The 45,609-nt window shown below is 42.2% G+C and carries 33 protein-coding genes and 1 pseudogene; 13 read left to right on the top strand and 21 right to left on the bottom strand.

Features of this window, described 5'->3' with window-relative positions:
- The first annotated feature begins 91 nt into the window (after positions 1–91).
- A complete protein-coding gene (locus tag V7K67_RS22305) occupies positions 92–643 on the top strand; it encodes a hypothetical protein (protein WP_335168464.1) in 552 nt (183 codons plus the stop codon).
- A gap of 650 nt (positions 644–1,293) precedes the next feature.
- On the opposite strand, the gene V7K67_RS22295 is transcribed toward V7K67_RS22305, so the two are convergent.
- Together V7K67_RS22295 and V7K67_RS22290 are read right to left on the bottom strand one after the other, a co-directional pair.
- Positions 1,294–2,079, bottom strand: a complete 786-nt coding sequence (locus tag V7K67_RS22295; RefSeq protein ID WP_334732979.1) for an HAD family hydrolase — start codon at positions 2,077–2,079, stop codon at positions 1,294–1,296.
- A 139-nt stretch (positions 2,080–2,218) separates the two neighbouring features.
- Entirely contained in the window at positions 2,219–2,785 is a 567-nt protein-coding gene (locus V7K67_RS22290; protein ID WP_334709971.1) for a Rieske 2Fe-2S domain-containing protein, read from the bottom strand.
- A gap of 303 nt (positions 2,786–3,088) precedes the next feature.
- Here V7K67_RS22290 and V7K67_RS22285 point away from each other — a divergent pair, with 303 nt between their 5' ends.
- The gene (locus tag V7K67_RS22285; RefSeq protein WP_334709970.1) at positions 3,089–3,424 is read left to right on the top strand and encodes a hypothetical protein; all 336 of its coding nucleotides are present in this window, start codon (positions 3,089–3,091) and stop codon (positions 3,422–3,424) included.
- Positions 3,425–3,821: 397 nt separating this feature from the next.
- On the opposite strand, the gene V7K67_RS22280 is transcribed toward V7K67_RS22285, so the two are convergent.
- Positions 3,822–5,729 carry a heavy metal translocating P-type ATPase gene (locus V7K67_RS22280; protein ID WP_335168461.1) on the bottom strand — a complete coding sequence of 636 codons (1,908 nt, stop codon included), beginning with the start codon at positions 5,727–5,729 and terminating at the stop codon, positions 3,822–3,824.
- A 213-nt stretch (positions 5,730–5,942) separates the two neighbouring features.
- On the opposite strand from V7K67_RS22280, the gene V7K67_RS22275 reads away from it, so the two are divergent.
- From V7K67_RS22275 to V7K67_RS22260, 4 genes are all read left to right on the top strand, one after another.
- Entirely contained in the window at positions 5,943–7,073 is a 1,131-nt protein-coding gene (locus tag V7K67_RS22275; protein ID WP_335168459.1) for an AAA family ATPase, read from the top strand.
- The gene (locus V7K67_RS22270; protein WP_334732982.1) at positions 7,060–7,638 is read left to right on the top strand and encodes a hypothetical protein; all 579 of its coding nucleotides are present in this window, start codon (positions 7,060–7,062) and stop codon (positions 7,636–7,638) included. The genes V7K67_RS22275 and V7K67_RS22270 overlap by 14 nt, the downstream gene beginning before the upstream one ends.
- Entirely contained in the window at positions 7,635–8,741 is a 1,107-nt protein-coding gene (locus V7K67_RS22265; protein ID WP_334732983.1) for a precorrin-8X methylmutase, read from the top strand. The genes V7K67_RS22270 and V7K67_RS22265 overlap by 4 nt, the downstream gene beginning before the upstream one ends.
- Before the next feature lie 364 nt (positions 8,742–9,105).
- On the top strand, positions 9,106–12,738 hold the full coding sequence (locus V7K67_RS22260; protein WP_335168457.1) for a DUF4912 domain-containing protein: 3,633 nt from the start codon (positions 9,106–9,108) through the stop codon (positions 12,736–12,738).
- Between the two features lie 144 nt (positions 12,739–12,882).
- Here the strand turns inward: V7K67_RS22260 and V7K67_RS34510 are convergent.
- From V7K67_RS34510 to V7K67_RS22250, 3 genes and pseudogenes are all read right to left on the bottom strand, one after another.
- Positions 12,883–13,011: pseudogene (locus V7K67_RS34510) on the bottom strand (IS982 family transposase); the annotation flags it as partial.
- 535 nt (positions 13,012–13,546) lie between these two features.
- Positions 13,547–14,740: a 4-hydroxy-3-methylbut-2-enyl diphosphate reductase gene (locus tag V7K67_RS22255; RefSeq protein ID WP_335168455.1), complete on the bottom strand. Its 1,194-nt coding sequence runs from the start codon at positions 14,738–14,740 to the stop codon at positions 13,547–13,549.
- Between the two features lie 127 nt (positions 14,741–14,867).
- On the bottom strand, positions 14,868–15,725 hold the full coding sequence (locus V7K67_RS22250) for an SGNH/GDSL hydrolase family protein (RefSeq protein ID WP_334709961.1): 858 nt from the start codon (positions 15,723–15,725) through the stop codon (positions 14,868–14,870).
- Between the two features lie 23 nt (positions 15,726–15,748).
- Here V7K67_RS22250 and V7K67_RS22245 point away from each other — a divergent pair, with 23 nt between their 5' ends.
- Complete coding sequence (locus tag V7K67_RS22245) at positions 15,749–16,096, top strand: hypothetical protein (RefSeq protein WP_335168453.1); 348 nt, start codon at positions 15,749–15,751, stop codon at positions 16,094–16,096.
- On the opposite strand, the gene V7K67_RS22240 is transcribed toward V7K67_RS22245, so the two are convergent.
- Both V7K67_RS22240 and V7K67_RS22235 read right to left on the bottom strand, forming a co-directional pair.
- Positions 16,031–17,446 (bottom strand): ammonium transporter, encoded by a 1,416-nt coding sequence (locus tag V7K67_RS22240; RefSeq protein ID WP_334734093.1) that lies wholly within the window; start codon positions 17,444–17,446, stop codon positions 16,031–16,033. The genes V7K67_RS22245 and V7K67_RS22240 overlap by 66 nt on opposite strands.
- Before the next feature lie 489 nt (positions 17,447–17,935).
- Entirely contained in the window at positions 17,936–18,259 is a 324-nt protein-coding gene (locus V7K67_RS22235; RefSeq protein WP_335168451.1) for a YnfA family protein, read from the bottom strand.
- A 336-nt stretch (positions 18,260–18,595) separates the two neighbouring features.
- Here V7K67_RS22235 and V7K67_RS22230 point away from each other — a divergent pair, with 336 nt between their 5' ends.
- The 3 genes from V7K67_RS22230 (at position 18,596) to V7K67_RS22220 (ending at position 30,568) form a co-directional block, all read left to right on the top strand.
- Positions 18,596–23,239, top strand: a complete 4,644-nt coding sequence (locus tag V7K67_RS22230; RefSeq protein ID WP_335168449.1) for a GAF domain-containing protein — start codon at positions 18,596–18,598, stop codon at positions 23,237–23,239.
- A 483-nt stretch (positions 23,240–23,722) separates the two neighbouring features.
- Complete coding sequence (locus V7K67_RS22225) at positions 23,723–25,090, top strand: NAD(P)/FAD-dependent oxidoreductase (protein ID WP_335168447.1); 1,368 nt, start codon at positions 23,723–23,725, stop codon at positions 25,088–25,090.
- Positions 25,091–25,204: 114 nt separating this feature from the next.
- The gene (locus V7K67_RS22220; protein ID WP_335168445.1) at positions 25,205–30,568 is read left to right on the top strand and encodes a translocation/assembly module TamB domain-containing protein; all 5,364 of its coding nucleotides are present in this window, start codon (positions 25,205–25,207) and stop codon (positions 30,566–30,568) included.
- A 353-nt stretch (positions 30,569–30,921) separates the two neighbouring features.
- Here the strand turns inward: V7K67_RS22220 and V7K67_RS22215 are convergent, their stop codons facing one another.
- The 9 genes from V7K67_RS22215 to V7K67_RS22175 form a co-directional block, all read right to left on the bottom strand.
- Complete coding sequence (locus V7K67_RS22215) at positions 30,922–31,128, bottom strand: HNH endonuclease (RefSeq protein WP_334734097.1); 207 nt, start codon at positions 31,126–31,128, stop codon at positions 30,922–30,924.
- Complete coding sequence (locus tag V7K67_RS22210; RefSeq protein ID WP_196524411.1) at positions 31,118–31,396, bottom strand: hypothetical protein; 279 nt, start codon at positions 31,394–31,396, stop codon at positions 31,118–31,120. The genes V7K67_RS22215 and V7K67_RS22210 overlap by 11 nt, the downstream gene beginning before the upstream one ends.
- A gap of 3 nt (positions 31,397–31,399) precedes the next feature.
- Positions 31,400–32,440, bottom strand: coding sequence for a hypothetical protein (locus V7K67_RS22205; protein ID WP_335168442.1), 1,041 nt, complete (start codon positions 32,438–32,440; stop codon positions 31,400–31,402).
- A 19-nt stretch (positions 32,441–32,459) separates the two neighbouring features.
- A complete protein-coding gene (locus tag V7K67_RS22200; protein WP_334709949.1) occupies positions 32,460–34,169 on the bottom strand; it encodes a DEAD/DEAH box helicase in 1,710 nt (569 codons plus the stop codon).
- A gap of 62 nt (positions 34,170–34,231) precedes the next feature.
- Entirely contained in the window at positions 34,232–34,447 is a 216-nt protein-coding gene (locus V7K67_RS22195) for a hypothetical protein (RefSeq protein ID WP_335168440.1), read from the bottom strand.
- 116 nt (positions 34,448–34,563) lie between these two features.
- Complete coding sequence (locus V7K67_RS22190) at positions 34,564–35,079, bottom strand: dienelactone hydrolase family protein (protein ID WP_335168438.1); 516 nt, start codon at positions 35,077–35,079, stop codon at positions 34,564–34,566.
- Positions 35,080–35,338: 259 nt separating this feature from the next.
- A complete protein-coding gene (locus tag V7K67_RS22185) occupies positions 35,339–35,860 on the bottom strand; it encodes an AraC family transcriptional regulator (RefSeq protein WP_335168436.1) in 522 nt (173 codons plus the stop codon).
- Between the two features lie 307 nt (positions 35,861–36,167).
- A complete protein-coding gene (locus tag V7K67_RS22180) occupies positions 36,168–36,554 on the bottom strand; it encodes a DUF2358 domain-containing protein (protein ID WP_334709945.1) in 387 nt (128 codons plus the stop codon).
- 53 nt (positions 36,555–36,607) lie between these two features.
- The gene (locus tag V7K67_RS22175) at positions 36,608–37,171 is read right to left on the bottom strand and encodes a leucine zipper domain-containing protein (RefSeq protein ID WP_335168434.1); all 564 of its coding nucleotides are present in this window, start codon (positions 37,169–37,171) and stop codon (positions 36,608–36,610) included.
- Between the two features lie 579 nt (positions 37,172–37,750).
- On the opposite strand from V7K67_RS22175, the gene V7K67_RS22170 reads away from it, so the two are divergent.
- Entirely contained in the window at positions 37,751–38,443 is a 693-nt protein-coding gene (locus V7K67_RS22170; RefSeq protein WP_335168432.1) for a class I SAM-dependent methyltransferase, read from the top strand.
- A 230-nt stretch (positions 38,444–38,673) separates the two neighbouring features.
- On the opposite strand, the gene V7K67_RS22165 is transcribed toward V7K67_RS22170, so the two are convergent.
- From V7K67_RS22165 to V7K67_RS22150, 4 genes are all read right to left on the bottom strand, one after another.
- Complete coding sequence (locus V7K67_RS22165) at positions 38,674–39,372, bottom strand: HupE/UreJ family protein (RefSeq protein ID WP_335168430.1); 699 nt, start codon at positions 39,370–39,372, stop codon at positions 38,674–38,676.
- A 405-nt stretch (positions 39,373–39,777) separates the two neighbouring features.
- On the bottom strand, positions 39,778–41,082 hold the full coding sequence (locus V7K67_RS22160; protein ID WP_334730860.1) for a sensor histidine kinase: 1,305 nt from the start codon (positions 41,080–41,082) through the stop codon (positions 39,778–39,780).
- Between the two features lie 242 nt (positions 41,083–41,324).
- A complete protein-coding gene (locus V7K67_RS22155) occupies positions 41,325–43,076 on the bottom strand; it encodes an ABC transporter ATP-binding protein (RefSeq protein ID WP_334730846.1) in 1,752 nt (583 codons plus the stop codon).
- A gap of 245 nt (positions 43,077–43,321) precedes the next feature.
- Positions 43,322–43,981 carry a hypothetical protein gene (locus V7K67_RS22150; protein WP_335168428.1) on the bottom strand — a complete coding sequence of 220 codons (660 nt, stop codon included), beginning with the start codon at positions 43,979–43,981 and terminating at the stop codon, positions 43,322–43,324.
- 105 nt (positions 43,982–44,086) lie between these two features.
- On the opposite strand from V7K67_RS22150, the gene V7K67_RS22145 reads away from it, so the two are divergent.
- Positions 44,087–44,227 carry a hypothetical protein gene (locus V7K67_RS22145; RefSeq protein ID WP_335168426.1) on the top strand — a complete coding sequence of 47 codons (141 nt, stop codon included), beginning with the start codon at positions 44,087–44,089 and terminating at the stop codon, positions 44,225–44,227.
- Between the two features lie 181 nt (positions 44,228–44,408).
- On the top strand, positions 44,409–45,407 hold the full coding sequence (galE, locus tag V7K67_RS22140) for a UDP-glucose 4-epimerase GalE (RefSeq protein ID WP_334730849.1): 999 nt from the start codon (positions 44,409–44,411) through the stop codon (positions 45,405–45,407).
- Positions 45,408–45,609: the final 202 nt, after the last annotated feature.

The following is a 45,609-nucleotide window of genomic DNA, read 5'->3' as shown; positions in this document are numbered from 1 at the left end:
TGAATTTTGAAACAATTTTGACGGTGAATAAATTCACCTACCCCTTACCCCCATACATGAATGTAGGGGTTTCCACGGGGCGAGTAATCTGATGAATGAGACTTTAGCAGCCACACTAGGGGAATTACAAGCACAAATATATTGGTTACATGATGCTGAGAAGTTTGCAGAATTGGCATCAGCAGCAGCTACTATATATATGAAACTTGGTTATACTCAACAGCAGGCAGAAACGGCAGGTAACTTAATTAGTCAGGCTTATCAATTAGCGGATGATGCTGCTGATGCCCAGAAAGCAGGTAATTTTGACAAAGAAATGCAGTTTTATTATCAAGCTAAAGATAAATTAACCCAAGTAGAAACTACATTAGTTTATCAAACCAGTATCGCCATACATCAAATGAAATGGTGGATGTATTTTCGTCATAAACAAAAATTACAAATTCTCCTCCACTTATTTTTACAAAATTTTAAAACGGTAGGGTTAATTAACTTACTTACTGCTCTTAAACTTACATATTTTCTAATGGAAATAGGCAGAGTTCACAAATTACGTGACATCGAAACCACCAAACATAATGCTATAAAATACTGGACAGAATTATTGAAAATCAAACCGCCACAATATCCTTATCTCGGTTAAATTGCTTATTTTTAGGCTTGAGCGCGATTGGTAAACTACGCATCCTTAACTTTTCCTCTCTTGATTGGGGAGAGCGCTCACGCGAACGCTTGAATGGGGGCGATAGCAACGATAACAACACAGCCATCACACCTACTTGACCAACAAACCCTTAATTAATGTTTATTTATTTTCAATAATTATCGTAATCTAAAGCTTCATGTGTGTTTTGAGTAAAATTAACAATTGATATTACATTAGATTTTTTTTCATTTTTTTGGAAAGTATTATTCAACTCATTTATCTGATGAAGTTTTTGCGGTGATTGGTACTCCTGCCCAACCACCCAAACCTCGCGGAAAGTCTCCGGGCTGGACACCAGGAAAAAAGCGTCACCGTAAAAACCGATGTCCGATTGTTAAAAAAGCAGTAACATCACCACGTAAAAAGCCATCAGTTGCAGTTTAATACTAAAGACTATTCATAATTTCGCTAAGTCTCTGATTAACTCAGCCCTGCTGGTCATTTTGCATAGCTTAGTCTAAACTCCAGTAAAGAATTGGTATAAGGTAATTTGTAATAGCAGAAAGTTGGGGATTTAGACCCCAACAGATAAACACCACCAAGATAGACAATTACGCGCCAGTGCTTCGCCAATAATTACGAATTAGTTAAAGCCAAGCGGAGAAATCTTTGGCAAACTGAGAAAGCGATAACAACTGAATTCGCGGATCATTTTGGGCAGCTTCCCGTTCTACTTGGGTATTATAGCCCCAGTCTGCAAGGAAAAGTTTCACATCCTCAAGGTCTGCTTGCTGTTGAACTAACTGTAATGTCTTAAGTCTATCTTCTACAAACCAAAGACTAACTAGCTTGTCTCCTGCTGACTCGATTAATTCTCGCAAAATTTCATATTTGGGACGCTTGACTTCTTTGCCAAAAATTGCTTCGGGTGGTAAATTCACCCCTTCTTGTTGCAACAACTGCTGCACAAAACGCCCTTCTTTAGTTGTCACAATGTATAGCTTCACTCCACTGTCAATAGTTAATTTGATTTTTTCTACTACACCCGGATAAAATCTATGTAGGTTTAGCCAACCACCTAAATCTGTGGTAATCCATTTATCTCGTTGGTTATCTAGTTTCGCACCAATTTCTTTTGCTTGTAGCTTGTCATCTAGCAAAAGTTGTGGGGCGATGCTTGCCCATTGATGAAGAATATTTTCATCAGGAATTCCATCTATCAAGGCTTTAATTAAAACAGGCATTTCCCAACCAGTTTCAATTACAGGGCGTAAACGATAGAATCTCAAAGCTAAATCATCTGGTGGTGTATCGTTAGCAGACGACCAAATTTCACAGTAGGTACGCCATGCTACCTCAAAATATTCAATTAGTCCGTCGCAAATCACTCCATCAAAGTCCAGGGCTAAAATCGTGGGACTACTTGCGGTCATTGTTTTGAGGATTAAAACTGCTGTTGCCAGCTTACCCGACAAATCCAAATCATGCAGTAATTTTTGTTAGTCTTTTATAATTTATGACTTGCTTAAAAAGTATGGTGGCATTGTCCAATCTGATTTGATATTGGCTAGGTTAACGAGGATCTACAGCAGGTTTGCGATCAACTAAACGAATTTGATTTTGCTTGACTACTACAGTGATTAGTGGTAAAGAGCGGTTAGCTGGGCCATGAACAACTCGACCCTGAGAATCGTATTGAGATCCATGACAAGGACAAATAAAGTGATTCTTCTCAAGATCCCATGAGACTGTACATCCTAAATGGGTACAGATTGGATTGATTGCGTACTCAGCAATCTTTGGCCCGTCTTGGATAATCAGATAATCAACGCTACGATCTGGCAAGCCTTTTACGAGAATCGGAATTCCTGGCTTTGCAGTTGCTAATAGTGTATTAGCCTCAATTTTCTTGCCATCTTGAGCCAACGCCACCGATCCGGGAAGATAATTTTGACAGCGCGAATTCTCAGGATAAAGTGAGCAAAGGTTTTCTAAGTCTATCTCACGACTTTGGCTGACTTTGGGAAACAGATATCCCATAGCTACAGATGCAGCTGTAGTACCTAGCATGTAGGTTAAGAAATCCCGACGCGTTTTTATGATCGCTGGAATTTTGCCAGTAGAAGAATTTTCTCTCATAATTCGATTTACCAATAAAGGTCTACAACTATACTACGGCGTGATCGCATCAGGATTAATGTACATTTGTGTTTTTTGCTTTTTTTAAGAGTTTCTCCGGCAACTTTAATTTTTAATTCTTATTTATTTCTGGAGTAAGAGGTTATTTATAAACCTGAGAGTTTGAATCTAACCTAAGATATGTTCCTCACAAAAATTATTCAAAATCTCTTCTCAAACTCTCTCCAGAGAAAGAACTCTTTGTACCTTTGATTTTCTAAGCTGTTGTTAGTCAAGCCACATATTTCAATAACTGAAAAATCCATGACTGAGAATAATCAAGAAAATCAAATTAATCAACCAGTAAGCGAAGATTTAAATTCTCGTGAACAGCCAAATGTGAACGAAAGAAACTTAACCGCGAATCCGGGAGATAGAATCACTGATGAGTCTCAATCAGTTAAAGATAAAGCTCAACAGTTAGCTGTCGATGATGTTCCAGACATTACAGGTGATAGAATCACAGTCCCGACTTACTTTGTTGTGGATGAACCCAACGGCGAAAAGAAGGCGCTCCACCACGTTAAAGATGCTGAAGAGATTTCTGACGTAATTCGGCAAGCACGAGTTGACGAAAATGGAAATCGAGTTTGGTGGTAGTTGTTTATTGAAGACGCAGGGATGCGGAGAAGTTATCAAATACTTTGTCCGCTTCTTTGCGTCTCTCGTTGACCGAACAAGGCAAAAGTGAAAAGTAAAAAGGCACTCATAAAGCAATACGCTTGGGTTAAGGCTAAAACTCTTTGTCAAATTCAATTTTTTTAACGTAGACGCAAAGCGGCTTGCCGCAGGCTACCGCCTTCTCTGCGAGAGGCTTTGCCAACGCGCAGCGTCTCGTAAGAGTTGAACGCAAAGGACGCAAAAAGAAGAAAGAAATGCTTAACTGAACTGTATTGACTTATAAAGAAAAAGAAAAATGGTCACAAGCCCCTAAATTTATTTATGGGGATTATCTTTTTACTTTTTAATGCGTTTTCTTTGCTCAAGTTAGTCTATCTTATTTCAGCAATCTTAGTCCACTGAGGGTAACTAACACAGTAGAACCTTCATGGCCAATAACGCCGATAGGTAAGTTAATATTCCCCAGAAAGTTGCCTACTAAAAGCAACAGAATGAAACCCAACGCTACGACTATATTTTGTTTTACTATGAGTTGCGATCGCCTACCCAAATGTATCGCTACAGCAATTTTTTCTAACCTGTCTGCCATCAGTACGATATCTGCGGTTTCCAGCGCCACATCACTACCAGATATTCCCATCGCTATACCTACAGATGCTTGTGCTAAAGCTGGTGCATCATTAATTCCATCGCCTACCATTGCCACAGTTTGATATTGTTGCTGTAGACGGCGGATCACATCGAGCTTATCTTCTGGCAGAAGTTGGGCATATACCCGATCAATTCCGACTGCTTTGGCGATACTTTGAGCAGTTTCCTGATTATCCCCGGTTAACATGACAATTTGCTCAACTCCTAGCTTCTTCAACCGGCTAATGGTTGCAGCTGCTTGCGATCTTACTTGATCTGCGATCGCAATTACACCCATCACCTCTACTCCCCATGCAACCCAAACGACAGTTTTACCTTCTAGCTCCAAAGATTGAGCGATTTCTCGCAATTTTTCAGGTAAATTTATTACATACTGTTGCACAAAAACAGCATTCCCGACAATTATCTGTTGTTCTTGAGCAATTCCGACAATTCCTTGTCCGGGTATGGCTTGCACTTGTATTGCACTAACCCAATTTAAATCACGAGCCGCCTGTACAATTGCCTTACCGATGGGATGTTCAGAAGATGATTCCACACTAACAGCAGTTTTCAATACATCATCTTGAGTATATTCACTAGCTGAAATTACTTGGAATACCTGCACCTGTCCTGTTGTGAGAGTACCAGTTTTATCAAATGCGATCGCACGAACTTTGCCAATCTTCTCCAACTGCGCCCCATTCTTAAACAAAATGCCTTGTCTTGCACCATTGGCGATTCCCGAAAGCAGAGTGGGCATAATTGCAGCCATTAGCGCACAGGGAGAAGCTACTACCAAAAAGGTAAGGGCGCGATAAATTGTTGTTTCCCAATCCCATCCCCAAAGAAATGGCGGTAAAGTTGCCAGTAATATCCCAGCTACTACAATGACTTTGGCATATCTTTTCTCAAAGCGATCAATAAACTCTTGGGAAGGAGGTGCTTCTGTCTGCGCCTGTTCTACCAAACGAATCACACGCTGAATCAAGCTGCTTTGGGCTGGTTTGTGTACTTTAATTTGCAATGCGCCATAGCCGTTGAGTGTACCAGCGAATACTTCTTCGCCCACTGTTTTTTCTATAGGTAAAGACTCGCCTGTGATTGCAGCTTGATTGAGAGTGCTGTAACCAGATAAAATTATTCCATCAGTAGGAATTAGCTCTCCAGGTTTGACGACAATTTCATCACCCACTTTTAGCTGACTGATAGGAATTTCCTCTTCCCTTCCCTGAAGTAAAACTCTTGCTATATCTGGTGTCAGGCTCATCAAACTTCTGATACTGCGTTCAGTTCGCTGCATCGCATAGCCTTCTAGTGCGCCACTGATGGCAAATATCAGAATCAAAATTGCTCCATCAATAATTAGATGATATTCTCTTCGCCATAAGCCGAGGCTAGCAGCACCAATGGCGGCGACAATCATCAGCAAATCTACATCGAGTTCTTTTTCTTTGAAGAGGGTGGTTAATCCTTCCCGCGCACTTTCATAACCACCAATTACATAAGCAGCAGGTAGCAGCAGGAATGCCAATCCTAACCAACCGAGATGTAAGGCGAACCATCCGAGAAATAACAGTAAGCCGCACAAAAGGGCTGCTACGGTATCTGCGTGTTCTTTGGTGAATTGGGTAAAACGCTGGGGGTAGAGCATAAGAGATGAATTAACAAGGACTCTCTTACGCTAAACCTTGACATTAATGTTAATGTCAAGGTTTATAATGATTTTGAAACGCAGAGGGGCGCTGAGGGAAGCGCTGAGGTACGCAAAGCTATATATATTCTTGGAGCGTTTTTCAAAAGCGGGATGTGGGTAAATGGGACGATTTAACTGTTAACTTTAAAATTGCACTAGGAGGAAAAATCTATGTTAAAGCGAATATATATTGATAACTTTCGCGGGTTGGTAAATTTTGAGATGAATTTTGACTCGATTAACCTGTTTATTGGTGGGAATGGGACAGGTAAATCAACTGTTTTTGAAGTTTTACGGAAAATTCAAACTTTTGTAAGTGGTAGCAAAAACCTAGAAGAAATTTTTGAATATACTGACTGTACTCGCTGGCAGACTTTACCAATTCAGCGTTTTGAGCTAGAAATTACTGGCAATGGTGGTCATTATAAATATGAATTTGCCATTAGGCATAATCAAGACAAAAATCATGTTGAATATGAACGTCTTTGGTTTAATAACCAAATTTTACTAAAATTTGAAGGAGATGAAGTTCAACTTTTTAGAGAAGACACTTCTGAAGTAACAAAAATTTTATTTTCTTTGCAATTGTCAAAATTAAGTTCTCTACTAATCTTATTTTCGGGAGAGACTAATGGTACAAAGCTAGCTTGGTTTAGCAAACGAATGCAGCGATTCATTATTGTACAAATTGTTCCTAGTCTGATGGTTGATGGCAGTGGGAAAGAAGAAATAAGCCTAGATTTTAGGATGGAGAATTTTGTTTCTTGGTATCGCTATATTTCACAAGATCAAGGTAAAATTTCTGAACTTATGAACATTCTAAAAAATGTATTAGATGGTTTTGTAAGTTTTAAGTTTGAACAGTTCAGTGAAAAATATCGAACTCTGAAATTACGATTTACAACAGGTGAAGATAGAAGAAATATTATTGATTATCGCTTTAGTGAATTATCTGATGGACAAAAAGTACTAATTGCTCTGTATACACTTCTTTATTGTACTCAATCTGAAGATTATACATTATGTATAGATGAACCAGAAAACTTTTTAGCCCTGCCAGAAATTCAGCCTTGGGTAATTCAACTTTATGATTTTTGTATTGACGGAAAAATACAAGCTTTACTAATCTCCCATCATCCTGTATTAATTAATTATCTTCTAGCTTCACCGATAGGTTATTGGTTTGAACGTCAAAGTAATGCACCTGCACGAGTAAAACCAATTAGTAATCAAGAAGCTGAAAATTCAGGATTACCAATTTCAGAACTGATTGCACGGGGCTGGCTGTATGACCCAGAATAGAGTACAGATAGTAATTTTGTGCGAGGATCTACAACAGCAAGTTTTTGCATATCATTTTTTGAAAAAGCGAGGCTTTAATATAAGTCCAAAAAACATCACAATTAGGACTTCTCCAAAAGGTAAAGGTGCAGGAGAGCGGTTTGTTATAAAGTATTATGCAGCAGAGGTTAAAGAATACCGACGAAAAAACTATCGTTCAGGAATGCTAATAGTGTTGATTGATGCAGATACTTCAACAGTAAAGGCAACACTGAAAGAATTAGATAATGCACTGATAGAAAATTCACAGGAACTTCGTAAGCCTGATGAGAAAATAGCAATCTTTGTACCAAAAAGAAATATCGAAACTTGGATACATTATTTACTAACAGGAGAAGTTGTTGAAGAAGAAGCAGAAAAATCCAAATATCCAAAATTTCCTAAAAATGAAGCAACTTGTAAACCCGGCGTTGAACAATTAGCAAACCAGTGTTCTCAAGGGAGTTTGGATGAAAATGCACCGCCATCTCTTCAGGCTGCGTGTGAAGAGTTACAAAGAATTTTACCGTTATTAAATAACTTATGAACGCTGATTGCTTAACTATTAAAGAACTCACTGATGCGGTAGGCGGCGGTTTGACTCCGCGAATGGTGCGACATTATCATCAATTGGGACTGCTACCGCAACCAGTGCGATCGCGCAGCAATTACCGTCTCTACACCCAAAAAGATGTCCTCCGGTTGCAACGGATTGTCGCACTCAAGCAGCAAGGGTTTCAGCTAAACCATATCCGCCACATTTTGGAGGTGGAACCAGAAGCTGACACAACTGTTAACCTCATGGGACAACTCCAGCAGCAATATCGGGCGGTGATGCAACAAATTTCTCAGCTGCGACAAACTGCGTCAGCATTAGAAGGATTATTGGGGCGCGATCGCCATTGTCAAATTATCCAAGCAGAAGTTTTGGCGCAACTGAAGTTACTCGATGTCGAAACTCAAGCCGGATTGGGGGGATTGGAAAATCTCTGGAGTGGGTTAGATGGCGAAATTCATACCCATTCAGAAGTTTTTACCGAATCGCTACAACGTTTACTACCTGATTTGTCTCAGCGTTCGGAAATTGAACAGCATTTAATTTCTCAGTTGGTTTTGGCTTGTGGCGATGTCAGTTTAGTGTCTTTTATTAAATTGAGTCGAGATGCGATCGCAGCTAGTCGAGAAGCTTTATCTTCAAGCTGTGAAATTGTTGTCGATACCCAAACGGTTGCTGCTGCTTTAGATCAAACCCGATTACTTCACTTGGGATGCCGCACCGAAACCTTAATTGATAACCCCCATATTACCACCGCCACAGAGGCAGAACTCGCCTTTTGGCAACATCAAGAATGGCGAGAAAAATTGCAGCAAGTAAGTCAGGGTTGTGTGCTGGTAATTGGTTATGCTCCCTCAGTACTTCTCGAAGCTTGTGAAGCGATTGCTAACCAGAAAATTCAGCCTGCATTAGTAATTGGAATGCCCATTGGCTTTAGCCATGCTCCCGCAGCCAAGCGACAACTGATGCAACAAGGGATACCTTATATTACAGTTGCAGGGACTTTAGGAGGTGGCGCATTAGCTGCAACTGCCCTAAATGCGTTGGTTGAGTCACTAATTGATAAGCCAGACTGCCATTGTTATCTCAAATGAATAAGTATTCACTCAGCACTCATAACTCAGCACTACTGAAAATAATATTGTTAAATAATATTGAATTTGTTACACTTTACCAGTTTTAGTAATTCAATAATTCATAACTGTGGCCGTAAGCTACCAACTTGGTATAAGTTGCAATATAACTTAGAAAAATTTATAGTAAACAGACTTTGGCAATTAGAGTATAAATTATCATGCTATACAAGCTACAGCGAAGTATAAATCAGTACGAGTGCTTTGAAGTAATTAGAACTAAAGATAACTCAGATGTATAATTAGCGCGTCTCCTCCATAATTCCTAACAAGATCGCGATTTAGGAATGGCAGGCTTTCTATTTTTTACTTTAATTAAGGGCATATGTGGCAACAAGAAAAAAAAGATACTTCGATAGTCAGGCTGGTATTATGGGTTGCCTTAGCTACAACCCCGATGGCAGCAACTCTGGTGTTATCAGCGCCAATGCTGGCACAATCTACACCGGAAGCGACCTCTTTTCCACTGCCAACAACAGTGCAGAATGGCTCAACAGTGCGGATTGACGGTTCTAGTAGTTTGAGTGCAATCAACCAAAGTCTGAAAAAAAGTTTTGAAAAACAGTTTGTCGGCACAAAGGTTGAAGTTGCTGCTAATGGTACTAGTACGGCACTAAAAAAGTTGCTAGATGGCAAAATCGACATAGTAGCAATGGGGCGCGGCTTGACACCAGCCGAAAAAGCCCAAGGACTAGAGCAAGTTCGCTTGCGGCGTGAGAAGATTGCGATCGTGGTTGGTGCAGATAATCCTTTTAAAGGAAGCTTGACTAGTAAACAATTCGCCCGGATTTTCCGGGGACAAATTACCAATTGGTCACAACTGGGAGGGACTTCAGAGAAGATTCGGTTAATCGATCACCCGAACACAAGTGAAACTCGCAATACTTTTCGTACTTATCCAGCCTTCAAAACTGCTGAATTTGCGACAGGGGCCAATGCTACCCAACTAACTGAGGATAATACCGCAGAAATCATTAAACAACTGGGCAAAGACGGTATCAGCTATGTGTTAGCTAATCAGGTATCGAAGTTGAAAGGTGTGCGAGTTCTGCAATTACATCAAGCCTTACCAGAAGATGCGAAGTATCCCTTCTCGCAACCTTTAGTCTACGTTTACAAAAAAAATCCCAGCTTAACTATAGTTGATTTTCTCGGCTATACTTTGGCTCCCCCAGGACAGCAGGCTATAGAACAAGCTAGAGTTGCTGAAGCAGCGGCGATCGCAGCCAGGGTATTACAACCCACTGCTTTCACAGCTTTACCCAATGCCCAGACGACACCAGCAGCTACGCCTTCCCCTAGTACCACTACTTCTGTATTTGCCCAACGGCCCTTTGTGGCTGCTCCAGCACAAAACAGTCCAATTGTAAACAAAGAAACACCCTTGTGGTTGCTGCTACCTTTGTTTTTTGTAACTGTAGCTGGAGGATTATTCTGGTGGATTTTGGGAAAACGCCCATCCCCCACTGAGAAAACAGACAACTCGCCAGAATCAAATCCTCATTTACCGAACACAGAAGATGGAGAAACAGCGGTACTCAATGCCAGCACAACTTCCTCCCTCAATGGAGCGATACTTGAGGAGCAGCCAGTGTCGCACTTTCAAGAGCAAGAAACCCCCGATCGCACTCCTTTCAACATCTATGCTCAAACACAATCTGACCTGACCCAGAATGCTACTCAGGGGACATCAAATTTAGTGCAAGAGGCCACTAATGGTACCTCTAACCATTACGAAGGCACATCGGGCAAAACTAATGGATCGGAAAATAACAACTTGGGAGCCGCAGCTTTAACCGGTGGTGCGGCTCTGGCAACAGGTATCGGGGCAGCTACCTGGTCTACCTTTAACAACAAAGATACAGAAACAGACGCTATCAATAAGACAATTGAGCTAAATAATTATACGGGGACAAATCCTCCTGAGTCTGATGAAGTTGAATGGGACATAGAAGCCCCAGCAGCTGTAGTAAATACTCCATATCCTCACCTGGCTAATATTCCAGAAGATATTTCTGATGTGGAACTGCCTTCATCGGAGGTGACAGCCCCACTCCCAGAATTACCAAATCTGCCAGAAATAACATCTGATTTTGGATATTGGGACACAGCAATTGAAGATCAAGCAGATGAGGAACTCCAAGCAGAGTTGAACTGGCTAGAGAGTATTACCTCAACTGAAGATACAGCCCCAGTAGATGAATTGCCCTTACCAGAGTCTAGCGGAGTAGCAGCCGATGTAGAACCATCAGCGACACAAACATCTTCACTGTTAAATTTACCAGAATTACCAGAAGAAGATGCCTTTAATGTGGTGGCGGACGCGGCCGAACCCACTGTTGCTCTACCAGAAGAAACATCTCCAGTAGAACCGACTGCTGGGGAAAATGTTGCGGAAACGAACTCCACAGATTTTGCTACTGCTGCGGCTTTAGCAGCAGGCGTAGGGATTGGAACCTGGGCTAGTACTTTGGCATCAGATGGCCAAGCCCAAATTGATACTCCGGTTGACAATGAGCCAATTGCAGCCGAAGCAGCTATTGGTTTGGTAGATGTAGATGACGAGAGCAGTATTGTGCTGACCCTACATACTTATACATTGGCTCATGTCTCTTGGGAGATTTCCGAAGCCAAGAAAGCCTCGCTGCAACAACAGGGTGGCTCTCAATTGGTAGTGCGGCTTTACGATGTGACTGGCATTGACCTGAGTTATCAAAGTCCCAACCTTGTAAAGCAGTACGAATCTGAAGAGACAGTATACGAAGGACTGGTGGATATTCCTGTCACCGATCGCAACTACATAGCTGAAATTGGCTATATCGCTTATGGCGAGTACTGGTTATTCATCGCCCGTTCCGCAGTTCTTCGTGTCTTCAATCCTATCCATCCAGATCCCATCGTTGCTGATATGCCGATTCCTGATGAAACAGATATTCACTTAGGATATCTGGAAGAAGAGAGCAGTATTGTCCTCACACCCCGTACTCACCAATGGGCTGATGTCTCTTGGGAAATATCCGAAACCAAAAAAGCAGCACTGCAACAACAGGGCGGCTCTCAATTGGTAGTGCGGCTTCATGATGTGACTGGAATAGACCTGAGTTATCAAAATCCTCAGTTTGTCCAGCAGTATGAATGTGAAGAGACAGCACAGGATCGCTTTGTGGAAATTCCCATCAGCGATCGCGATTACATAGCTGAAATTGGCTATGTCGCTGATGGCAATCGCTGGTTATTCATTGCTCGTTCTGCGATCGTTCGTGTTTTCAGTCCTGTCCATCCAGATCCCACAACAGATTCTACAGTTTCTCCAGTTGAAAATGTCGCCTTAACAAGCGAAACAGCTATTGGTTGGGCAAATGTAGAAGCAGAGATCCCTGAAGAAGAGAGCAGTATTGTCCTCACACCCCGCACTCCCAAATGGGCTTATGTCTCTTGGTATATTTCCAAGACTCAGGCCGAAGCGCTGCAACAACAGGGTGCTTCACAACTGGTAGTGCGACTCTACGATGTAACTGGCATTGACTTGAGTTATCAAAGTCCCCAGTTGATACAGCAGTATGAATCTGAAGAGGTAGCACGCGATCGCTTTGTGGCTATTCCCGTGAGCGATCGCGATTACATGGTTGAAATTGGCTATATTGCTGATGGCGATGCCTACGGCGGTAAACTACCTTGGTTACTTATAGCCCGTTCAACTAACGTTCGGGTCTTCAGTCGTCCCCACGGAGATTTCTGGTTTGTGGCCGATGCTGAGTTGATTATTCACGGAGCAACCCAACCAAATACAACTGTAAACATTGGTGGTCATACCATCAAAATCAAACCCGATGGTACTTTCCACTTACGTCTCCCCTTTTCAGATGGTTTAATGGACTATCTGATCACAGTAGCTGCTGATGGAGAATCCACAAGAACTATTCATAAGAAGTTCTCTCAGGAAACTTCCGAAAGCTAAGATTACCGTGATTTATCCCCTCTCAACCTACACACTTTCCCCTTTGAGTTAAGTGTGGTGAGAGGGGATTTTATTATATATAGCGGTTTTCAAATGGATAGAATACACTACTCTAATCCCTAATTCCACGTGAGTTCGACGGAACTAAAAAATGGCAGGAGGTAGTGCAGGTAAATCTTTTGGGTAAATGTCAATCGAGGGTTTTTTAGGCAAGTAGGTATAAGCAGCTAAACCAGCCATCAAATTAACTAAAAAGTTAAATGGGCTACGATGGCAGCAAGCTTTTTTGGCTTTTATACCCGTCGAACTCACGTTAATTCCCTAGTCCCTCAATACGGTTCGGTTAAGGCAAGAGACGCGATAAATCGCCGTCTCTACAAAGGACTGATTACAATACTGCTCGGTTAAGGAATTTCTTGGTTGAGGCAAGCAGGGGGAGCAGGAGGAGAAATGGAGGCAGGGGAAGAGTTTTGCCTCCCCTACCTCCCCTGCTTATCCGAGCAGTATTGCCTAGTCCCTTTCCTTTGCCAAAGTGTATTTTACACAACCAACAAGCGTTATATTTTAGGTTATGTAATGCGACAATTGTCTCTTTCTTTCGATTTGTCGAGCAATCGTTGTTGATAAAGCGCACCGACGTAGGGAAATTGCCCCAATTGATGAGCCATGTTATCAATGGCTGCTTAAACTAAACGAGACTTTGACAATTAAATAGCTAAATGCTACTCATCGCAGCAACAACTATAATGTCATTCCCCTCTAACCAGATTCTCCCCTTTTAGGAGGAAATGGAGAGAGGGGATTTAGTCTATTTTTTGACTGCAAAAATCTTCTCAATCACATCTTCTACTACCTTATCTGGTGTGGAAGCACCAGAAGTAATTCCCACAGAAATTTCTCCCTTTGGCAACCAGTTTTCTGTAGTTATTAACTCCCCATTTAATTGTCGATGTTCAATGGAATTTCCTGATTTTAAGCGTTCAACAGTATCAATGTGATAGGAAGGGATTTTCCGCTCAAAAGCAATTTGTTGCAACTGAGTAGTATTCGATGAATTAAACCCACCAATTACTACCATTAAATCTAAATTATCTTCCACTAACTCCAACATGGCATCTTGACGTTCTTGGGTAGCGTCACAAATGGTGTTGAAGCTTTGGAAATGCTGATTTAACTCAATAGGGCCATATTTCTGCAACATAGTCCGCTCAAAAAGCTTACCGATTTCCTCAGTTTCACCTTTAAGCATGGTAGTTTGGTTGGCAATGCCAACTCTTGCTAAATCTCGATCGGGGTCAAATCCTGCTGAACAAGCTTTAGCAAATTTGGTCAAAAATTCTTCACGGTTCCCGCCATTGATAATATAGCTAGCAACATATTCTGCTTCTGGCAAATTTAACACTATTAAATACTTGCCAGCAAAGGAACTAGTCGCAACTGTTTCTTCGTGCTTATATTTACCGTGAATAATGGAAGTATAATCAATTTTTTTGTGCTTTTCTACTGTATTCCAAACTTTAGATACCCAAGGACAAGTAGTATCAACAATTTTGCAGCCTTTATCGTGAAGTATCTGCATTTCTTGAACGCTAGCCCCAAAAGCGGGTAATATGACCACATCACCAGTTCCAACAACAGAAAAGTCTTTATTCTTTCCTTCAACGGGGATGAATTGTACTTCCATTTCCTGCATCCGCTGATTTACAGAAGGATTGTGGATAATCTCGTTAGTAATCCAAATTTGTTCTGTGGGGAAGTGCTGACGGGTTTCGTAAGCCATTGCTACAGCCCGTTCTACACCCCAGCAAAAGCCAAAGGCTTTTGCTAGTCGGATTGTCACATTGCCCCGTTGTAGAGTGTAATTGCGATCGCGAATTTCTTGAATCAAGTTACTCTGATACTCTGACTGCAACTGAGTAGCAACTTCTGCTTGATGACCAAAGCCCTTGCGATTGTAATTTTCTGAATGTTGGAGGCTGCGCTTAAAAGCTTTTGTATCCATGAGATTTGTCTACTTAAACCACTATTTCTTATTTTCTCGTGCCCAGACGCGATTTATACAGAGTTGTATTCAAAGATATTATCAGAGAGCGGGAAAGGGGCTAAGGGATTTAATATCCTTACCATTTTCACTTTAACCTTTTACCCTCTTTTTCTTGCTGGGGTTTTAATTCGATCTCGCTATAAATCTGCAATGCAGAACGCCAAACTATATAACCTTCTGGACTTAAGTGCAAGCCATCAGTAGTAAATTCGCGGCGGAGATTTCCTTGTTTGTTGGTAAACAGGGGATGTAAATCGAGATATTTGACACCTTTTTTGGTACAGATGCTTTGTAGTTGCTGATTCAACTCGCGAATGCGACTATTGGCAACAGCTAACAGGTTTCCTCGTCCTTTCCAGGTTGCGTCCTCTGCCCCATGTGGCAAAATCGACTGAACAACAATTTGTGCTGTGGGATGCGTCTTTCGTAGGTAACTGATAATTTGCCGTTGATTATCTAAAATTTCTCCATCACTCATCCCCCGAATGAGGTCATTAATGCCAATCATCACAAAAATCACCTCTGGCTGGGTGCGGTTAAATATTGTTAATCTTTTCAAGAGACCATTGCTAGTTTCGCCAGAAATTCCTTGATTGAGCCAACTTTTACCTTCAGGTAATAACTCAGGGGGAAACCACAAACTCAGAGAATCTCCCGCCAGGATGCTTAAATGCGGAGGACGTTGGTCAGCAGCGACCTTGGCTTCTTGCTTGAGAATATCTACCCACTCCTGGTAAGTGAGTTGGTGACGGCGACCTAAATCAGGTGTAGCAATTGGGCGATCGCTATTTAGGTTGATTGGCTCTGGGGATGTTATTATCCCAAAAAAAGCGGCCAATCTCTGCTGTTGCCAAATTAGCAGAATGACCGCCAACATTAGGATGCCGTTGGTTAACAGCGAGAAAAATGCCCAGAGAGGAAAGGTTTTAAAAGAAGTAGACACGACTAGCGAAATTTACCAATTATTTGAATCAAATTTTAACGCTAGCGATCGCAAATGACACAACTTTAAATTGGGGATTGGGGACTGGGGACTGGGGATTGGGGATTGGGGACTGGGGATTGGGGACTGGGGATTGGGGATTGGGGATTGGGGATTGGGGATTGGGGATTGGGGATTGGGGATTGGGGATTGGGGATTGGGGATTGGGGGAGAATCATTCCCTACTCCCTACTCCCTACTCCCTACTCCCTACTCCCTACTCCCTACTCCCTACTCCCTACTCCCTACTCCCTACTCCCTACTCCCTACTGAGTCGGACGATCGCCAAACTCGGAGTTGTAACCTTCTTCGCCGTGTTCGTTGATATCTAAACCTTGCAATTCTGCTTCCTCTTTAACTCGCAGCCCGACTGTAGCATCGATAACCTTGAGAATAATCCACGTACCAACACCTGCGATCGCATAAGCAACGGCAATTGCTGCTAGTTCAACTCCCAATTCACCAAAATTACCACGCAGTACTCCTTCTTTACCTCCTCCGTTAACTTGAGTCGTGGCAAAGACTGCGGTTAAAATTGCCCCTACTGTACCACCAACCCCATGCACGGGATAGGTATCTAAAGCATCGTCAATTTCTAGCTTGTGCTTGAAACTAATGGCATAGAAGCAAACAAAGGCGGTGATGAAACCAATTAAAATCGCTGATAGCGGTGTGACAAATCCGGCGGCAGGAGTGATGCCCACCAAACCAGCAACGGCTCCTGTTGCTGCTCCCACGGCGGTTGGTTTACCCCGCAAAGCTGCTTCCAAAATTAACCACATTAAAGCCGCCGCCGCTGCCGCTGCATTGGTGGCGACAAAGGCTGTGGTTGCCAAATTTGTGACTACAGTGCCAGAAGTTCCACTAGCAACTGATAGGGCACTACCAGCGTTGAAGCCGAACCAACCAAACCACAGCAAACCAGCACCTAACAAAATAAATGGAACGTTGTGCGGCGGGCTAAGGCGATCAGGATGGGTTTTCCGAGGCCCAAGGACGATCGCTGCTACTAGGGCTGAAACACCAGAACTAATATGAACTACTGTGCCACCTGCAAAGTCGAGGGCACCCAATCCACCATACAAACCTAAAAATCCACCTTTCGCCCATACCATGTGAGCTAGAGGGGCGTAAACAAAGGTTGACCACAGTAGGACAAACAGTGAATAGGCACGGAAACTCATCCGTTCTGCGATCGCTCCAGAAATTAAGGCTGGGGTGATAATCGCAAACATGGCTTGATAGATCATGAATGCCTGGTGGGGTATCGTTCCGGCATAAGAGACGACTTCTGGCGGGTTTGACCCTTTGAGATAATCAGTGACTTCTAATCCGACACCATTCAACCCAAGCCACTGTAATCCACCGATAAACGGTAAACCTGGCGCAAAAGAAAGACTATAGCCCCACAAAATCCAGGTAACTCCGACGATCGCCATTAACACAAAGCTCATCATCAATGTGTTTAAGATATTGCGCGATCGCACAAATCCACCATAGAAAAACGCCAATCCTGGTGTCATTAGTAGTACGAGCGCTGCTGAAATCAGCATAAATGCCGTATCTCCAGTATCAGCAGTAGGTGGAGCAGCAGCAGGGGTTTGGGCCAAAGCATCGCCCATCAACGGCCCTGCCAAAAACAGTAGGGTCATAGCCCCAATCATCACAAATTTCTTCAACACTTCTTTCTCTTCCTAAGCACCGATGATTTGTATACTTAACTACATTTGATTACTTTTAGTTACACCTTTTTGTCTTTAAAGATACTTAACCTGAATTTTCTGGAAATGTTAACAAAAATATAATCCTGATTGTAGTTCCCAAGATCGAAATAAGGGTGTGACGATGCAATCATTGCATCTTTTTTTTGAAAAATAGCATTTTATTCAAGCGCTACAAAATTCCAAATTTTTAGTTACTTACTGTTACAAACCAAAATAATTCTGAGAATTGACAAATATTGTAAATTATCGCCAGTCTTATCGGAAAATTTGCACAAAAAATATCTCATGAGTTCTCTTCCTATCTCCCGTATAAACGCGTAGATATCTACTTGCCTGATTCTCATCGCTTAGTTGCTAAAAAACTTTTGCAATTTTGCGTGAGATTACCATCTGTTTTAAAAGGAATAATATAAAAGCTATTGGTCAAAAATAATATAGAAAATTTACTTAAGTTCTCGGAGCAAACATGATAATTAATACACTCGCTAAAGCTAAACATACTCCGATTAAGTCGTAACGGTCTGGAGTTACCCCGTCTACCTTCCAGCCCCAAAACGTTGCCATTGCAATAAACACGCCGCCATAAGCTGCATACACTCTGCCAAAATTTGCCGGTTGGAGAGTTGCAAGAACCCCGTAGAAAGCCAAAGCAATTCCTCCCAATAGGCCCCACCAAAAAGGCTTACCTTCGCGCAACCACAACCAGATCAGGTAGCCGCCCCCAATTTCAAAGAAACCAGCCCACAAAAAATACAGTAGTGACTTAATCATTTGATCGATTATTTAATAAGATCGAACTCAGTGAAATTACGCTAACGCTTTTAACTAAACTATTGTCATTAATTAAAGTAAGTTTGTTGAATTGGGCATTGGGCAAAACAGTTCCGTTAGCGGTAGCCGGGCGTTTAGCCCGTTCCGAGTTCTGAGTGCTGAGTGGGAAATCTCACTTCTTTACTCAGCACGGGCTAAACGCCCCGCTATCGCTAACAGCACTCATTACTCTTGAGGGGCATTGGTTATTTCCCCTCTGCTCCCCCTGCTCCCCCTGCTCCCCCTGCCTCCCCAATCCCCACTCCCCAATCCCCAGAATGTAGATAAGGCTCACGGATGAAAGCACCATTACCTGATAACGAAGCACAGAGAATTGAGACGCTTTTACAATATAAGATTTTGGATACGCCATCTGAAGCCGCCTTTGACGACCTTACCCGTTTAGCTTCGTATATTTGTCAGACTCCTATTGCCTTAATTAGCTTAATTGATACAAATCGCCAGTGGTTCAAATCAAAAGTCGGAATGGAAGCCCTAGAAACACACCGAGATTTGGCATTCTGTGCCCATGCTATACTCCAGCCTGACGTTTTGGTTGTGCCTGATGCAACAAATGACGAACGATTCGCTACAAACCCACTGGTAATATCTGACCCAAATATTCGGTTTTATGCTGGTGTACCTCTGATTAACCCTGAGGGATACGCACTAGGAACCCTGTGTGTAATTGATTACGTACCACGAGAACTTAATCCAGAACAACTGGAGGCATTGCGAACCTTAGGTCGTCATGTCATCAAGCAACTGGAATTACGCCGAAATTTAGCAAGTTTAGTACTTGTTACTAAGAAAGGCAAACAGGCGCAGAGGGTAGGCAAACAATTTTTCAAAAAGATTGCAGCAGGTTTGGCTTTCGCGTCGGCAATGGTAGTTCTAATGGGCGTGGTTTCTTATCAAAATACAAGAGTATCTACTAATAATCGTAGTCTAATAAAAAAGACTTATAAAAAAATCAACAGCCTAGAAAAACTACTGTCCCAAATCAAAGATGCCGAGACTGGACAAAGTAGTTATATCTTCACTGGAGAACAAATTTATCTAAAACCTTATCAAACAGCACTCGCTAACGTCGATCAAGAAATTGCCAACCTGAAGGATTTAACAGCAGATCAACCGAACCAACAAAAGCAGATTGCAACCCTTGAATTTCTTATCACGGCTAAACTTGCTGAACTAAAACAGACTATCGACTTGCGCCAGAGTCAGGGATTAGAGACGGCGTTACTAGTACTACAGAAAAATAATCAGCAAAATCTCATGGACGATATCCGCAAGGCGATCGATGAGATGGTGGAAGAGCAAAGGGGACAGCTTCAGCAGCAGTTACAAACAGCAAAGGCTTGGATTCGCAACACAATTCTGACACTTGCGATCGCAATCTGCCTAAGTTTTATTGTTCTTGCTGTAGTCTACTACTTCATCTATCGTGAGGTTACAGAGCGGAAAAAAACAGAAGAAACCTTAAATCAAGAACGCAATTTTATCTCAGCAGTCCTTGATACAGTAGGTATGTTGGTAATAGTTATCGACACTCAAGGACAAATCGTTCGTTTCAATCAAGCTTGTGAGCAAATAACAGGTTACTCCTTCGATGAGGTGAGGGGTAGGTATTTCTGGAACTTATTCCTACTTCCTGAAGAGTTGGAGCCAGTCAAAGCAGTTTTTGAGCAATTGCTAACTGGTGGAGGCTTCCTGAAGTACGAAAACTATTGGGTAATGAAGGATGGCAGTCGGCGACTGATTGCCTGGTCGAATACCTTCTTAAAAGACTATGAAGGATCAGTGGAATATATCATTAGCACTGGCATTGACATCACGGATCACAAACGCGCACAACAGCATCTAACTGCCCAATATGCTACAACCCGCGTCTTAGCAGAGTCCACCACAATCGGCGAAGCTACTCGCCAAATTTTGCAAGGTATCTGTGAGAGTTTGGTATGGGATTTGGGTGAAATTTGGATGGTCGATGAGCAAACAAATGTACTGCGTTTTCTCGATATCTGGCATAAAGCATCCCTGGAAATGCAGGAGTTTGAATCACTGAAGCGGCAAACCACTTTTCCGCCAGGAATTGGACTACCTGGACGGGTTTGGGCTAGTTCTGAACCTGTTTGGATTGCTGATATCGCTAAAGATATTAACTTCCCTAACTTCAAAATTGCTGCTAAAGTAGGAATACACGCCGCTTTTGGTTTTCCAATCCGCAGCGGTCAAAAAATCCTCGGTGTTATTACCTGCTTCAACCGTGAAATCTATCCGCCTGACCAAGATTTGGTAAAAACGATGAATTATATCGGTGAACAAGTGGGGCAATTTATCCAACGCAAACAGGCTGAAAAAGAAATACAACGCCAAAATTTGCGATCGCAACTATTTACCGAAATTACCCTCAAAATTCGCCAGTCTTTGAAAATCGAAGAAATTCTCCAAATCACTGTCGAGGAGGTACAAAAGATTCTCCAGACTGACCGAGTTTTGATCTATCAGTTTTTGCCAGATGAGTCTGCAACCACCGTTACTGAAGCAGTAGTTTCTGGCTTACCAGCAATCAAAGAGCAAAATATCACTCCCCTTTATTTACAAGCAGAATATCTACAACAGTATTATCTACAGCAGTACCGTCAAGGACAGATGTTAGAACTGACTAACTTGGATCTGCCAGAAGTTGAACAAACTCATCTGGAATTGATACAACAATTTGGTGTCAAAGTCAATTTGGTTGTGCCCATTCTTGTCAAAGAAGAACTTCGCGGTTTGCTCATAGTTCATCAGTGTGACGATTCCCACCACTGGTCTAGCTTTGAAACTCATCTTTTGCGGCAAATAGCCGACCAAGTAGGTATTGCCTTAGTTCAAGCCCAACTATTAGCAGCAGAAACTCGTCAGCGCCAAGAACTGGAAATTGCCCGTCGCCAAGCTGAATTAGCTTCTCAGATGAAAAGTGCCTTTTTAGCAAATATTAGTCATGAAATTCGGACTCCGATGAACGCTGTATTGGGGATGACCAGCTTGGTATTAGATACTCCTTTAGATGCAGAACAGCGAGATTTTATTGAAACAATTCGCAGTAGTGGAGATGCCCTTTTAAGTTTAATCAACGAGATTTTGGATCTTTCCAAACTTGAGGCTGGAGAGATGGCTCTCGAAACTCTAGATTTTGACCTATCCACTTGTGTAGAAGAAGTGGTGGAATTATTGGCTCCCTCAGCCCATAACAAGGGATTAGAAATTGCCGCACTGATTGAGCATAACGTCCCCACCCACCTTAAAGGAGATACTGGTAGGCTGCGGCAAATTCTGATGAACTTAATCAGCAATGCGATCAAGTTTACCAGCGCTGGTGAAGTATTAGTGCAAGCCGAATTGCGTTCCCTTTCCTCCACTACAGCCACCATCCATTTTGACATCACAGATACAGGTCTTGGCATTAGCCCTGAAGACCAACGCAAACTCTTTACGCCATTTACTCAAGTGGATGCTTCTACCACTCGTAAATATGGGGGTACTGGTTTGGGATTAGCTATTTGTAAACAACTTGTAACCTTGATGGGAGGAGTGATTGGGGTAGAAAGTCAAACAGGGAAAGGATCGAAGTTTTGGTTTGAGGTACTTTTTACCAAGCAAGTTGAGCCTGTTTTGCCAAAATGCGAACACCCACTTTTACACAATCACCGCTTGTTAATAGTAGATAACAACGCTACTAATTGCAAAATTATCTCCCATCAAGCTACTCATTGGGGAATGCAGGTAGATCAAGCTGACAATATTGCTGCGGCCCTGAAAGTTATTCAGCAAGCTTGTGAGCACGGAAAACCATATCATATCGCCTTGATTGATATGCAAAGAACTCAAACTGATGGCATGACAATCAAAGAACAAATTCAAGCTAATTCTGCACTTGCTGAAATCCCTCTGATTATGCTCGCCTCTACTAATCAACGGGATGAAGTGCAGCAGGCACTCAAAATCGGATTTGCAGCTTCTTTGGTCAAACCCATTAGGCCATCACGACTCCTCGATACCATCATCACTATTTTAGGAGTGCAGTCGGAATCAGAACAAGAGGCTACTAAAGAAATCCAGAGTCCAGAAAATTCAGACATTCTTGCTTCCTCTTTCCCTAACCCTTCTACGAAATCCAAGTTAAGAATTCTCCTAGCAGAAGATAATTTGGTGAATCAGAAAGTAGCCTTGAAACAACTCCAGAGTTTGGGCTATAAAGCCGATGTCGTTGCCAATGGAAAGGAAGTTTTGCAGCTATTAGAAAAAATTCCTTACGATTTGATTCTCATGGATTGCCAAATGCCAATTCTCGACGGTTTGGAAACCACAAAAGAAATTCATCGTTGGCAAGAGGACGCCTTTGCCCTGGGTCATCGTCCTGTGGTGATTGCGATGACGGCAAATGTGATGAAAGAAGACCAACAAACGTGTCTCAATGCCGGAATGGACGACTATCTGAGTAAGCCAGTTTTTAAAGAAAAATTGGCTGCCACTCTAGAGCATTGGACAGGCGTGATCACTTCCCAACAAGAGACAGTTGTATATGAACAAGTAGTTTCCACCACAAACAACGGCATAGATGATCTAGCAATTGATTGGGAACACTTGCATCAGATATCGGGAAATGATGAAGAATTTGAACTAAATCTATTGCAATTATGCGTTGAAGATATTAAACCACGTTTAGAGATCATTGAAATAGCGATCGCACATCATAACTTTGACCAAATAGCACGAGAAGCTCATCACCTTAAAGGTGCTAGTGCCAACATTGGAGCCACAGCTATGTATCTAGCCGCTGACAAACTAGAACAACTAGCTAACGATCAAGACCTTAGAGGTACTACCAACTTAATTTCAGAATTAGAAGAATTTGTCAACCGCATTCAAGAATTTTTAACAAATATAGAATAAAGGCGTCAGAAGCCAGGATTCAAAACTGAATTCTGTATCAATACTTTTCGGTTAAGAATTAAGCAGTATTAATAATGGAAAAATTGAGTGGCTGGCGTTGATTACCAGTGCCACGATGAACAGGCTTCTGAGAGGATGTTTTAAAAGTATTGGGCGAATAGAATTCGCTACTACACTAGCATTGTCCGCCTCCGCAGACTAACACAAAATTAAGGTTTTCAACCCACGGAGGTGGGTAAAGTCTCGTGTAGCCGCGATTTCTAATCGCTTTTTGGGCACGAGCGAGAGCCGGATGGCGCTGTAACTCTCTCTGTCTTGTCCTCTCGCGGTAGAATGTAGTAGCGCAGTAAGCTTAATTTATTGGGTTGATTAATCACAGAATAGTTCTATTTGGGACTTTCTAGGCGTAAGACAAAAAATCTGAATTGAAATGTGTAACATCCTAGCAAATTCCTGACTATACAAGACTTTGGAGAATATTTTATGAACAGCCCAGTTTATCAAACTGTTATTGTCGGTGGTGGCTTCACCGGCTTATTTACAGCCTTAAACCTAGCTCACGAAGATTATCCTCGCTCTGTAATTTTGATTGATCAAAATGAACGCTTTTGCTTTAAGCCGTTACTCTACGAATATTTCAGTGGCGAGATGGATGCTTTTCAAGTAGTACCGCGTTTTTCGGAATTACTTAAAGGTAGTGGTGTGATCTTTGTTCAAGATGCAGTGGAATCCATAGACTTACATGAACAACAAGTTAAATTAGCTTCGGGAAACTCCTATAACTACAGTAACTTAGTATTAGCCTTGGGTAGTATTACTGGTTATCATCATCTTGAAGGTGCTAAAGATTACGCTTTCCCCTTTTGGACAGAAGCCGATGCGATCGCTCTTGAGCAACATTTAGGCGACTGTTTGCAAAAAGCAATCCAAACAGAAGATATAGAACAACGTCGTCAACTGTTAACAGTAGTAATCGTTGGTGGTGGTGCAAGTGGTATAGAAATGGCAGCTACTTTAGCTGATTTACTGCCACATTGGTATACCGCTTTGGGAGGAAATTCTGATGAAATTCGTGTGATACTGCTCAATCACGGTCAAGAAATCCTCAATGGTAATGTTAACGATCCTCTGCGCCCAATTGCTGAAAAAGAATTACAAAAACGCACGATTCCAATTGAAATTCTCAGAGGTGCAGAAGCCACTAAGATTCATGCTAACGCCATTGAATATAAGCACAATGAGCAAATTGAGACGTTGCCAACAAGTACCACAATCTGGACAGCTGGTACTTCTATTCATCCACTAATTAAAAGTTTACCAATTTCCCCAGAACATCGAGATCGTCGCGATCGCCTTCTAGTTACTCCCACAATGCAACTACTTGACTTCCCAGAAGTCTTTGCCGGCGGGGATTGTGCAGCAGTTCCAGATAACTCACTACCGCCAACAGCCCAAGTTGCTTATCAACAAGGAGCCAATATTGCCCAAAATTTGCAAGCGATCGCTTTCGGCCAAGAACTCAAACCAGCAAAGGTAAACATCCGTGGAACTCTCTTAAAATTGGGGTTAAATAATGCTGCTGCTAACCTTTTCAATGTTTTTGAAGTTGCAGGCGAATCCGGGCATTTAATCCGCCAAGGCACTTATTTAACCCTATTACCAACACCAATTCATGATTTCAAAGCTGCTAGTGAATGGTTAGATGAAGAGATTTTTCACCATCACCTTGATCCCCATGATGTGGGCAAAAAAGTTGTCCAAGCAGTGGAAGTAGTTGGCGCAGGAGTTATGGGCATTTTAGCTGCAAGAAAACTACTAAAAATGCTGGGGAATAAAAGCAGTGTAACCTAAGGTTGTTGCGTAAGTCATAATATTGTGAAACCATAGCTTGTGACTTGCTAATACAACTGCAACTAGCCTATTTCTAGCCTCACCTAGAAAAAAGTCCTGGTACTGGTAACAATAATGACGCAATCCCCAAATTCAGGAAACAATCAGGAACCATCTAATCCTCGTCTGTGGCTCCTACTTTTACGACGTACCAGTTTGGCTGTGGGTGGGGTTTTGCTAATTGGAATTATAGTTGGTGTTTGGTGGGCTAGAAGTTATGTATATAAGGACTTAGCCCCGTTAGTGCAGCAAAATCTCCAGCAATTACTGGGGCGTCCAGTAAAAGTTGGGGAAGTTGAGCGTTTTTCGCTCACTAGTATCAGATTTAGCTCTCTATCCATACCAGCAATTCCCACCGATCAAGATCAGGTGGTAGTAAAAGCTTTAGAGGTGCAATTCTCGCCGTTGCAACTCCTCCTCACCCGAAAACTGGCATTAAATGTCACCTTAGTTCAGCCTAATGTCTACATTCAACAGGATAAAGATAGTCGTTGGGTGACAACCCAAATTAAGGCTGGGGGAGGACAAGGCTTGATTAAAATTGAGTTGGAGACACTGCAAATTCAAGATGGCAATGTCGAGTTGATGCCATTCGCTGCACCTACGAAACCGAAAGGCTCAGTAATATTAGATCATGTTGGTGGTGTTGCCCGATTTTCAGACCAAAATCAAAGGATCGGTTATGACATCAATACTCAACTCACCAGGGGAGGCGCTGTTAAAATTGTTGGCGAAACCCAAATAAAAGCTCAACAAACTAACCTGCAACTGCAAGTACAAAATTTACAAGCATCTGATATTACTCGATTAATTCAGTTACCGATCGCTTTACAAGGAGGATATTTAAATGCTGATTTAGGGGTTCAGATTCCACCAAAACTGTCAGATATAGCAATTACAGGAACAGCGACAGCTAATCAAATCACTGCCAAAATTCCCAATATTCCTCAGCAGGTTTCTAATTTTAATGGGAGATTTCTATTTCAGGGGCAGACAGTTGCTTTAGATAATCTGAGTACGAACTTTGGCAAAGTTCCCATCCTGGCTAATGGAACAATTAATTCTCAAACAGGTTTTAATGTCTCTGCTCAGATCAAACCAGTTAGTGCGAAAAATATCTTAGATACTCTGAAAGTCAATTCGTCAGTCCCAGCTAGTGGCGAAATTCAAGCCAAGATTCAGGTATTAGGTCTACTTCAGCAACCTGTCCTCAGTGGTACGGTAAGCAACACCAAACCTATTCAAGTTGACCGCCTTCAATTTAAAAGCATCAATACTGATTTCCGGTTGAATGTCTCTCAAACTGCATCTCAACTTGCTGTTTCCAATCTGAAAATAGTCCCCGTAGCTGGTGGTCAAATTATAGGCGCTGGTCGAGCGGCTCTAGGAAGCAAAGATGAGGTAATATTTAATGCTCAAGCTGATGGAATATCAGGAGATATACTAGCACGCAGCTATGGCGTGACTCTACCGATCGCAGTTGGCAATATTTCTGCAAAAGCTCAAATTTCTGGCTCACTCCGCAAACAGCCCTTGAACCTTAATGTTTCCAATGTTCGGGTAACACCAGCAGCCGGAGGGCAAATCACAGCTAATGGTCAAATTCAACTGGCTCCCCAAGGTCAAGTAGGTGTAAATATTCAAGCCCAAGGTATCCCAGGAAATGCGATCGCTCAAGGTTATGGTATTTCAACGCCAATTAATGTTGGTGGTATATCTGCAAACGCTAAAATTTCCGGTTCTCTGGGTAGACCATTAAATGTCAATGTTGTTCGCGTTCAAGCAAATCCAGAGGTGGGAGGACAAGTTACAGCTAGCGGTCAAGTTCAGCTTGCACCCCAAGGTAGGGTATCGTTGAATGTGCAAGCAGAAAATTTACCAGGGGATGCGATCGCCCGAGCCTACAATTCCTCACCCTCCATCACCATTGGGAATGTCTCAGCAAATGCGAATATTTCCGGTACTCTGAGCAACTTGCAAACAGTAGCACGAGTGCAAGCCCCCAACGCCACCTATCCCACTACCGGACGGGTTGTTGTTACCAAACAAGGAGAGAATATCCTTTTCCCCGATGCGGTTTTGAACGTCGCAGGTGGGACAATTCGGGCCAGAGGTGAAGTTGCCCAAGAACGTTGGCAAGGGGGTATCAAAACTTCTCAAATTCAACTCAACCGGTTCTCACCACAACTACGAGGACGGCTCAATAGTAATATTCAGTTAGCAGGTACAACAAAATCTTTCCAGCTTGCAGATATTCGCGCCGCCGGACAAATTCGCCTATCCCAAGGGGTAGCATTGCTGGCAAAACCGCTCACCGCCCAATTTCAGTGGAATGGACAGCAGATTATCGTTGAAAACGCAAGTACTCCAGGGTTGAGTGCTAATGGTGCGATCGCTATTCAGTCTCCCCCAACTGGCGCACCCCAAATTGCCGGATTTAATTTAAATGTACTGGCGCAGAATTTCAACCTCAAAAATACTGGCTTTAAAGTTCCTGGTGACGTTGCAATAGCAGGGCTACTAGATTTTAATGGAAAAGTTACAGGCACTCCAGATGTACCGCAAGCTAATGGCAATATCCGACTGCGGAATTTCCAGGTTAGTGACTTGGCATTTGACCCACTTTTAACCGGAAAGGTGAATTTTCAAGGGGGACAAGGGGCAAGGCTGCGATTAGCTGGGAAGCAAGATCGGATTGCGCTTAACTTAGGTGCAGATTATCGTCCCACTTCATTTTTAGTTCGGCGGGATGGCGCACTCACCACAGGTAGAACTGAGGGAGATAACTTGCTCATCAACGCCCAACAGTTTCCCATCGCTCTGGTTGGGGGCTTTTTACCTAACAATCAATTGAAACCATTGGCGGGGCAACTATCGGGTAATTTAGTTGTCAATCTGAATAATTATGCCATTGCGGGGGATGTAGCGATCGCCCGGCCTCGGGTTGCCAGAGTTGCAGCAGATGAATTTCGTGGCAGCATCAATTATGCCGATGGTACTGCTAGCTTGGCTAATGGTCAATTGCGGATTGGCGATAGCAACATCGCTCTTAGTGGCAATGTGCAAACAGGGAATGACCCGAAATTTCAATTCCAAGCTAATTTTGCCCAAGCCAAAATCCAGAGACTTTTACAAGCGTTCAATATCTTCGACTTTCAAGACCTTGGTAGTGGGTTGCAGCCTCCCACCTTAGCGGGAGCAGAGGCACTTAATACCAAGTCTATCAGTTTGCCCAATGCAGATTTGAAAACACAGCTAGCATACTTCTCGAACCTTACAGCGGCCAACGCCAAACAACAGCAAGTAGAAACAAAACAAACCCCATCTTTGCCCAGCCTTGCAGAATTAACGGGTGCTTTAAGCGGAGCAATTACAGCCAATGGCTCGTTAAAATCTGGGTTGAATGTCGGCTTTAATTTTCAAGGTGCAAACTGGCAATGGGGTGAATATTCCATCAATCAAGTGGTTGCTCAAGGCAATTTCGCCGATGGTATCGTCACACTTTCGCCCTTGAGTATTGGGATAAATCAAGGACTAGTGGCCTTTTCAGGACAGTTAGGAACTGAGCAACTATCTGGAAAGTTGAATGTAGCAAGTTTACCCTTATCACTTTTAGAGCCTTTTATCGAAAAATACCCCATAGATATCACTGGGAAAGTGAATGCTGATGCCACCTTAGCAGGTAGTTTACAAGACCCTAGTGCGAAAGGCAAAGTGACTTTAGCTGATGCGACTCTTAACAAGCAACCTGTGCAAACAGGAGAAGTGAACTTTGATTACAACAAAGCTCGTTTGAATTTTGATAGTACCTTATTAGTGACAGGAACGCAGCCAGTCGCAATTACAGGTAGCGTACCTGCTCCCTTACCTTTTGCCGGCGTGCAACCGGATAGCAATCAAATCAGCATCAAGGCCAATGTGCAAAATGAAGGATTGGCATTGTTAAACCTGTTGACTAACAATCAAATTGCTTGGGTAGACGGTCAAGGAAAAGTAGATTTAAACGTTCAAGGTACTTTAAACGAACCAATTATTAACGGAAATGCCACACTTAATAATGCTACTTTTCGCGCTCAAGCCTTATCCGATCCCCTAACGAATGTTACTGGAACAGCACAATTTAATGGTAGTACGGTAAGCGTTGAAAATATCCAAGGTAATTATAATCAAGGGCAAGTGACTGCATCAGGAATCCTGCCGATTCTTGATTCTCAGCAAGTCGCGGCGAATCCTCTGACAGTATCAATAGCAAACAAACTAAATTTTAAGCTTGCAGGACTGTATGAAGGCGGTGTCGGCGGCGATATTGTCATTCGGGGAACAGCATTAAAACCTGTAATTGGTGGAGAGATTAAACTGAGTGATGGTCAGGTGATTATTGGAAACTCGTCTACTGCTAATCAAAAACCAGCAGCCACAGCAGAGGCTAACGCTAACGTTATCAATAGAGAAGAGGTTAACGTTAACGTCAAAGCTACAGCAGAGAATAATACTAATCCAGTGGCGACAGCAGAGAGTAACAGCAACGCAGTCACTCCACCCAATTTACCTGTAGAGTTTGCAGATTTAAAGTTGATTTTAGATAAGGGTGTTCGTGTTACCAGTCAGCCTCTACTTAGCTTTGTACCAGGAGGAGCCGCTTTTAGTCAGCCGATATTGAGCTTTGACGCCAAAGGCGACTTGACAATTAATGGTACATTAGCCAAGCCGCGTCCTGAAGGACTCATCCGTTTGACAGGAGGACGAGTCAGCTTATTCTCTACTGAGTTCACCTTGGCGCGGGGTTACGAACAAACTGCGCGGTTTATTCCAAGTCTTGGGCTTGACCCTACTTTAGATGTCCGACTGACTGCAATTGTACCGGAAGCATCGGTAAAAAACAGTCAAGTTTTGGAATCACCATTGTCTGCTGAAATTAGCGATGTTTCTGTAAACAACTTTGGGACTTTACGTACCGTTACCGTTCAAGCCAGTGTAAACGGGCCAGCGAGTAAATTGGGCGACAACCTAGAATTGACCAGTGACCCTAGCCGTAGTAAGGGGGAAATAGTTGCTTTGCTGGGTGGCTCAATTCTGAATTCTTTCGGTCAAGCAGATGCAGCCCAAGGACTGACTAACTTCGCTAGTTCTACCATTTTAGGTGGTTTGCAAGGAACTATCACTGCGATCGGACAGGCTATTGGTTTCAGTGAGTTTCGCATATTTCCCACCCCTGTTACTAATAATCAAGCTTCAACAGCTTCAGTTCTAAATTTATCAGCAGAAGGTGTGTTTGACATCAATAGAAATTTCTCTGCCTCTTTATCGCGCGCCCTTACTAGCGATGACTCTTTCCTTTACAATGTGCTTTATCGAGTCAATGACGAAATTCTGATGCGAGGCTCAACTAATTTGGGGGATGAAAATCAATTCCAAGTTGAATATGAAACCCGATTTTAGAGGATGTATGAGGAACGAACCGCAAAGGGCGCATTCGCGCAGCGTCTCGTTAGAGAAGGACACAAAGAAGAAAGAAAATTTGGCGCAGCCTCACAAAGAAATGGTATAAGCGATTAAGCGGACTTGATATGACAACTTACAAGCTGTGAAGAACGTTAAAATGTCAGCCCTACTTATGAGGCTATTGAGTTAGCACCACTTTCAATACGGTTCGGATAAGGTTTTTTGATAACAAGCCTGATTATTAGACATCTCCAGAAATTAAATATGCTTTACCCATAACCCTTGTAGAGACGTAGCAGTGCTACGTCTCTACATTGTTTTTCGGAGATGTCTATTGTAGAGACGGCGATTTATCGCGTCTCTTGCCTTAACCGAACCGTATTGACACCACTTTTAGTAAGAGGAATTATATGGTCTACAGTGAAGGAAACATATTGCCATTGTTCCGATGCGTGACAATATTCGCACAGAAACTTGGCTCGTTGTCGTACTTGATTTTGAGTAGATTCACGCTTTGTAACGATTCGCAGACAAATCTCTGATTCCCTATAATTCACTTTGGTTTTGAGTTAGCGATGAATTTCTGAGCATCCGATTCACCAAACTCAGATAATCGTCTAATTCTTCATATTCATCTAATTCTTTTTCTTCCTCTGAAGTCAGTGTAGATTCTTTTTGCTTAATTAATAAGGCTTCAATTCGCCCCTGTACTAAGCTGGAAGCTCGAAATATTGGCACTCCTTCTACTAGCTCGATGCGGACAGCACCATCTAATGGTAAACTGTTGGGCAAGTGTGACAATTTCATAGGTAAATTGATTGTCATAAATTACTTTTTCCAAACTGTCGGTGAGATAATTTTAGCGGACTTGTCATCTAAATAGAAATTGTAAACAGGTTCTCCTGATAATTCACAGCGAAGCGGCTCAAGAATTTTAGTAAACGGATTCCAAACTGCTGTTACAGTCCGTTTTACTTTCTTTCGTTGCAACTCACACTGAATATGTACCGTAGGGAGATGGATAATCATTGCACTGTGCAACGAAGCTTCTACACTCATTGCATAACGCTCTTGGATATCCAACAATTTTCTCTCTAACTCTCTATTAGTGGCTTCAATTCGTGCTAATTCCAAATCTAGTTCATCACCAATCAATTTTTTTAACTCAATCTTGTTGCGAATCGAGTCGCTAATCGTGTTGTAATAATCCTTGAGTCTTTCTTCATCCCTAGCTCTAGCTCTTGTTAATTTAGCCTGCCAATTATCTAGAGATTTTCCAATCAATATTGCACTTTGATGTTCGATTAACCTCAACAACTCTTCAATTGGCATCGCCAATGGTGTCTCTTGATGCTCCACAGTCATTAGGTCAGACTCCCAAAACAAAGCATCACCAATTTCTACTGGTGTTACTCCTGTTATTTCATTGATAATGAACGAAACTAAGCCAATCCTTTTTTCGGAAGCATTGGCTGTGTAAGCCACATTACACAAGATGTAACGAGTAATTTCTGGTTTAGCATCTAAAAAACGAATTAAGCCATTTTGAGGTGCGAGTCTCTCCAATAAAATTTTCTCAAAGCCTGTGTTTTTCAGATGTCCATCGATTTTAACACCCAACGCACTAATAAGTCCTTTAACAGCTAATAGTTCAGATAGCTTATTTAAGACTTCTGAATGATAGGTGACAAAAACACTTTGGGGTACATCAGCAATAGTTGTAAAAGTAACTTCTTCTGGGAGCGAAAGCAGCGATGCTATATTTTCCGTCAACAACACATTCAAAATGTGTTCACCAGCAGGTTCTGCTATTCCATCATGCAGAGAAACAATTTTTTCTAAGGTAGCAATAATTGGGTCTGATAACATATTTATTCAAATCAATCTCTCAAGCTTCAAAATCTTCGCCAAAAATCTGTTCATCCAGTTCCTGGATTTGCTGATACTGGTTTTTGGCTTTCAACAAATTATCTGCCAATTGCTCGAAGGCTGTATCTAATTCTGGTTTAACCTGATGCTTGAGCCAGATATCCATAACAATTTCACTAAAATCAAATTCATCATCCACGTTCCCTAAAATTGTTTCAATCTCTCCGACCACTAGTTCAAACATATTAATTTTGTCATGCAAGATCCGCAGAATATACTCTTCGATACTGCCCTTGAGACAAAAGTTAAAAATAAAAACATCCTGGGTTTGTCCAATGCGGTGAATACGACCAATGCGCTGTTCTATTTTCATTGGGTTCCAGGGCAGGTCATAATTAACGATCGCGTTCGCAAACTGGATGTTACGTCCCTCTCCGCCCGTTTCAGATGCCAGCAGTACAGAAACATTATCCCGAAATGCGGCGATCGCCTCATCTTTCTGTTTAAGGGACATCCCCCCAGTAAATTCTGCAAAGGGGATATTTGCTGCTTGCAGAGTTTGAGCCAAATAAGTGCTAGTTGCTTTATGAGTTGTGAAGACCAAGGTTTTCTGGCGAGATTTTGAGAGCATCTCTACCAATACTTTTGCTTTCTCGACCTGCTTCACCTGGGCTGCTCGTCTTGCTAAAGACTTCAGTTCTTCATCAGGTAGGCGTTTGGTCAATTGCTTGAGGGAGTCAGCCAAAGCACCAGGGGATGAACCAGCACGCATTAGCAAATTGGTGCGGGAGAGTCTGTCTAGCTTGTCCTCTGAGGAACGTAGATACTCGCTCAAGTCCTGGTAAAGTTTCTCCTCGCCTGCTGCTGGGGTAACAGTAATTGTGGTGGCGAAGCGTTTGGGCAGTTTGACATCTACTAGGGCGCGGGTATTTCGCACCATGACTTCCCGCATCAGAGAGCGTAACTTTTCGGGATTTTTCGGGACTCGTCCATTCCTCGAATCGACGTATTCTTTTTTAAAAGCGGCTTCTGTTTGTAGTAGTCCCGGTTTGAGGAGGGTCAGCAGATTAAACAGTTCAATCAGGGAGTTCTGCACTGGCGTAGCAGTGAGCATGAGGATAAAGCGCTTATTGAGGGCGTTGACCAGTTTCCAGTTGAGGGTAGTGCGATTTTTTAGGTGGTGGGCTTCATCGACAACAACTAAGTCCCAAGTGCGACTAGTGACGTGGGGATAATGTTTAGCAGACTTAGCCGTGTTTAATGAAGCGATAATTCGCGGATTATTCGTCCAAAATTCGTCTATGGGTTGTTGCGGGTCACGGTTATCTGTGGTGATAGTAGCAATATTAAATTTGTCACTTAACTCTGATTGCCACTGGGAAACTAGGGATGCGGGAGTTAACACCAGCATAGACTGCACCATACCCCTTGCTAAGTACTCGGCTATGATTAGTCCCGCCTCAATGGTTTTGCCCAATCCGACTTCATCGGCTAGTAATGCGCGTCCACCCAGTTGTCTAAGTACTTTTCGGGCTGTTTCAATCTGATACCAGTATTTGTCGATGGCAGTTAGTGTGGGTAGGCAAATCAGCTGATCGTAGTCTGCCATTACGGAGAGGTTGAACAGGTCTAAACGCGCCTCGTAGAAGTTGAGCGGGTCGTATTTACCAGCTTTCAGGGCTGATAAGGCAGTGTCAGAATTGAATTTGAATGTATAGTTTGTCTCCATGATGCACCCGTAAATAGCTACTTTTAACCACACCGCGCACGTACATTTGACCAGTTCAGCACTTAGTCGCCATAGAGTTCCGAGTCTAAGTTGGCAGCTAGGGAGCCTTTCGATACTGCACCAATGAAGTTTGCCAGAGGGTCGCTACTGGAATTGGGGGGGTTGGTATCTGGTGATTTCTGAGTACGTGCAAGCTGTTGAACATACCGCAACACGTCTTCTTGGTGCTGGGATGGCAGTTGTTCAATCGCTTCAAAAATTGCTTGTTTGGTTGTCATAATTTAGCATTGCCAATTTTACCAACATAGGCGAGGATACCATCTCGAACACCATCGGCTCCCGGCGTAGCCCGCCCTTAGACATCGCCTACTGTATCCCAATTTTACAGCCATACTTATGAGGCTCTAGTTTTAATATTCAGTTTTTCTTTGCGCCATTTGTCCACACTTTTTTTAACTGCTTCTATTTCTGCAAAATCTACTTGCACAGTTGCAATTTCAAATTCCACACCCAAAGCGGTGGTGACTTCGAGAATTTCTACAAAACTGGCACATTGATAATCTGTATCCTCATACTCATAAACTCTTTGTTCATCAATTCCTAATATATCAGCAAGTTCTTGCTGACTAATTTTTGCTGCTATCCGAGCTTTAATTAAAGCATTTGGCAGCTTATTTAAAGAATCAACTTTGTTGTGGGGCAACTCGCGGTAGTATAGATCAGGGATGATTACTACATATCCTTCATGGGCGATTCGGGCTGCTACATCTTGGATATGTGACGTTAAGCCAAATGCCTCCATCAGCAGTAGAATGGCAGACTGACGGTCAGGATGAGTTGGTGTAAACAAAACAGCGGGCATCTGTCCATCTGGTGTGGAAATTAACACCTCGGTTTGTTCAATTGGCATCTTCTTTCTCCGATAGAATCTGTTGTTAATAAGTAAGTCGGTGCTAATATTTCTAGCTATGTTAAGGAATTTTAATGTAGGGTGTGTTGTTGCAGAGCGCAACGCACCGTCAACAATCCCAAGTGCGTTGCTATAAGGCATAACACACCCTACAGCTAATTTATATTTCTTCATATACATTGAATTTTTCTCACCGACTTACTTAGCTTAAAAACTAGTAATTGAGGATTCTAGAAGAAAGCTGCGGGATTTTAGTATATTATTGCGATCGCTCTTGTAGGAGTTCTTTTGGTGTGACACCAACCTGGCGTTTAAAGCATCTTGTCAAATGGCTTTGATCGGAAAAACCTGTTTGCGTCGCAATATCCGCAATGCTCAGATTGCTTTGCTTTAACAAATGTTTTGCCTTCTCAATTCGGCGTTGTAGGATGTATTGGTGGGGTGTGATTCCCATCCGTTGCTTAAACAGACGTAGAAAATAGTAGGGACTGAGTTGTGCGATCGCACTCAATTCAATCAACTTCAAGTCCTGATAGAGATAGTCATGAATATAGGCTGTAATTTTTTGCAACGTTCCTTGAGATAATCCATCTGAATAACTAGAAAGCTTTGGTTGCGTGCTGCAATAGTTCCGTAAAAGGTGAATTGCTAATGTCGTTTTGAGACTGTCAATCAGCAAATCACCGCCAATTTTGCCTGACTCTAATTCATCTCTCAAACTCGAAAAAATTCCTTGAATTAGTGGCAGCCCTGAACGAGAGTTCAGTGAGGTCTTAAACATAGCCCTTTCAAGGTGAGTAAAAATTTTGCTCAAAAAATTCCTCTTTAATCTCTTAACTCTGTGTTCTCTGCGTCTGGAGTGGTGAAATAAATTACTTTTAAACAGCAGAGGCAAAGAGTTGCCAGTGCGCCCTTGCGGTTCCCCGACTTGTACCCCTGCGGGGATCTTGCTACGCGCAGCGTCTCCCCTTCTCCCAAAGGGAGAGGCTAGCGCCAAGGGAGAAGCAACTGGCGCGGCGCAGAGAGAAAAACAGAGATTTTACGAGTCACCTTGAAAGGGCTAGGGGTCTTAAACCCTTCCTCGATAATCAACTTTTTGAAGGAAATAAATGTTGCTTTACCACATCTAGGCGTGAACAGTTCCAATAATCTATATGGGAGACAATCAAACCATCAGAATTAAGACCTAATTCACTCCAACCAGGAATAGAGATCCTTGGCTTCCAAGGGAGAGGAGTATTCCAACTGAGTGTCCACTCAGTTTTGATTGTGTCTCCTAAACGTTGAATATTATGTACATCCATCTTGGGATTTAAAAACCAAGTTTGGATAAAATTAATCATTTCTTTGTAACGTTTAACACCACGAAATTTATTCAGCGGGTCTTGAAAATAAACTTCTGGAGCATAAATATTATAAGTTTGATTTACTGGGAATCTTTGATAGTCTTCTTTGAGGATTTCAATGATATCCATGATAGATAAATATATCTGTAAATTGGTTTAATATGAAAACTGAAAAATGGAAATTAACCTTCATTCCATAGACGTTCTAACTGATGCCGCCAAGCAGTTAGGACTTCTTCTCGTCCTTTTGCAGATGAGTCTATTTCGCCCATCATTCCTTCTGCATAAAAGCGTTCTAAGGTTTGCATAGTAGCTTGCAGAGATTGTCCTTGCTGTTTTGCTGCCTGAATAATTTGCCGGATGCGGCTTTCAATTAGTCGATTAAAGACATTATCTAATCTGGCTTGATAGAGAGATGCAAGTCGGTTAATTGCATTGGACAAATCTGCACTGACTAAAGTGCCACTGTGATGTTGAAACACCCCCCAAATTACCCCTTCATACAAAGCGTAACGTACTTCTTGAGTATCATCGAAGTTAGCTTCTAGGAACTGTTCTAAAAATGGCTGGGCTTCTTGGATGGGCACAATAGGCAGTAAAACTCGCAGCCAAGTATTATCTTCGGAAAGCAGCACCAACAGCCGAAAAGTAGAAGTGTCTACTTGCCACGATCCAGGAGCAATGCCAGCAACAGCCGATGTGCCAAATAATTCTGTGAGCGTATCCGCAATCTCTTCAGGTGTCATAAGCCTTTATTTAGATATAGCCTTTAGATTAGCGCAGAGGTGCATCAGCTTATTCAATCGCTCCCATTAGTTTTAATGCTATGCGTTGTACAGGTGCCAGCCCTGTTACACCTGTGATGTTCAGCCCTGCACACAGTTTATACTAAATTACCCGCAGACAGTCACCAGTAGTTGCATCCCAAATATGAATGGTTCATCATCACTGCCACTGACAATCTAATGACGATAGGGGGAAAATTTGTCAATATTTAGAGGCTGGTCTTAATATTAAAAATTCTTATATAGGAATCATATTTGATTGTTGAAATACACGTAGGGTATGAAAGCAAAAAAATAGTGCATTAGACGTAGGTTGGGTGGAGCGGAGCGCAACCCAACATATATCAGGATGTTGGCTTTGGCAAAGCCTCCACCCAACCTACAATTTTTACAACATTTTAGCCTTGTCACACTACTACATATACTTATACTTAGATTTTTTCAGGAATCAAATAGGATTCCTATATTACTTCAAGTAGTTAAGTATCAAATTGTAACTACATAAATCAATTCATCGTTCATTTGGCAAAGAGATACACCATGACAAATGATGTGATTCAACAACAAATTGAATACTATCGCGCCAGAGCTAACGAATACGAGCAGTGGTTTTATCGAACTGGTCGTTACGATCGTGGTAAAGAACTCAATCAACGCTGGTTTGATGAATTAGCTATCGTCAAAACCGCCTTACACCAAATTGAGCCAGTCAAACACATCTTAGAACTCGCCTGTGGTACAGGAATCTGGACACAAGAACTTTTACAAATTGGTCAGCAAATTACAGCAATCGATGCCGTTTCTGAAGTCATTGAGATTAATCAACAAAAACTTCAATCTCCCAAAGTTAATTATCAGCAATGGGATTTATTCACTTGGGAACCCTATCAGCAATACGATTTAGTGTTTTTTTCTTTCTGGCTCTCTCACGTTCCTCCGATAAGACTCAATTCGTTTCTCCAGAAAGTTTCTCACTCTGTTCGCGCTGGAGGTGAGATATTTATCATTGATTCTCGCTTTGAACCAACCTCTACTGCAAAAGACCATATTCTTAAGAACGACGAAAGTATTTATAAGGTTCGTAAATTAAATGATGGTCAGAAATTTCAGATCGTCAAGATTTTCTATGAACCAGATGAATTGGATAATGAATTGGTGAGCGCTCACTTTAAAGCCGAAGTGAAGATAACAGAAAACTACTTTATTTATGCTTACGGTAAGAAGATTACATGACTTTTTACGGATATAGAAAAGGGAAAGGGGTTCAATACTTTTCCCTTCTGCCAGCCACGACCGAGCAAGAAAGATATCAGTCGAATAGGTGTGCGCCCCCAAGAATGAATAGACATCTCCGAAAATGAATGTAGAGACGTAGCACTGCTACGTCTCTACAAGGACTCTGGATAACGCATATTTACTTTCTGGAGATGTCTAATATATTCCACTGAATTGAAATATGTGGTTTAAATGATCGAATTGCTCAAAAACACGATGCCGATCGCACACAAAGCGAAGCCAGCAATGCTCATTTTCCAGGGTAAAGTTCGGTTGATTTCTCCCATACCCATTGCCACACCAATTTCTCTAGCACTCATCGCAACCGCAAACAGAGTTAAGGTAATGCCTAGTATATATGCAATTACTGGTATTATTCCTACCCCAATCATAGATTCAGCATCAGCGTAACCCTGAAATAAACCAGCGCTGATGCCCACCAGAGCAAGCACCATCAAGTTTGGTTGATTTGGCACGATCAGCATAGTACCAAGAACAATGGTAGAAATTGCGATGGCTGCGCCAACGCTTTCAGCGAACGCTATTTCTATGCCTGGTAAATTTAGCTGCAATAAATGAATTACAATGCCCAAAACTGTTGCGAAGATAAAACATCCCGCGATCGCAGCGCCACGAATAAACACAGATGAGAGTAAGCCAATTGCAACAATACCAACTAAACAATTTAAGCTAATTACTGGATCTGCCAATCCCCAGAGAAAGCCTTCCCAGCCGTTAGAGATGCTATGGTCAACTGATGTACCACTCAATGAACTCAGTAAGCTAATTAAAATTAAAGCTGCGATCGCTCCAATATGGCGATGCATTAACTTCGAGGTATAAAGTTCCTTTGAGACAGAGGATTCTGATAATTTAGTCTTGAACATCACTATAGGCCAAATTAGTTTTTTCGGTAATCTATACTACCCACCTATTCCAAAAAACTAACGTAGTCAGAAAAGTATTAGGCGAATAGAATGAGACTGTTGGCGAATTAATAGAGGGTCTAACCCATCATTCCTCATTACTCTGATTTGGGTCCGTTTCAACGGACTTGAGCGATTAGCCCGAAATTTATTTCAGGGCGGGAAAGCAACGCCAAACCAATGTTTTAGGGGTGAGGGGTCAAACCCACCGTGAATTGACCAACAGTCTCATAGAATTCGCTACTACACAAAACTTAGTCCACTGGGGTGGACTAAGAGAAAATCAAGGATTTTTAACCCACGGAGGTGGGTTTTGTTTATGTAGCCGCGACTTCCAGTCGCTTGGTGAGTAATAAATTAGACTTTTCAAACAGACTTAATCGGAATCGGAATCTCAATGATGAACTCTGCGCCTTGAAGCGGTGCAGAAATACACTTGAGTTTACCACCATGTTTATTAATAATTTGGTAGCTAATCGACATTCCTAAACCTGTACCTGAACCAACAGGTTTAGTTGTAAAAAACGGGTCAAAAATTTTTTGCTTTACTGCTTCTGTCATACCGCAGCCATTATCAGCAATCCGAACTATCACTTTATTCGTGTCTAAAACCTCAGTGCAAATGCGAATCTGGGGATTGTTATTTATCGGTTGTTGGTTGCCAGTTTTTTTTACATTGACCGCTAACAGATCGCAACCAATTATTGATTCTCTCAAAGTATCAATAGAATTATTCAGGATATTCATAAATGCTTGATTGAGTTGTCCAGCATAGCACTCGACTTTAGGCAAATTGCCATATTCTTTGATCACTTGAATATCTGGATGATTTCCTTCGCCTTCCAAGCGATTTTGCAAAATTAAGAGAGTGCTATCAAGACCTTCGTGGATATCAACTACTTTTTTTTCTGCTTCATCTAGCCGTGAGAAGTTACGCAAGGATAAAACTAGGTTGGAAATGCGCTGGGTTCCCAAATTTATGGAAGATAAGATTTTTGGTAAGTCTTCTTTAATAAAATCAAGTTCAATTTCTTCGGTATAAGCTTTAATTTCTGATAGTAAATGGTAATCGCATTTCTGATAAAGCGTAATCAAATTGAGTAAGTTTTTAATATATTCATTAATAATAACGATATTACCGTCAATAAAATTCACAGGATTATTAATTTCATGGGCAATACCGGCAACTAATTGCCCTAATGAAGACATTTTTTCAGTTTGAATCAGTTGAGATTGGGTATTTTCAAGTTCCTTTAAGGTCAGTTTGAGTTTGCAGTTAGCTGTTTCTAGTTGTGCAGGACTCGGTAAAGCCAGAGCTTGGGGAATGATGGGTAACAGTGCGATCGCTGTATATAGTGAGATAATAGCCGTAATAAATTTGATGAAGCTGGATAACCAGTAAGTTGGATGCCAAAGCGTCCATACATCCATTACATGGGTTGTACCACAAGAGATGATAAAAGCTCCAAATAATAAAAGTATCCATTTGAAGGGGAAATCCTTTCGCTTGTGGACAAAGTAAATCAGGATGATGGGGATAGAATAATACACCAAAGCAATCAGAGAATCTGAGATGATATTTAGCCACACTAAACTCGGCTTCCAGAGATAACAATGTCCATGTGGAATAAATGAACTCTCAGTCAAAAAATTTTGCAAAAGTTCCAGCATACATCGCCAAACGAGGTAATTTATCATTTAATAGTTGACAAATTATACACGCCGTATAAAAAATTGTCCTTAATGCTTAAGACTGTACTAGTACAACACGGCGGAAATAAACCACCCCTTCGGGTTCGGCAGTTCCTCATGGGGGAAACCCCCAAGACCGGACTGCCTCACCATTCAAAATCAATGAAACGCTTACGCTGTATTCATTTTTAATTTTTAATTTTTAACTCCGCCCTGCGGTACTAGTGCAGTAATTCCTCAACTTGATGTTGGCTCCACAAAGTTCTATATAAACCCTGTTGTTTTACAAGTTCTAAGTGATTGCCTATCTGTACAATTTTTCCCTTTTCCATCACAAAAATTCGGTTAGCAACTGCTGCTGCTGATAATTGATGCGTGATAAAAATTACTGTTTTACGTCCAGTCCCATCGGAGAGATTTTTGAGGATTTGCGTGGCTGTTTGATTATCTACACTAGAGAGGGCATCATCCAAAATTAACACTGGAGCATTGACCAGCATAGCCCTAGCTAAAGCAGTCCTTTGGCGTTGACCGCCAGAAAGAGTAATACCGCGTTCACCAACAATAGTTTCATATTGCTGGGGAAAATTGTGAATTTCTGATTCAATTTGGGCAAGTTTAGCAACAGATTCTACCTGCTCTTGTTCGCTAACTGGATCGCCGTAGCGGATATTATTTTTGATTGTAGTACTAAATAGAAAGCTATCTTGAGGAACGTAGGCGATCGCACCTCGTAAATCTGCCAAAGCAATCTTAGTAATATCCATCCCATCTAAAAACAATTGTCCTGATTCAATATCTAACAAGCGGGGCAAAGCATTGGCCAAAGTTGATTTCCCCGAACCAATCGCCCCAACAATAGCGACAGTTTCTCCAGCAGCAATGGTAAAGTTCACATTTGCTAAAGCTGGAGTAGTTGAACCAGGGTAATTGTAAGTGAGATTTTTCGCTGTCAGTTCCCCTTTCAGTTCAGCCATCGGCAGATGTATGGCATCGGCTGTATCTTTAATTTTCGGAGTGACAGAGAGAATAGATTCCAGCCTATCAATACTAACTTCACCCCGTTGGTAGGCAGTAATTGTGAATCCTAAAATGGCCGTGGGGAAGGCCAAACGCTCTACATAAATTAGCAATGCTAAAAAGTCGCCAACCTCAAGCGTCCCAGAAGACATCCGCGCTGTCCCTAGCCAGATGATGATCAGTGAACTGATATTAGCTAGACCGCCAATTAGCGGAAACAGTGTATTTCGGATTTTTGCCAGTTCCAGGTTAGCAGTCAATAGCTGCTGATTTTTCTTGGCAAAAGCTCGACGCTCGTTTGCTTCTTGGGCATAGATTTTAATTAAGGCAATGCCACTGATATCCTCCTGAATGAGTTCGCTAATGTCAGAGAGTTGCTCTTGGACTGTTGCTTGTTGTTTACGTAAGCGAGTGCTAAACAGACTCACCAACAAGAACATAAAAGGGTACACTGCCAGGGAGGCTAGTGTGAGATCCACACTAATCGCCAGCATGACTGGCAGTGTCAGGGCATAAGCAAAGGCTGTATTTGCCAAACTCAAGACCGCAAAACCCAACAACCGCTTGATATTGTCCACATCACTGGTAGCCCGACTAATCAAATCGCCAGCAGTATTACTGGTAAAATAAGCAGGCTCCAGCTTGAGTAAGTGTTCAAAAATCCGTTGTTTGAGATCAAATTCCACTTGACGCCCCACACCAAATAGCCAAATGCGTGATGCCATCCGCATTAGCCACATCGCCGAACTGAGTAAGACAATGATTACTACATAATGTAATATTTGGTTCCAGTTGAAGGTTGTTGAGAGCTTGTCAACACCAGCACGAATCAACCAAGGGATATAAACGCCCAGTGCATTGACAGACAACAAAGCGAGAATGCCTAAGGACGCCTCCTGCCAATGGGGTCTTAAGTAAGCACTGAGTTTAGCGAGTCGTCGAGATTTTGCCATTAAAGCAATTTTGCAACTTTATCATCCTAGATTAACTGCTAGTCTAAGAAGGCAGCTATGTAGGGGATTGGGGACTGGGGATTGGGGACTGGGGATTGGGAAAGAATGGGGGTCTGAATCCCTATTTAAATTTTCTCAATCCCCAGTCTTTAGTTTAATGAAACCCTTGCAAATTCGTAATTCCGAATTCTGGGTAGCGTTACTAAAGCGTGGCATTGGGGTCTTTTTAGTATTTCTTTTTTACTTTATGACCGCTGAACACGCAAGAACCTGTAAATTTCAACGAGATAACTTTCCCAAGTTCTGGTTGTCAATTGCAACGTTTCTGCATTTGGTACAAAGTCTTCAAGTCGTAAACCCCGTGTGCGAATATCTTGAGGATTTCCTTGTAAGAGGTAGGGAGGCACTTTCAAATTATAAGAAAGAATGCTGTCCCCCATCACATCTGAGATGTTCGCTGTGGTGCTTGGTTGCCCTAACGCCACTAGTGTCCCAGATGTTGGTGTAGCAGTTGCTACATAATTTTGACCTGCCATTGCTCCTAGAGGTGCGCGATAAAGGAAATAGGCGACCGCTGGTGTACTTGCCAACAGCAAAATCGTCAGTGCCCAACCGAGCAAGAATCCTCCTGGTTTTTCTATCCCACCTCCTTTGATTTTCTGAGCTGCAAGAATCATCAGCAAAACAGAGGCTCCTAGAGGCTTAAGTGGAAAAGACAGCATCCTCCATAACGACGCCACAGCTGGTTCACTGGGGTTAAGAAATGATAGGGCTACGATTACCAAGATAACGACTAAGATTAATCGCCCAACAAAAGTTCCAGAGGGATAAAATCGCTGGAACAGAGAATATACGATAGTGCCAATCAGCAGCCACAGCAGTACCCGGCTTAGCAATAGAAACATAGATTAACTCTCAAATTTTCTGGTGCGGTGAGCCAGTGTGGTGATGAGGCAGCCCGTTTTGATCGGGGTTTCCACGCTAGTTCTTCAACGGGGGGAACCCCGGTAATGAACGTAGTGACTCCCCTGTTGGGACTGCCGTGCATGATTTCCCTGAATAAAACAACTGGCGACTTCTTAGCCATAGCAACGCTAGCAGCATCACCCGTAAGGGTCAACCTAGAGGTTTCGGGAAATGGATTTATTTGATTGTCAAATTGTAATCGCACTGTTTGACTTAAAATATCTCAAACCTCACACCCAAAGACTACCGTCGTAGTGATTTTAGTGCAATTTTTTGACACTGCGTCTATTATTTATAATTTTCCAGAAGAGTAATCTAGTACCGGTAAACTAAATTAATTGAATAACCCACTTCAAAGGAAAAACTATGTCGCCTGGAAAGCCTAGCATTTTGGTAACGGGGGGAGCTGGATATATTGGTTCCCATACGGTGCTTGCTTTGAAGCAAGCGGGTTATAACGTTGTCATCCTTGATAATCTGGTCTATGGGCATCGCGACCTGGTAGAAAGGGTTTTACAGGTAGAACTGATAGTAGGGGATACAGGCGATCGCGCCTTGCTCGATCGCCTATTTAAAACCCACGATATTGCCGCTGTGATGCACTTTTCTGCTTATGCCTACGTAGGAGAATCGGTAACTGACCCGGCAAAATATTACAACAATAACGTCCTTGGTACTTTGACCTTGTTAGAAGCGATGCTGACGGCATCTGTAAAGAAATTTGTCTTTTCTTCTACCTGTGCCACCTACGGCGTACCAGAATTCGTGCCCATTCCCGAAAACCATCCCCAAAATCCGATTAATCCCTATGGCGCTACAAAGCTGATGGTAGAGCGGATTCTCTCTGATTTTGATGTCGCTTACGGTTTGCAATCAGTGCGTTTCCGCTATTTTAATGCGGCTGGTGCTAATCCCAGTGGCTTACTCGGCGAGGATCATAATCCAGAAACCCATTTGATTCCCTTGGTGCTGATGACAGCTTTAGGCAAACGAGAATCGATCTCAATTTTCGGCACCGATTACCCCACGCCCGATGGTACTTGTATTCGTGATTATATTCATGTTAACGATTTAGCAGATGCCCATATTTTGGGATTGGAATATTTATTAAAAGGTAGCGATAGCGAAGTTTTTAATTTAGGTAATGGCAGCGGCTTCTCTGTCAGAGAAGTCATTGCCGCCGTCGAAGAGGTGACAGGAATTTCCATATCAGTAGAAGAACGCGATCGCCGTCCTGGCGATCCCCCAATTCTCATTGGCACCAGTGAGAAAGCCAGAACAATCTTAGGCTGGCAACCGAATTATCCATCCATTCAAGATATTGTCGCTCATGCGTGGCAGTGGCATCAAAAGCGACACAAATAGACTTGATGACCGAATAATTATTAATTCATAAATAGAGAATGGGTACAAACTATCCACTGAGTTTTTGATTTAGTGGTCTTCAATCAGTGGATAGTTCAAGAGCTACCACCCCTAGCTATCTAATTGGTATACAAAGCAGGTAAGCTGATATTACACCTACCATCGGTAAAAAATTAGTGATAGTAAAGTTGCCTCGCCATCG

The sequence above is a fragment of the Nostoc sp. genome, from assembly GCF_036917155.1.
In the GTDB taxonomy this organism is placed as follows: domain Bacteria; phylum Cyanobacteriota; class Cyanobacteriia; order Cyanobacteriales; family Nostocaceae; genus Nostoc.
This window is presented reverse-complemented; position numbering and strand designations above follow the sequence as displayed.

Bases quoted from the DNA above. Each gene is read 5' to 3' on its own strand.
- V7K67_RS22210 (WP_196524411.1), bottom strand. From the start codon at position 31,396: ATGACAATCAATTTACCTATGAAATTGTCACACTTGCCCAACAGTTTA.
- V7K67_RS22270 (WP_334732982.1), top strand. From the start codon at position 7,060: ATGACCCAGAATAGAGTACAGATAGTAATTTTGTGCGAGGATCTACAA.
- V7K67_RS22255 (WP_335168455.1), bottom strand. From the start codon at position 14,740: ATGGATACAAAAGCTTTTAAGCGCAGCCTCCAACATTCAGAAAATTAC.
- V7K67_RS22235 (WP_335168451.1), bottom strand. From the start codon at position 18,259: ATGATTAAGTCACTACTGTATTTTTTGTGGGCTGGTTTCTTTGAAATT.
- V7K67_RS22165 (WP_335168430.1), bottom strand. From the start codon at position 39,372: ATGTTCAAGACTAAATTATCAGAATCCTCTGTCTCAAAGGAACTTTAT.
- galE (WP_334730849.1), top strand. From the start codon at position 44,409: ATGTCGCCTGGAAAGCCTAGCATTTTGGTAACGGGGGGAGCTGGATAT.
- V7K67_RS22230 (WP_335168449.1), top strand. From the start codon at position 18,596: ATGAAAGCACCATTACCTGATAACGAAGCACAGAGAATTGAGACGCTT.
- V7K67_RS22190 (WP_335168438.1), bottom strand. From the start codon at position 35,079: ATGCCAATTGAACAAACCGAGGTGTTAATTTCCACACCAGATGGACAG.
- V7K67_RS22145 (WP_335168426.1), top strand. From the start codon at position 44,087: ATGAACGTAGTGACTCCCCTGTTGGGACTGCCGTGCATGATTTCCCTG.
- V7K67_RS22225 (WP_335168447.1), top strand. From the start codon at position 23,723: ATGAACAGCCCAGTTTATCAAACTGTTATTGTCGGTGGTGGCTTCACC.
- V7K67_RS22285 (WP_334709970.1), top strand. From the start codon at position 3,089: ATGACTGAGAATAATCAAGAAAATCAAATTAATCAACCAGTAAGCGAA.
- V7K67_RS22180 (WP_334709945.1), bottom strand. From the start codon at position 36,554: ATGGATATCATTGAAATCCTCAAAGAAGACTATCAAAGATTCCCAGTA.
- V7K67_RS22290 (WP_334709971.1), bottom strand. From the start codon at position 2,785: ATGAGAGAAAATTCTTCTACTGGCAAAATTCCAGCGATCATAAAAACG.
- V7K67_RS22205 (WP_335168442.1), bottom strand. From the start codon at position 32,440: ATGTTATCAGACCCAATTATTGCTACCTTAGAAAAAATTGTTTCTCTG.
- V7K67_RS22275 (WP_335168459.1), top strand. From the start codon at position 5,943: ATGTTAAAGCGAATATATATTGATAACTTTCGCGGGTTGGTAAATTTT.
- V7K67_RS22260 (WP_335168457.1), top strand. From the start codon at position 9,106: ATGTGGCAACAAGAAAAAAAAGATACTTCGATAGTCAGGCTGGTATTA.
- V7K67_RS22265 (WP_334732983.1), top strand. From the start codon at position 7,635: ATGAACGCTGATTGCTTAACTATTAAAGAACTCACTGATGCGGTAGGC.
- V7K67_RS22155 (WP_334730846.1), bottom strand. From the start codon at position 43,076: ATGGCAAAATCTCGACGACTCGCTAAACTCAGTGCTTACTTAAGACCC.
- V7K67_RS22280 (WP_335168461.1), bottom strand. From the start codon at position 5,729: ATGCTCTACCCCCAGCGTTTTACCCAATTCACCAAAGAACACGCAGAT.
- V7K67_RS22200 (WP_334709949.1), bottom strand. From the start codon at position 34,169: ATGGAGACAAACTATACATTCAAATTCAATTCTGACACTGCCTTATCA.
- V7K67_RS22295 (WP_334732979.1), bottom strand. From the start codon at position 2,079: ATGACCGCAAGTAGTCCCACGATTTTAGCCCTGGACTTTGATGGAGTG.
- V7K67_RS22185 (WP_335168436.1), bottom strand. From the start codon at position 35,860: ATGTTTAAGACCTCACTGAACTCTCGTTCAGGGCTGCCACTAATTCAA.
- V7K67_RS22220 (WP_335168445.1), top strand. From the start codon at position 25,205: ATGACGCAATCCCCAAATTCAGGAAACAATCAGGAACCATCTAATCCT.
- V7K67_RS22170 (WP_335168432.1), top strand. From the start codon at position 37,751: ATGACAAATGATGTGATTCAACAACAAATTGAATACTATCGCGCCAGA.
- V7K67_RS22175 (WP_335168434.1), bottom strand. From the start codon at position 37,171: ATGACACCTGAAGAGATTGCGGATACGCTCACAGAATTATTTGGCACA.
- V7K67_RS22160 (WP_334730860.1), bottom strand. From the start codon at position 41,082: ATGCTGGAACTTTTGCAAAATTTTTTGACTGAGAGTTCATTTATTCCA.
- V7K67_RS22150 (WP_335168428.1), bottom strand. From the start codon at position 43,981: ATGTTTCTATTGCTAAGCCGGGTACTGCTGTGGCTGCTGATTGGCACT.
- V7K67_RS22305 (WP_335168464.1), top strand. From the start codon at position 92: ATGAATGAGACTTTAGCAGCCACACTAGGGGAATTACAAGCACAAATA.
- V7K67_RS22195 (WP_335168440.1), bottom strand. From the start codon at position 34,447: ATGACAACCAAACAAGCAATTTTTGAAGCGATTGAACAACTGCCATCC.